Genomic DNA, 54,503 nt, shown 5'->3' on the forward strand with positions numbered 1-54,503 from the left:
TGTTGTTGGAGCTTCCGTTGTTGTTGGAGCTTCCGTTGTTGTTGGTTGTGCAACTTTTCTGTACCAGTGGATACGATTTCCTTCACGGTCTTTTTCTGTACTTACAAATTTATATCCATCAATCTCAGCTGGGTCTTTCCACCCTTTGTCAGTTGCTTTGATTGATTCTTTTGTATCGATATCTTTGTACTCTGTCACTAATGCATCAAGTACTAATTGTGCACTTGCAGAGTCACTAATAATACGGTAAATATAAACTCCTTTTGCGTTTTTACCATCAACTGTAGCCGTTGCAACTGTTGAAACATCGTATTGCATTTTTTCGATATCAATCTTAGATTTGTCAATAATATTCACACGGTCTTTACCGACAACGAAGAATACTCCTAATTCTTTTGGAACGTCTCCTGAAATCATTTCAAACGTGATTTTCTTAGCTGTAATAGAAGTGACTTTGAATTTTGGCTCTACACCAGTAGGGAACATATAAGCTCCATATTGGTTTACACTAAATGAACTATATACTGGCAAGATAAAATAAGAATTAAATGTATCTCCAACTTTAAGTGCAGTATTTCCACTTGTTTTCCACTCAATTCCTGAAGCATCATTGAATTCTAATTCAACGGTTGTTCCAACTTTCATTCCTTCTCTTCCACGAACTTGGAGTTCTGTTTTTGTTTCATATGATCCATCTTTGTTGAACTTAATCGTATTACCTGCACGTGTTAAGTTAATTGAGTTTGTCTCAGTTGCAAATTTATCAACTTTTGGAATATCTACTGTACTTGTTACAGAAGAATTACCCACTTTAATCACTTGATTTAAAGTATAGTCTTTATTAGCGATAACTGCACCATTATAGGCGTTATCTGATTTAATCTGGAACTGTGCTTGTTTCAACACATCAGGTTTTACCGCTTCAACAGCTTTTGAAAATGTAATTTTTAAAGTAATACGTAATGATTCTAATTCAGCTTGTTCCATTTGAGCTTTGTCATTCGAACCTTGACGAGCTTTATTGATGTTCTCAAAGGATACAATTGAGATAGTCCCAATTTTCTTTCCTTCATAAATTACATCTTTTCCATTTAACGAACTTAATACCCCAACGTTTTCTAATGTAACCGTTACGTAGTCGCCTTCTTTCACGTCATCATCAGTTAAAGATACAGCGATATCTACGTCTGTGAAGTATTCATAGTTCTTAATACCATGGTTTTTAATAGTTCCAGTTACTTTTGCACTGGCTTCTTTAGCAGCACGCGTTGGGGCCGCAGTTGTAGCTTCAGTTGTTGCTGCAACAGTAGTAGATTCTGTAGTCGTTGTTGCATCTTCGGCAAAAACAGATTTATTTGCTTGAAATGCTGTTAACAAAACACCGCATGACGAGATTGCTAAAATAAGTTTTCCAATTTTACGAATTGATTGTTCTTTTTTCATCCAATCTTTCCTCCATAAACACTTTAGTTAGAATTATTCTACTATAACTATATAATTTTTTCAACTAAACAATTCACAATTAATTCGAAAATTGTTTTCATAATTTTCATTTGTTTTCAAAAAAGAACAGTAGCTGAATACTACTGCTCTTCTCCATTTTCAATCTTGTTTTTAAAGATAAAATACGCAATCATGAGTGGGACCATCGATCCAAACCACGCCATTGGGTTGGCAACAGTTGCTCCGACGAAGCCGTACATATTTGAAAGAACCACTGCAGCTACAGAACGCATGATGAGTTCCATAATACCTGCAAGTGTTGGCGTAAAAGTTTTTCCAACTCCTTGTAAGGTATATCGATAAATAAAGAGTAATGAAAGGAAACTATACGTTGTTCCATTCGTCAGGAAGAATAGTCGTCCTAACTCTACAACATCCTCGTGTCCTTCTCCGACGAAGGCACGAATGAAAATTGGGCTAAAGACATTTAGAATAAACCCCATTACAACTGCAAATGTCAACGATAATTTGATACACTCCCGTACGCCTAGCCAGATACGATCGTATTTCTTCGCACCAAAGTTTTGCGCTGAATAGGTAGCCATCGTAACTCCAAATGACATCATTGGAAGAATCGCTAACTGGTCAATCTTTTGTGCTGCTGTGTGTGCCGCAACCGAAGTCGGTCCTAACTGATTTAATGCAATTTGAACCATAATCGTTCCAATCGCAATAATCGAAGCTTGAAACGCCATTGGGAATGAAATACGACAATGTTCTCGAATATTTTTCTGTGTCGCCACTAAGTCCTCTTTCGTTAATCTTAACACTGGTATTTTCTTCCAAATATACACCACACAGGCAATTGCTGAGAAGATTTGAGACACAACCGTCGCATATCCTGCTCCCTCTACTCCCATTCCTAATCCAGCAATAAATACGAAATCCAAAACAATATTCATAATGCATGCTACAACAAGGAAATATAAAGGAGTTTTTGCATCCCCAATCGAACGGAAAATATTCGATAGTAAATTATAGGCCATTGAGGAGAAAATACCCCCAAAGATGACCATTAAATAATCATAAGCTCCATCAATAATCTCGGATGGTGTCTGCATGATTTCTAAAATCTGACGACAGAAAATCATACTCAAAGCCGTTAGAACAATTGCCACAACAAGTGAAATCAAAATGGACACATAAAAACTATGCTTTACGCCTTTATAATCCTTCGCGCCAAATCGTTGCGCTAATGGAATCGCAAGACCTGCTGTTAAACCAGTCGCAAACCCGATAATCAAGAAGACAATACTTCCGGTAGAACCAACTGACGCTAGTGCATTCACTCCTATGGTACGACCTACGATAAAAGTATCTGCCATATTGTATAATTGTTGGAATAAATTTCCGATTAACAGCGGAATGGTAAAATTCCAAATTAATTTCAACGGTTTTCCACTTGTCATATCTTTTGCCATTAGACACCCTCCTCTTCAAAAAATTAGCAAGTAATAGTATAAAACATTCAAATGAAATTGAACAGTAGTTTTGAAAAATTTCTTTTAAGAAAACGTCTTCTATGCTAAAATAGGACTGAAAAGAGGCGAATGTTATGGCAGATTTTGATAAAAAAAGAATTGCAAAAATGCAACAATACTTAACAGATGTAACAGACCCTGAATTTAAAGGGAGCGCCACCGACAGAAATGTCGCCATGGCCGAATTATTCAATTACTATCATTCAGATTGGAAAGCTGATGCAAGTCACTTCGTCGATCAAAACCTTGAACTCTTCGACGACGAAAAAATGCAAATGCTCTTCAGAAACTCAAATGCGGGCCGCAAATCCCCCCACACCATCATCCGACAAGAGTCTAAAAGTAAGTATAAGAGACCAATGCGACCGGGGGAAGACTAAACAGGATACGAGACCGAGCGCTCAGAAATGGAACGTTGGACTGGAACACCGGAAGGAACGTGAAACGTTCTGCGGATGTTTCAGGAAACGCACGCCATTTCTGCGAGGTCGAGTTCAACTACAAGGATGTGAGCCCATCTTCTATCCCCAAACTTTATTTAACTTATTGCACCAAAAAATCCCCACATCTGTGGGGATTTTTCCTTATCTAATACCTAACGCAATTCTTGCATAACGTGACATTCTATCTGGACTCCATGCTGGATACCAAACGAGTTTCACATCGATTGTCTTCACTTCTTCAATCTCAGCTAGAGCACGATGAATTTCATCAGTAATAATATCTGCTAGGGGACATCCCATTGTTGTCAAAGTCATATCCACTTGGCAATGCCCTTCTTCGTTTAAATCCACTCGGTAAATCAGTCCAAGATTGACGATATCAATTCCAAGTTCTGGGTCAATTACCGTTTCTAAGGCTTCTAGAATCTTCTCTTGCATTGCTTCTGCTGCACTTTTATTTTCTTCTGTCATCTTCTACTCTCCTATTGAAATACTCTTTGGAAAAAGTCGGCTACTTCTTCAAAAATCTGATGCGGTACACGGTGACCTTCACCAGGTGTTTCATGCCATTCTACATTTTTCGCATATGGTTCGTCTTTAATTGTTTCATAAAATTCTTTATTTAATTCATACGGTACTTTATCATCTGCAGTTCCATGCCATAAGAATAATGGACGCCCATGAATATGTTCAGGGTGTTTAGCAAGCGCCATTGCATCTAAGAAAGCTTTATTCTTTTCAATTTCTGCTTCTAATGCTTCACATTGCTCCTGCGTTGCCCCTGTCATCCAAATCGATGAAATTGTCCATTTAGCAAAACGAGCAGGATCCGCATTACCCATTAAACTTGCCGCTGCTGTAATATCTGGATATTGATTGAATAAGGCATATGTTGAAATACCACCCATACTCAATCCAGACACGCCGAATTTCGTTTCATCTAACAGCCCACGACTTCTGAATTCTTCTTTTAAAATAGGAAGTTCTTTAATGTTATTGGCTACAATTTCCCAGATTTCGCCACCAATCAGACGAACTCCACGGTCTCCGTGTAAGTGTTGGTCTGGTAAAACAGCACGCATTCCACGTTTAGCTAACTCTACTCCAATCGTTACGACACGGTCTTTACTTCCTGTCCAACCATGGTAAAACACAACGATTGGAAGCACTTGGTCTTTCAACGATGCATCTACGACTTCAGCGTACGGGATTCCATTTACTTCACGATAATCAATTTGAATCATAACTTCCTCTTTCTTATTTCATCTAAAATATGGTAAACTTATACAGATATTGTACTTGATGGAAACTTTGAAAACAAGTTTCCGCTTTTAGAAAATCACTTTGAAAGGAGAAAGAATGGAAAAGAAACTCATTGCTATCGACCTTGATGGAACTACATTAAACAACAACTCAGAACTGACACAAGAAACAATCGACACCCTTCATGCCGTGAAAAACTTAGGTCATGAAGTGGCCATTGTCACTGGTCGCCCTTACCGTAATTCAAAACAATATTACGATCAGCTAAACCTTGGTGGCCCAATCGCAAACTTTAACGGTGCTCTCTGTCATATTCCAGGAATGCCTGAATGGGATGGAAAATACCACATCACATTGGATTCAGAATTCGTACTCGATTTAGTGGCCTTTAACAAGACTCTTCCTGTTGACTACTTAATGGTCGAAGGAACCGAGCTTGTGTATTCAGATATGGAGGAACTTCCGGAGTGTCCGTATTATCCAAAAGACCAAAAACCAATCGTTATTGGGAAAGATACAAAACTGCAAGAACAACCAACTGCTGTAGCGCTCTTCTCGGATATTGAGAAACAACCAGAGATTAAATCAAAAATCTTAGACCGCTATGATAACGACATTGAAATCCGTACTTGGGGCGGTAGCTTCCCATGTTTAGAAGTGATTTCACCTGGCATTCATAAGGCTAAAGCTCTTGAGCATTTATCTCGTTACTACGGCATTAAACAAGAAAACATTCTTGCCTTTGGTGACGAAGACAACGATATGGAAATGATTGAATACGCAGGTCACGGTGTTGCCATGAAAAATGGAATTGATGAATTGAAAAACATCGCAAATGCGATTACTCCATTTACGAATGATGAAAATGGATTGGCGAAATATTTGAAAGAATACTTTAATCTAAAAGGCGCTTAAGAAAAAACGATAAGGTTACAGACAACATCGTCTATACACCTTATCGTTTTTTATTTTGCTAAATAGACTGAAATAAATTGACTCACAATCGTGAAGTAAACCAAAACGGATGTTAAGTCGTTGACGGTTGTAATAAATGGTCCGCTGGCAATGGATGGATCAAAGTTAAATTTCTCCAACGCGAATGGAATACAAGTCCCTGTCAATGCGGCTACGAAAATCGAAGCGAACATCGCAAATCCGATAATCCCACCAAGCACAATATTCCCTAGCCATAGACTCACAATTCCAAACACAACTACCCCAGAAATCAATCCGATACCAAGACCGGTTGTCCCCTCTTGCACGAGTACTTTCCAGAAAGATTGTTCTTCCTCATGAAGCCCAATCTTTCGAATCGCTACCGCAAGAGATTGCGTACCGGTATTTCCGGCAGTACCAGTAATTAATGTAATAAAGATTGCAAAAATACTTGCCTGTTGAATTAACGGCTCATATTGTCTGAAAAGGAACGCCGTCACAGTTCCCATAATGAGAAGGGTCATAATTCCTGGCAAGCGGTTGACAATCCCTGCCCACACGCCTTGGTGCGCTTCATCAACGTTTACCCCAGCAAGACCTGAATAGTCACTGGTTGCTTCTTCTTCGATAACATCCAACGCATCATCGACGGTGATAATCCCAACTAATGTATTCGTATCATCGACTACTGGAATGGCAAGGAAGTCATAGTCCTTAATCGTTTGGGCTACTTCTTCTTGCGCATCATTCACGTGCACGGTTACGACACGGTCAATCATGATATCTTTGACGAGTTTTTCGTCTGGTTTCACGATTAAGTCTTTTAGCGTGAGAATCCCTGTTAAATGATTTTCATCGTCTGTCACATATACATAGTAGATTGTTTCAGCGTCTTCGGCGAAACGTTTTACCGTTGCCATCGCTGTTTTTAAGGTATCTGATTCACGCACGGCGATAAATTCAGTTGTCATCATCGCCCCTGCAGTTTCGTCTTCATAGTTTAATAATTGACGGAGTTCACTTGCCGTTTTATGTGGCATCAAGCGTAAATAAGTGCGGACATTTTCTTCCCCTACTTGCTTTAGCACGTCTACTGCATTATCGGAATACATTTCCGCAATCATTCGTGAGACATAAGCTTCGTCCATTTCACTTAAATATTTTTCAACGTCTTCTACATCTTCTTCTAATAGTTCGAACACCATTGCCATTTCTTCAGGAGTCAGAAATTGGTAGGCTAATTTACGTTCTTCCAGCGTTAAACTTAAATAAATTTGCGCTTGGTCGTACGTATGATTCTCAAAGAAAATCTCACGGAATTGTTGCTTATCTTCCGTAGCCAAGGTGTGCTGAATTTGCTCTAAAATATCTTCAAATTCATATACGATTTCGCTCAATGGTGATTCTCCTCTCTTTATTGCTTGTGAGCTTTAATCCACTCGTCCATATCTTTAGGCAGTGGTGCCACAATGGTAATTTCTTTTTTCGTCATTGGATGAATAAACGTGAGTGAGTGACAATGCAAGGCTTGACGGTCTAATATCTCGTCTTTTACCCCACCGTATAAATCATCTCCAACAAGTGGTGCCCCTAGCCATGAGAAATGAACACGAATCTGATGCGTGCGCCCAGTGTGCAATAAAATCTCGACAAGGTTCGCTCCAACAAGCGTTTCTTTCTTCCAATATTCGGTTAGCGATGGTTTTCCATCTTCTGATACACAACGATTAATAATCGACCCTTCATGTCGACCAATCGGTGCATCAATCATGCCATGTTCTTCTAGCGCAGCTGTATCATGTACTATCGCTAAATACTTCTTCTGAATTGTTTTATCTCGTAAGGCTTGGTCCATCCATGCATGTACAACGCGATGCTTGGCAAACATCATCACTCCCGTTGTATCACGGTCAAGACGCGTTACCACATGAGTAATTTGGTCTGCATAGCCACGACGTTTATAATACCCTTTTACACGATTGGCCATGGAATGGTCCGGGTGCAATTTCGACGGAATCGAAGCCGTCCCTACAGGCTTATTGATAATGAGTAAATAATCATCCTCATACAAAATATCAATCGGCACTTCGCTTGGAATCACGGTCTCATGTTCTCCAGACGGTGGAATGACCATCGTTAGCACATCGCCAGGCTGAAGCGTCTTTAAGACAATCTCATGACGCCCATTAACAAGAAGGTCTCCATGCGTTTTCACATGGGCAAGAAATGTTCTTGAAATCCCGACTTCTTGCAAGAAAGACCGCATCATCATCGGATACTCGTATGGGTAATTCCACGTTAAAATCAACGGACTTCCTCATTTCCACGACAGTTCACTTCACGCGAACCGATAAACGCATCTTCCACACGATCCCAGAACGGTGTATGACGGTACGCCGCAAATGAAATGCGCTCCCCACTAATTTGTAATTGAATTTCTTCAATTTCATTGGCATCATACGTTAAATGGTCAATCGCCATCACCATGCCCTCTTTACTTTCAGGACGCAGTGTTAAGACATTATCTTTAGCAAAAATCATTGGCGAACTAAGTGTACGATACACACGATTATTGATTGACGCCATTTCAGTCATCTGCATCACTTCTGCACGCGGATGAACAACGGCTCCCCCTAGAGACTTGCTAAGGCCTGTTGACCCAGTTGGTGTCGCCACACAAAGCCCATCTCCACGAAAGTTCTCGAACAACTCGCCATTAATATACACTTCGCATAAAAGCGTGCCATTTACTTTACGCAATGTCGCCTCATTCAAGGCTGCGTAGCGAACAACATCTCCGCTCTTAAATTTCACATTCACATCGAGCAATGGATAGCTCACACGCTCTCCCTTGTCTTGTTTCAACGACTCGATTAATTGATCCACTTCGAAGTTGCGCCAATCCGTATAGAAACCTAAGTGACCCGTATGGATGGCCACAAAACGAATACTATCTAGTTGATCGCGGTAACGGTGAAAGGCGCCTAAAAGCGTTCCGTCTCCACCAACTGTAATCACCACATCCGGATGCTCATCATCACGCACAAAACAGCCTTCTTGGCATAAGCGGTCGAAGGTATTCATGACTTCTTTTGTTTTTTCTGTTTGATTTCCGTATAAACCGACTTTCATCATGATTCCCTCCGTTTCTTACGTTTACGCTGATTTTCTTTATTAATCGCAAAAATATATTGCGCTTCTTGAATCTCTTCTCGTATTTGAGACATCTCTTCATCAAGCAAGAACGCTGCTTCTGCTGCACGTTCCAAACGCTCATGAATCGTATCAGGGAATTCCCCTTTATATTTATAGTTCAATGAGTGTTCAATCGTTGCCCAGAAATTCATCGCCAATGTACGAATTTGAATTTCCACAAGAATTTTTGTTTCTCCTTCGATTCGTTGCACCGGATATTCCAATACGATATGGTACGAACGATAGCCACTCGCTTTTTTATTTTGAATATAGTCACGTTCGATCACGATATCAAAGTCATTACGCTGACGAATCAGGCGAACCACTTCATAAATATCATCGACGAACTGACACATAATGCGAAGCCCTGCAATATCTTGTACTCCTTCAAGGAATTCTTCTCTAGGAATATTACGAACTTGCATCTTTTCTACAATACTCTCTGGAGTCTTCACACGGCCCGTGATAAATTCAATCGGTGCGTGCTTTCCTTCCTGACGATACTGGCGTCTAATTCCCTTTAATTTAATTTTTAATTCCTCTATTGCTTGATAATACGGAGCTAGAAAGGCTTCCCAGTCTTCTACTAGGGGTGTTTCCCATGTTTCCATATTTTCACCTACTTTTTTTCATTTCCGTTCTCTATCATACCATATTTTATAAGGAATCATGACAAATTAAGGCGATTTTTTTCAAATCTGTAATAAAATGAGCTACAATAGAACACTAAAGGAGGAACGGTTATGCCAGAAATCGAAAAAGAGTTTAAAAACTTACTGACAAAAGAACAATACGACGCACTCGTAAACGACTATAAAGAAGTCTTTACAAAAGACGTTACGCAGACCAATAGCTACTACGACTATGAAGGTCTCCTCCAAGAGCATAAAATGGCGCTTCGCATTCGCATCGTCGAAGGAAAAGAAACCGGCGAAATCACACTAAAGATTCCTCAAAGTAGCTTAGAGGTGCTAGAATATACCGAAGTCCTTCCGGTAGACATTCTGAATGCGTATAATCATGACAAACAATTCACGCTTCCAACTTCGCTTCAGGAAGCATTGGAAGATAAAGGCATTACAATTCAAACCGTGAATCAAACGGCCCTTCTTACAACGCATCGCTTAGAAGGTGCCCTCTCTGAGAATGAATGGCTTGTTCTAGACGAGAGTCATTATAACGGCAAGGTCGACTTTGAGATGGAAATGGAAGTTCGTAGTCTCGAACTCGGCGAACCGATATTCTTAGGCATTTTGGCTAAATATAATATCATAAGATACCAAGCCGAAAGCAAAATTAAACGTGCATTGTCCACGAGATGAGTACAAACGTCACGCGTTGTGCAAATTATTCTGACATTTCAACGAACTATGTTACAATGATGTTACAAAGTTAGTTAGGGAACAGGGGTGTAGGATTTTGAGTACTTCAAAAACAAAGAATCTATCAGAACGCACTTCACACGAAAAGATTTTCGAATTATATTTATTCGTGAATCCATTGGGATCATATTGTTATCGCTGTGAAAATGAACTATTAAAATTTGTTCGTAATTCTGAGTTTAAGGTACATTACCAATTCGTAACGTTTCATAATTTACAAACGGTTGATCAATATATGAAAAACCAAAAGTTAGATGAAACGGATTTAGATTTAAGAAACGAAATCTATACTAGAATTTATGATGCGGCTCTTTCTTATAAAGCTGCCCTCTTACAAGGAAAACGTCCAGGTCGTCAATTCTTATTTGAATTGCAACACCAAATTCATCATCACAATCGTAACTACAGCAAAGAGTTATTAGATGAAATTTTAGATAATATTGAAATTGATAAGAAAATGTTTTACGAAGATAAAGCAAGTGCTGCTGTGAAAACCGCGTACGACCGCGACTTACAAATCGCCCAAGAGATGAATGTAACGCACACTCCTTCTCTTGTCATCTTCGATAATTCAAATCATTCTTATGGAATCTTACTGGCCAACAGTATTACGGCGGATACCATTAGTGAAATTTGTAATGGTGAGCCTCTTCCTGAATGCCCAGAAGTCAAACGACTTGTAGAAGTTCGCTCACGCCACAACTTAGCAAAAGTCGTGAATATGAATCGTTAAACGAATTAAACTCCTCCATTTGGAGGAGTTTTCTTTATATACTCTAATATAACAAAACAACTCCGAGAGTTCTTACTCTCGGAGTTTGTTTTGTTATTCGCTCATTAGCGCTTCTAATTGAGATAGACGTTTTTCGAATACGTCGAATGCGTCGTATAAGTAGTCTTTCTTCGTCATGTCTACGCCGGCTTTTTTCATTACTTCGATTGGAGCGTCGCTGCGTCCTGCACGTAAGTAGTTTAAGTAAGCTTCTAAATCTTCTGGAGTTCCATGTAAGATTTTATCTGATAAAGCAGTTGCTGCAGCCATACCAGTTGCGTATTGGAATACGTAGTAGTTCATGTAGAAGTGAGGGATACGTGCCCATTCGTATGCGATTTGTTCATCTTGGATGACATTTGCATAGTATTTCGCGTTGATTTCACCATACACTTTTGCGATTGATTCTTGTGTTAATGGTTGGCCTTCTTGGTCCATTACGTGAATCTTATGTTCGAATTCCGCAAATTGTGTTTGACGGAAAATTGTTGATTTGAAGCGGTGTAAATAGTTATTTAAGATATATTTTTGCGCTTCTTTATCTGTATGTTTCTTCAACAAGTAATCTGTTAAGATGTTTTCGTTTGTTGTAGAAGCAATTTCTGCTAAGAAGATTGAGTAATCTCCGTATTGTTTTGGTTGAGTGTTACGAGTGAAGTAGCTGTGTGCACTGTGTCCTAACTCGTGAACTAATGTGAAGAAGTTTGATAATTCATCATGCCAGTTCAATAGGATGTATGGTGCAGTTGAGTATGCCCCACTTGAATATCCACCGCTGCGTTTACCGATGTTTTCGGCAACGTCGATCCAACGATCTGCGTAAGCTTTCTTCATGATTTCGTGGTACTCTTCCCCAAGAGGTTTCAAGGCTTCCACACTTGCTAGAGAAGCTTCTTGGTAGTTGTATTTAATTGGAGCGTCTCCTGTGATTGGTACGTATAAATCATACATATGCAATTCATCTAAGCCTAATGCTTTTTGTTGTAATGCAGTGTAACGGTGTAACAATGGTAATTTTTCATTCACCACTTCTACTAAAGCATCGTATACTTCTTCAGGAACTTGGTTTGAAGCAAGTGCTGCTTGGCGTGCTGAGTCATAGTTATGAACTAAAGCGCTGAAGTTGTGTCCTTTCACTTCTGTACCAAGAGTGCTTGCGAATGTATTTTTCAAGTTGATGTAAGGTTTGTATAATGTTTCGAATGCTTCCTTACGAACATCTTGGTTTTTAGACTCGATATATACTGAGTAGTTTCCGTTTGTCAATTCAACTTTTTCGCCATCTTCAGTTGTGATTTCGTCAAACTTGATATCAGCGTTATTTAATAAGTTGAAAGTTTTGCTTGCGCCTTGGAATACTTCACTAGCTTTTGATAGTAAAGCTTCTTCTTTATCTGAAAGCACGTGACCTTTTTTAATACGCGCTGTTTCTAATAAGACACGGAAGTCTTCTAGGCCTGGTTCTTGTTTGAAATACTCTTCGAACTCTTCATCAGATAATGCTAAAATTGCTGGAGCAAACCATGCTGAAGCACCTGAGAATTCAATGTATGTTGAGAACGCACGTTGATTTAAGACTTGGTTTTCGTTATTTGAAGTATCTTGGTCAGCTTTTAAATGTGAGTAAACATAAGCTGTTTCAATCTTATCATCTACTACGTTTAAAAGATTTAAGAATGCTAATAATGATTCTCCGTCTTTAAGTGCTGTGTCTTTTGCAGCGGCAACTGCTGGAATTTGTGATTTAACAAATTCTAAGTCTTTTTCAAATCCTTCGTTAGATTCGTAAATTGCGGAAAGGTCCCAAGTTAATTCCACTGGAACTTCTTCACGTCTTAATGGTTTTTTATTGGCCATTATAATCCCTACTTTCTAAAAAGTTGATAGTCCTAGTGTACTATGAAATGGATGCTTTTAAAAGGGTTTGAACCCATTTTTACACAAAAAAGAGACCAAATGAACCCTTTTTGATTCATCTGGTCTCTTCTATTAATCTTCTAAGAATGTGGCTTTATCTAAGCTATCAGTGCCGATAATCGCTACAAGAACAACATCTTCACGAATAAGGAAATCCGCAAACACTTTTGTATTTAAAGATTCATCCTTTCCTTCACGATATCCGATTAAGTTTAAATCATAATCTTTACGTAAGTCTAAATCACTTAGTTGTTTGCCAACCCATGATTTTGGAGGATAAAATTCCACAAGAGAAATATTGCCATCGAGTGCAATCACTTCAGCCAATTTATGGTGAAGGATATTCTTCACGAGACGAATTCCAGTTTCTTTTTCTGGGTTCACGACACGTTGCGCACCCATCTTCGTTAAGATTTCAGTCGTCGTACGGCTTTTTGCTTTAGCAATAATTTCTGGAACCCCAAGACGCGTACAATGCATCACGGCTAGAATACTCGCTTCTAAACTAGAACCTGTAGCTACCACTACTGTATCGCAATCGCCAATTCCGATTTCTTTTAAGACATCTTCGTCTGTAACATCGGCAATCACGGCCTTTGTTACAAGCGGTTCGATACGATTCACGTTCACTTCATCACGGTCAACGGCAATAATGTCGCAATCATATTCACTAAGCTGTTTGGCAATCGTCATCCCAAACACACCTAGTCCTAAAATACCAACTGTTTTTCTCATCACAATTCCTACTTTCTATCCAATTAATAATGGTGCTTTCGCATACTTCATGTCGAGCGCTTTGTTCTTTCTGTTTGAGAAACTTAATAGAACGGTTAATGGTCCGATACGGCCAATAAACATCAACAACATAATAATAATCTTTCCTAGGAAGGATAAGGTTGGTGTTAAATTCGCCGTTACCCCTACTGTACATACCGCTGAGATCGTTTCAAATAAAGTATATAACAGTGGCGCATCTGGGTCCGTTAAACTGAGTAAGAACACACTACCTAAAATAAGTGTTGTAAACACGATAAAAATCGTTAACGCTTTTCTCGCCATCTCTTGCGAAATGCGGTGGTTTCTAAATTGAATCATTCTTTGATCGTACACTTCTGAACGAATGAATAAGAGAACCACTAAGAAGGTTGTCGTCTTCACCCCACCGGCAGTCCCACCAGGAGAACCTCCGATAAGCATTTGGATGCAATAAAGAAGAAGGCTCGTTGGATGTGCGGTTGTATAATCGATTGTCGCAAATCCAGCCGTTCTCATTGTTACCGTTTGGAAGAAGCATACGAGTACCTTATCGAAAAATGGAAGATTCGCAATGGTATCCGGATTATTCCATTCGGTTAATAACGTTAAAACCGTTCCACTAAGAAGAATAATCCCCGTCAACCAAAGAACAATCTTTGTATGGTAATGCAATCGACGATAGAATGATTTTTTCTTTTTGCTCTTTGTCGACCCTCTCATAGCTAAATAACTATTTTTGATATCAAACCAAACAGAAAAACCAATCCCACCAAGAATAATAAGAGCCGCAATCACTAAGTTTAAGAGCGGATCTGTCGCGTAGTTAATAAGGCTGTTCGAGCCTAGGTTATCAAATCCCGCATTACAAAACGCAGAAATCGCAAAGAAGAAGGCGGTGAAGATTCCTTTTCCAGTTCCTAGTTCCGGAACGAAACGGAATGATAGAATGACAGCCGCAACAAATTCAATAAAGAAAGTATATTTAAAAATGGTCGTTAAATACTTCTTGAAATCCTGACCATCATCGCGGTTTAAACTATCTTGCAAGGCTAGTTTGCTAACGAGTGACATCTTTTTCCCCGCATCATAGAGGAAAAAGGCAATAATACTCATTAATCCTAATCCACCGATTTGCATTAAAATCATACAAATGACTTGTCCAAAAGTATTGTACGTTTCTGCGACTGGTTGCGTCGATAGCCCGGTTACACATACCATCGATACGGTTGTAAATAAATGGTCAAAATACGAAGCCTTTGACGTTGCCAGTTGCGAAATTGGCAAATTGAGTAGTAATGATCCCACTAAAATCACAATGGCAAAACTGGCCGCAATGCGTTTTGGAATGGAATCTTTAAATAAGAAACGAATCATCTTCGTCCCTCCTGTCCTAATCAAAAATAATGTGCCCAAAATAAAAAGAGCAGAATATATCGATATTCTACTCTTCCTATCGGTTAAATACAACCGTTACTATTTAATTTTGAGATGAGTGAAAAATTATTCCACCACTTTATATTCTTTTGTTTCACCAAAAAACTCATCATATAAAGCACGGATGGCTTTCTTTTCGTATTGGTCTAAAATACCAAACATCATTGAAACCTCAGATACCCCTTGGTTATATAATTCGATATTGATTTGAGTACGAGCAAGAGTTGAAGCCACACGAGCCGTTGTACCGACCATGTTGACCATCCCTTCCCCTACTAACATAATCAAGCAGAGTCCACGCATATAGTGCGCATCATCCACGTCTAATTCCGCATAGAAACGTTCCACAATCCCATCGAGTTGCTCGTCAGTTGCATCTTCCCCACGGATAATAATTGTCGCATCATCAATCCCTGTTGGAATATGTTCGATTGAAATGCCTTCTTCTTCAAAAATTGTCAATAATTTACGAAGGAACCCAATCTCATGGTTCATCAAGTATTTCTTCACGTAAATACTTACGAAGCCTGGTGAACTTGCAATCCCTGAGATAACATTTGGAGAAGTAACCTTCCCTTTCATAATGTAAGTTCCGCTTGCTTCTGGGTTATTCGTATTGCACACGTGCACTGGAATTCCTTTCTTAATAGAAGGAAGAAGTGCTTCTGTGTGGAATACTGAGAATCCGGCATATGATAACTCACGCATTTCTGTATAAGACAACACATCGATTGCATGGGGTTTATGCACGATTTTTGGACTCGCTACATAGATGGCATCCACGTCTGTAAAATTCTCGTACTCTTCGGCGTTCACGGCATTAGCTAAAATCGAACCTGTAATATCAGATCCACCACGTGAGAATGTCACAACATTCCCTTCTTTTGTCACACCGTAGAATCCTGGAAATACAATCACTTCATTTGTTAATTGTAGATACTCTAATTCATGGTAGCTTTCTTCTAAGACACGTGCTTCCCCTGGAGTGTCGCTCACCCAAAGTTTTGCTTCGCGAGGGCCCACATATTTAGCCGCAAGACCTTCTTGGTTGAAGTATGACGCAATTAAGCGTGCGTTTAAGTCTTCCCCGCTTGCTTTATACGCATCCATTAAATATTCAGGAGCTAAGTCGTTTCTTTCTTTTAAGTTTTTAAAATGAATACGAACGAGTTCAAATACTTCTGGTTTTAATTCTAATTCATCACAAATTTCTTTATAACGTACTAAGATTTTCTTTAAGACTTCTTCATCATAATTCCCTTCAATATGAGAAGTTGCTAATTGGATTAGAAGGTCTGTTACTTTTTCATCGTCTGACGTACGTTTTCCTGGGGCTGACACCACCACGATTTTACGTTTTTCATCAGCTTTTACGATATTAAAGACCTTTCTTAATTGAGTGGCATTTGCTAAAGAGCTTCCACCAAATTTGATTACTTTCATATGACACTTCCTTATTTTTTCAATGGTACTAGACTACCAAATTAATGAAAAGAACGCAACACATTTCCACTAATCGAATACATTTGTCCGCGAAACGAAAACAGTCTCGAAAACTTGTATTTATTTATAGAGTTTGTTAGGCTTAAGGAAAATAAATAAAGGAGGTCACATCATGTCAAAAATGTTACATACTTGTGTCCGTGTTCAAAATCTAGAAGAAAGCATTCGTTTCTACGAAGAAGCATTTGGTTTTAAAGAAACTCACAGAAAAGACTTCCCAGAACACAAATTCACAATCGTTTACTTAGCATTCGAAGGTGACGATTACGAATTAGAATTAACATATAACTACGGCCACGGCCCTTACGAAATCGGCGACGGATATGGTCATATCGCTATCAGCGCTAAAGACCTAGAAGCTCTTCACGCTGAACACATTGCGAAAGGCTATGACGTTACAGAATTAAAAGGTTTACCAGGACATCCTGCAAACTACTATTTCGTAAAAGACTTAGATGGATATAAAATCGAAGTGATCCGCGAAAAATAGTTCATACATGACATTCCACACACCCTCTGCTATAATATGTTCTATGCGATGAGGCGACACGCAGTACATAAGAGACTGCGAGTTATGTGGAACAGGCGTGCTTAGGCACACTACCGGATGTAGCTGTTTGTAGTTCGTGATGTGAACACGACCTACTCATCTGAAAAGATGCCACGCTAAGACTAGGAGTTCCTAGTCTTTTTTTATAGTAAAATTATGATACAATAACAATGAAATTTATAATTAGACATAGAAAGAGGAAGATTCATGAAACAATGTCCATTCTGTCATGAGATGATTGACGAACAAGAAACACTCTGCCCTTACTGTGGAACAGTGCAAGACGAACTATCACAACCGGTGTCAATTGAACCAAACGAAGGCGTTCAAACAGACCTTTTAGACGAAAATAACGAACCTACTCAATCGTTCACAACGAAAGTAGAAACAAGTATTCCAGAAGAAGATAATAATCGTAGCTCACAAGAAAACCGTGTGAAGAATAACCGCCTAGCCTATGCTGGTGCATGGAATAAATTCAAACGCTTCTTCACATTCTTTGGAGAACGTTTGGCACAACCGACAAATCACTACTCACGTAAGCGTCAATATAGCCGTACTTACGGATATGCATTGATTATCCTTGCGACTGTGATGTCTGCATTCGTGACAACTCACTTGATTCATTCACTGATTGGTCAATACCAATTATTCGCAGACATTTCAATCTTACCTAGCTTAACAAGCACACCAAACTATATTTGGATGTTCATTCGCTTCATCCTCTTCTACGCGGTGTTCTACCTTGGATTCCCAAGCGTATCGTATGGATTGAAACATGTCTTCCAAAAACGTCAACACGTATTTAACTACTGGTTGACACAATACGAAGGAATGAACGTTTTAGCGATTGTGTTACTAGCCGTTGCGACAGTGATGACATTTATCAGTCCAGTATGGTTATTCGTTGGAATCTTGATCGTATTCTTCGCGCACATCCTACTTTACATCGTGACATTTACGTCATCAATGTTTAAGAGCGCCACTGAATCAACGATCGATCCAATTTACTTATCACTCATTGGTTTAGTCGTACAACTGATTATCACAATCAGCTTACTCTTAATCTTATTCTAAAATACAAAAAGAAAACCCTGACCATCGCTGGTCAGGGTTATTTGTTTCTAAAATTTTATTTGAAAGAATTATTCTGTAAATTCTACAGTTACCTTTGCTTCAGAATCCATTGATGAAAATAATGTTTTATAATAATTAATTGCAGATTCTTTAATTTCACTCTTAAACTTATCTAAATACTCTGCTTGTTTATCACTAGAAAGTTGGTTAGTGACCAATTTACCAGTATCAACATCTTCTGTAGTTCCACTTAACAACTCTCCATGATTATCATACAAATTGTAAGGATTATCTTTTGAAAGTTCAACACCAATTACTTCAAATTTTGGAACGATAACCTTATATTCTTTTTCACCTATTTGTTCAACCTTTACACTACTTTTAATTCCAAATTTAGCTGTATAATTTAAGATTACTAATGCTGTTTTTCTAGAGAACGGCACATCAAACCCAAAAACTTGGGTTGTTTTTGTTTCAGTAATAATTTCATTAACTCCTGCATTCAAAAATACAACTTCATTCACTTTTTCAATACTTTCGATATTAATTGACGTTTTGATTTCTGATTTTTGTTCCTTAGGTAAGAAAAATAGCACTCCAATAGCCATAATAGCTATTAATACCACATTCAATAGAACACTAAACTTATTAAATTTCTTCTTTATATTTGTACTTCTCAATTTGCATACCTCCACTATTTTTGCTTTTCTGAAAGAAACTTCTCTTTTAATAGCATATGTAAATTTTACACACTCTAAAAATAACAGTCAACAGAATATATCTTATCGTCTAAAAATATTATATCCCAAAAAATGTAAAATAAATTTGTTGCATCTGATCTTATTCTAAAAAAAACAGAAAACCCAGATCAGCGATGGCCAGGGTTATTTTTTTACTATTTTTTGAATAGCAATCCAATGAGTTGTCCTATGAGACTGACAACTGCATACATCAGAATATAAATGGCCGCAGAGTCATTTAGTAAAAAGAGATTCGGAATCCATAAGAGACCAATAATAATCGGGAAATACCAATAATATCCAAACTTTACCGAAAACAGCATCGAAACCACAAAGACGATGACTGGAATTCCAATCAATAGTAAGAACATTGCACTCCCTGTATCTTGAATCAGAAAAACAGGGATTAAATAATAGAGTAAAGCAACAACAACGTACATCAGTAACTGTCTATACTTGGATGGCATCATGACCCCTCCTCTATTGATTCTATTTTCCTATCCCCAGTATACCATATTCTATTTAAAATCGAGTGCAATGTTGAGCATAAAAAAAGCATGAAACAAATTTGTTCCATGCTGTTGATTCACACTTTAGTTTTGTGAGAAGAGATTTTTGATAGATTCAAAAATCGATTGGAAGAATTGGGCGATTTTATCGAGCCATCCTTCGTTTTTGGCTTGTTCGACTAAGCTGTTAATCTTTTCGCCGACTGATTTTGACAAGCTATTTAATTGCTCTAATACTTGCTTGGAATCAATCGCACTTGTGTTTTGGTAGTTTTGCGCAAAAGCGACTAAGGCATTAATTTGATCTTGAGAAATCACATTTTGCAATGAGTTTTTCTTCAAGGCGTCGTTAATAATGCGTTCGATATCTTCTTTTGTCGCTAATTGTCCTTGCTTTTGTTTGAGTTCTGCAAGTTCTTTTTTGATTTCAATCATCGCTTTATCGAGTTTTGACGAATCGAATCCTTTTTCGTTGGCATTTTCTTGCGCGATTTTATTCGTGACTTCTAACTCTTGTTGTGCGACTTCGGTACGTTTAGAGTCTAGTTGCACCCCATTGGCTTCGAAGGCTTTATACACCCCTGTTAAAGCTGATTCACCCGTTACTTTTGAGACAGCTGCCACTTCGATTTCGGCGTCTGTGACACCGGCCGTAATCGCTGCATTGGCATATTGCTCAGGTGTTACCAGCGTGATGTTTTCAGGGGTCTTAATTTTCACCTTCACCCCAGTCCCCTTGTCTGTTTTTTGAACCATTACCGACGAAATCATGACAGAGGTATTTCCGTCACCACTTCCAAGATATTTAATTAAATCTTGTCCGGTTGCTGTTTCCGTTAATACGGTATTTGGATCTTTAATGCCTAATAATTGAGAAGTTTGCTGAATTTGCGCCTCGCTGAGTCCACCACCATAAACCACGGTTGGTTTTCCCCATTTTTCATTAACGGTCGTTGTATCAATAGCATATGCATTCTTCATGGATAAACCCATCAATGCAAGGACGACTGCGGTTGCCTTCACCCATTTTTTCATGAATGAACCTCCTTTGTTTTCAATCGTAACTCATTCGTTACAAGTCTAGTATACAAAAAGAACTTTAAGAAAAAAGTGTTCTTTCCTTAAAGTTCTTTATCTATTTGTTTAAGAATTGGTTAACGTCTACGCGCAAATGCCTTCATGGTTGTTGGTGAGAAAAGCATGATGATTGGATAAATTTCCAAACGTCCGGCAATCATCCCAATCGCAAGCATAAATGTATTGAAATCTGAATACATTGAGAAGTTGCTTGTAGGCCCTACTTGACCAAGCCCTGGCCCAATGTTGTTAAAGGTTGCGGCCACACTGGAGAAGGCTGTTGTAAAATCTCCCGCTTCAAAGGAAACGCAGAGTAATAAGCATAGAAAGACCAACACATACACGATTAAGTAGTTGGCGATACTCTTCTCCATCTTATTATCGATTGGTTTTCCATTCATCGTTGGTACAAACACACGACGAGGTTGGCCCATACGTTTTAATTCGGCAATGGCACTCTTGAAGTACACGATAACACGAGAGACTTTAATCCCCCCGGCTGTTGACCCTGCACATCCTCCGATAAACATTAGTAGTAACAGGAGCACATGTGGGAACAAGCCCCAGAGTCCAAAGTCGACGGTTGAGTATCCGGTTGTTGTAATAATCGACGATACCGTGAAGAACACGCTACGAATTGGAACGCCTAAAGCAGATTGTGTAATCGACAATACGATGAAAATAATCATTGTAAAGCTGAGGACGATTCCGACATACGTACGCATTTCTTCGTCTTTAATCACGTCTTTCACAGCACCTAGAAGAACGAAATAATACAAGTTAAAGTTGATTCCAAAGAGCATCATCCCTACCCCGATAATCCATTCAACGGCATCTGGATTGGCATAAATACTAAATCCGGCATTGTTAATCCCGAAACCACCTGTTCCTGCTGTACCAAACGATAGTAGCAAGGCGTCAAATAGTGGCACTTGGAAGACAACTAAAATAATCGTCAATACGGCTGTCATCGCTAAATAAATCATATATAAGATTTGCGCCGTATGCGCTAATTTCGATACGAGCTTCCCAAACACAGGGCCTGGAACTTCCGCACGCATCAGCTGCACGGATTCAGAACCATGGCTTGGTAGAATCGCAAGTGCAAATACTAGTACCCCCATCCCACCGACTAAGTGAGTGAAGCTTCTCCAAAATAATGAAGAATGTGCGAGTACTGAAAGGTCTGGAATAATACTTGAACCAGTGGTCGTTAGTCCACTCGCCGTTTCAAAAAATGCATCCACCACATTTGGAATTTCTCCTGTGAAAACAAATGGAAGTCCACCAAAGAACGAGAGTAAAATCCAGCTTAAGGCTACGGTTACGACCCCGTCACGCGCCATGATTTTTAGTGGCTCTGGCTTTTTAAAGCTTAAGAGAAGCCCAATTACCAGTAGTAACAGAATTGTTCCGGCATAAGCCAGTTTTTGAGTCAATGACTCTTGATAGATAAAGCTAATAATCAGTGGTAAGGCTAAGAGCGCTGCTTCAACTTGAAGCATTTTTCCCACGAAATAGCGAACTGTTTTGATATTCATTCAGACACCTCTATTCCAAAATGTCGTTAATGTCATCAAAGTCTTTTTCCGTTGTAACGACGATTACCTTATCAAATGGTTCAATCGTATCACTACCGGCTGGATAAATGAGTTTTTCTCCACGAACGATAAACGCAATCAAGAGGTTTGATTTTGTCTTTAGTTCTGATAAAGGAATGCCACAAATCGCACTATTCTTTTGAACACGGAATTGCAACGCTTCAACTTGATTATCCGCTAAACGGTATAACGCTTCGACATTTGATCCTTGAGTATTCGAACGTGAACGCACGAATTGGATAATTTCATTGGCAACGATTCGTTTTGGCGTCACCACTGATTGATTATCGAAGCCTTTAAACACTTTAAGAAGTGCTGGACGGCTCATCTTCGTAATAATCTTTGGTACGCCTTGTTGTTTCGCATATGCTGAAAGAATTAAGTTTTCTTCGTCAATCCCTGTCATCGATACAAACACATCATATTCTGTAATACGTTGTTCTTCTAATACATCGTGGTCTGTTCCATCGGCATGAATGATGGTTGAATGTGGGAACGCATAGCTTAAAGTTTCACAGCGTTCTTCATTGACTTCGATGACTTTGGTGTTGATTTTTGTTTGTTTCAACATATTGAGTAAGTAATAAGTAATACGTCCACCACCGACAATCGTAGCAGAAGACACACTCTTCGTTTCTTGACCTGTTAATTTTAAGAAATTGCGAAGGTCTGGATACGCCCCTGTAATAAATACATGGTCTCCTTCTTCAAGTGTTGAATCTCCATCTGGAATGAAGCTTTGTTCATTACGGTGAATCACACAGATTAAGATAGATTCAAAACGATTACGCACTTCTTTAAGGCTTAGACCTGCAAGTGCTGACCCCTCATTAATCTCTAATTCAAGTAAGCTGACACGATTCCCAACGAAATTTTCTACACTTAATGCAGAAGGATAATTAAAGTTATTGGCGATATCACGAGCCGTAGAAAGCTCTGGGTTAATCAGCAATGAAATCCCTAGACTTTCACGAACGAGTTGTAGTTGTTGTGAATACTCAGGATTACGTACACGCGCAACTGTGTATTCCGCCCCAATTTTCTTCGCTAAAATAGACGCAATAATATTAATTTCGTCCATTTCTGTTACAGAAATAAAGATGTCACAGTTTTCTACCCCTGCTTCTACAAGAATGTCGTAGCTGGCACCATTTCCGCAAATCCCCATAATATCGAATTTATTTAATAGTCGATCGATTAAATCTTGGTTTTTATCAATCAATACAATGTCATTTTCTTCCGTTGAGAGCTCCTGGCAAATCACTTCGCCGACTTTCCCCCCGCCGACAACAACAATCTTCATTTTGTTTCCTCCAGATTGAAAAATCTTATACCTTCCTATTTTACCTGTCTGGTGCGAAAAGGTCAAAGTTTATCTTGTTTTCTAAAGGGGCAAAGCGTGATACACTAGAGTCGGAGGTCCTTATGAACGAACACGAATTACAAAACTTAACCGAGGAGATTTCGCGTACGTCTTTTCACCGAGAATTCACGCATAAAATCACCTATAACAAACGCCTACGTTCGAGCGGAGGTCGCTACCTATTGAAGACAGGAAATATCGAGATTAATCCCCTTGTAGAACAGAATCTGGGGCTTGAAGCTTTGATTGGCGTCATTAAACATGAACTCTGCCATTATCACTTGCATCAAACTGGTGGCGGCTATCGTCACAGAGATGCTGACTTTAAGCGCCTCCTTCATCAAGTAGGCGGAAGTCGCTTTGTCGAACGCATGAAGGAACCGAATTTCATTTATGAATGTACAGCGTGCCATCATCGCTACCCTAGAATGCGCAAGATGAACACGAATCGCTATGTATGTGGAAAATGTCGTGGAAAATTAATCCTTTTAGATTGAAATTCCAGCAAACATTTGATAAAATGAAATAGTTCTGCGGTCGTGGCGGAATGGCAGACGCGCTGTCTTGAGGGGGCAGTGGGTGTATACCTGTGCGGGTTCAAGTCCCGCCGGCCGCATAAACAAAACGAAATACGCTAGATGGATATCCATCTAGCGTATTTTTCTGCTTGTAAATTAAAATGAGTTTGTGGTGAGTGCTTTTGCTCACATCCTGTGTAGTTGAACTCGGGCTCACAGGACTGACGTCCACTTCCTGATATGTCCGCACGACTTTTTTCAAAGTCCCTTGCGTCATATCAGTCCAGTGATTCAGTCCTGAGCGTTCGCCCTCGTATCCTGATGTTACCTCATCGTCACAAATTCCTCACTACCAGTTGGATGAATCGCGACGGTTGCGTCGAAGTCGGCTTTAGTTGCGCCCATTTTAATGGCTACGGCAAAGCCTTGAATCATTTCGTCAACTCCATATCCAATTCCGTGGAGGCCGACTACCTTTTCGTCTGCTCCTGCTGTGATGAGTTTAAAGAGCGCTTGTTGGCGATGGCTTGTCACGGCTGAATACATTCCAGCAAACGTTGATAAGTATGCCTTCACGTTTTCTTTGCCATACTCTTTCACGGCTTGTTCTTCTGTAAGCCCCACTGTTCCAATGGCTGGGTGTGAGAACACGACTGTTGGAATCGTTGTGTAGTCCATTTTCGCGTTTGTTTGTCCGTTAAATAAACGTTCTGCTAGTGTGCGTCCTGCTTTAATCGCTACTGGCGTTAATTCTTTTTCACCAGAAACGTCTCCCAGTGCGTACACACCTTGGGCTGTAGTTTCTTGGAATTCATTCACTTTGATAAATCCACGCTCTGTTAATTCCACGCCTGCTGCTTCAAGGTTTAATCCTTCTGTATGAGGAGTTCGTCCTGTTGCCCAAATCACTTTTTCAGCAGCAAAAGTTGTTCCATCTTCGAAATGAATTTCCACAGTCCCATCTTCAAGTTGAACCAATTTTTGTGGCACTTTGTTTGTGTGCAATGTTGGTCCTGATTTTTCCATTTCCGCAACGAGTACTTCAATAATCGAATGGTCGAAGTTACGTAAAGGACGATCGCGGCGAACGAAAAGGTCTGTCTTCACGCCTAGTGCATGTAAGACACCCGCAAGTTCTACGGCAATATATCCAGCGCCTAAAATGGCTACTGATTGAGGCAACACGTCCCATGCAAATACATCGTCAGAAGTGCCACCAAGTTCTTTTCCTTCCACGTTTGGAATGACAGGTTTAGCCCCTGTCGCAATGACGATATGGTTAGCGCGATACTCTTCCCCATTCACTTCAATCGTGTGGGCATCGACAAAGCGCGCGTATCCTTTAATCACCGTTACATTGTTGCGTTCAAAAGTCCGGTTGTAAGAAGCGCGCGAACGGTCAATATATGCTTCACGGTTTTTCTTTAATGTCGCAAAATCAAACGTTACGTTTTCTGCGGTAAAACCATAATCCGGTCCATATGCGTGAATCGCTTCTGCAATTTGTGCTCCATACCACATAATTTTCTTAGGAACACAGCCGATATTCACACAAGTTCCTCCAAGTAAGTTTCCTTCTACTACGGCAACACGGGCACCATGCATGGCTGCACGGTTTGCTGTGGCAATACCGCCACTACCACCACCGATAGAAATTAAATCAAATGTTTTCATTGCTCATCCTCCATTTTTTGGTCACACTCATTCTATCAGATCGCTTTTGCTTTTGTCTTAAACCCTGCTCATGAAATTAGTTTAGGCACAGAAAAAATGATTACTGCAAAGCCTTGCGGCTTTCTTTTATAATCGCTGTTACGGGGCACCGGTGTAAGCCATGGTCTTACACCTTCGAAGCTTCAAACGGGAGTAAGACCAAAGTCAAAACAGGACTCACAATGTGAGTCCTGTTTGCTTTGTAGTCTTACCCCCGCAAGGCTGATTAGAATTAAGCGAATCACAAGTGATGAAGCTTGATTCAATCAGCTACTGCGTCTAACTTTATAAACTGTTTTAACTACGGAACAAGTTCCTACTCCGCGTAATTCTTCTTCGCTGCAAATTCCCGTTACTGCGATTATAAAAAGCCGCCAGCTCCTTCGTAATCATTTTATGTGCTATTTATTTTATGAGTCTAAGTTAAAAATACTCTGATAGAACGATGTGACAAATAATAGACTCTTCGCTCCTTACTACTGTGCTGAAACATTCATTCTGCTTTTCATTCTGTAAGCTGGGTGCTGTCTAGTTGGTTCTTAAGGTGCTGGGACTAGAGCTTTTCAAGCCAGAGGGCGCATAGAGTTTGGACGGCTGGGATAATCGTAGTGATTGAGCCGTGGTTATCGTATGCCTTGTACCAAAGTTTGCCCGTTGAATCGAAGGCGTATTGGTACACGACGAGCCAATGATTTTTATACGGGCTACCAAGAGCTGTTGTGGTACCTACGACAACTGGAACGCCGTCTTCAAGAAGGCCTGGCACGACCTTTTCACTAAATAAATTAAAGTGTGTCTTATAACCATATTTCTTCCACTCGTTATTGAGGCCGCGTTGCACGTCCCAATAAAAAGTCCCTCGATATGGCAGCGCGTATTCAATTGCCGATTCCATGCCTTTTAGGAGCTCATCCATCGATTGTGTCACGACGCCTTCACGTTTGGCCATGAGGACCGTTAACGAGGCAGCCGCATACGTTCCGCAGACGCCTGGTGTCTTTTCATTCACATACGCTTTGAACTGCTTCATATCCTCTTCAGGAAGGCCTCGCCATTCTACCGTCTCTTCTAATGTATGTTTCTTCTCCCACTTCATTCGCATTCTCCTAATTGTTCAATAATGATAGTCTTTATTTTTCAAAATGATATTCTTTCACTTGTAAGTTTTCGTCGAGGTCAAATACAAGCGGTGTTCCTGTTGGAATTTCGAATTTCAAGATTTCGTCTTCGCTAAGGTTGAGTAAGTATTTCACCAAACTGCGAAGTGAATTGCCGTGCGCTACGACTAAAACGTTCTTGCCGTCAAGTAAATCCACCGCAATCTTATCTTGCCAAATTGGAAGCACGCGGTCCAAGGTTGTTTTCAATGTTTCCCCTTGAGGAAGATCCTTCACTTGTAGATGTTTGTAGCGTGGGTCGCTAGCTTGTTTAGCTGCTTCTTCCTCGCTAAGCAGTGGAGGCATCACATCGTATGAACGTCTCCAAAGCAACACTTGTTCGTCGCCGTATTTTTCGCGTGTTTCTTGTTTGTTGAGTCCTTGTAAGGCTCCATAGTGGCGTTCGTTTAATCGCCAGCTCTTTGTTTCTGGTAAATAGTCTTGATTTAATTCAGACAAGACGATGTGTCCTGTGTGGATAGCTCTTTTTAATACTGATAAATAGACATGATCAAATTGGATGCCTAATGAACGCAGCATTTCCCCTGCGTGATGCGCTTCATCTACCCCTTTAGGAGTTAACTCCACATCGCTCCAACCGGTAAATAAATTAAGGGCGTTCCATTCACTTTCTCCATGTCGAACAAATACTAATTTCATGTTCATTCCTTCTTTCTGAATTTCTACTTATATTGTACGCCTGTTCTCAGAAAGTTTCAAAGAACGACGCCCGATGTGTTGCCATTTGCCCTAAATCATCATTTAGTGGTAAAATAAGCTGATATCTATTTCATTAGATGATTGGTAGAAACACTACCTGAAAGGAACATTATGAAATTACTAACGATTATCGAAAAGATAAAACGATTCTCGAATCAGGACTTAGCGCTGTACTTACTCATTATCAGTAGCTTCCTTCCGTTTTATTTATTCCTAACATTGTTCGTCTTATATATCATCCTTCTCGCCTTTACGGGAAAATTAAAACAAGTCTTTAAAGACCTACTATCCCACCCGTTCTTATTGGCGTTTATCGGATTTAGCTTTATCGTATCGATGGTAGCCGGCAACTATATCGGCGCTGTCATCTCGGTTGGATTCGTGATGTATGCGATATTCTTTAAATACTATCAAAGACGATTGACACCGGACTTTTTCCATATCGTTCTACAGACAGTCTTACTCCTCAGCATTTTCGCCGCGGGATTTGCGTTCTTAGAACACTACGAAATCGTTCATAAATTTAACTACACCTTCCTATCACCAAAGATGCAAGTATGGCACCAAAACCGTGCGGAAGTAACCTTCTTTAATCCGAACTACTACGGTATTATTTGTTGCTTCTGTATTATGATTGGCTTCTACTTACTCAGCATCACGAAGAGTTGGTTCTGGAAGTTCATCGGCGCTGTCGCGATTGGTATTAACCTATTCGGCCTCAGCTTCACGCAAAACAGAACTGCTTTCCCAGCGATTATCTGTGGAGCGATTATTTACCTCTTCACGACCATTCGTAGCTCGAAAGCATTCTGGCTCAGCATCGCCGCATTTGGAGTTGGACTTATGTTCCTCTTCTCAAGTGACATCGGAGTTCGGATGGGAACGCTCGACTCTTCCATGGAAGAACGCGTTTCAATTTGGAATGCCGGCGTGGTTCTCTTTAAACAAAATCCATGGTTCGGGGAAGGTCCTCTGACCTACTTGCATAGTTTTGCAAGAATCGGCGCTCGCTACCACGAACACGCGCACAGTTTATATATCGATACCATTTCAAGCTACGGAATTATCGGAACATTGCTTCTTGCGATTTCTACCCTTAAACCGGTACGCATGCTTTTAGAAATGAGTCGCGATCCAAAGAAACGTCCCATCGTTGGACTCTACGTTTCATTTATCGTAGTACTCTTCGTTCACGGTATCTTCGACGTAGCCATCCTTTGGGTACAAAGTGCATTCCTATTCTTACTAGTGATGACAAGTATTCCAATGTGGATGAAACAAGAAGAAAACGTCATGCCACATAAATAAACGACAAAAAACAAAATCCCAAGATTCACCGCTGTGAACCTTGGGATTTTTTGGTTGCTTTTATTTTGTTAAGTTACGGATATTTTTGAAGATGTCTTTATGATTTTCAATCTTCGTATCATTTCCGATAACGACAAACGCATTTTGATCCATGATGGCTTTCATCGTTGGAGCGTATGCGCGTACTTTTTCAGGCGTTGCCGCTAAGATTTCATCGCGGAACTGTTGCACTTTCTCTTGCGTTAGATGCGTGAAGTAACGCGTAAACGCTACTGCTCCTTTTTGAGCGGCTGAAAGTGGACGGTCAATCGTACTGAATGTACCAATCAAGTTCTTTTCAAACTCCGCCTCAGATAAGTTGAAGTTTTCTAAGTACTCTACTTGTCCATCATAACGTTCAAGCGTTTCAACGATATTCGGGTCACGGTAAGAAAGACCAGCCACGTCCCCTTTATCTGTAATCACACTCATACCGCCGTATGCCCCACCTTGAACACGAACCGTATTCCATAAGTAATCAAGTCCTAGAACTGATTTCAAGAATAAGTTCATGCCGTTCACTGGAACACCAAGAAGCGTTTGGTTATATCCTTTTGCGACATAGTTGATTTCTTGCGCTGTCTTGAATCCTTCGTTTAACACTTCCACTGGATTCGTGAAGGCTTGTTTTTCAACTTTGTGGTTTCCAAGATGCTTGAAGAAGTCCTCGGACACTTGTTTGAAGTGGTCGAAGTCCTCTTTACTTCCGACAAAAGTTGCCACTAGTTGGTCTGTTGTTAAAATGGTTTCTAATACAGCTTTCAAGCGGTCGATAAACGCTTGAGGGTTCGCATCAAAACCAGCCACCACATCGCAAATAAAGTCGTAGTAGTCGATTCCTTCAAGCGATTGTAAGTATTTCGCGCCTTCGTAGTAGTAAGATTCTAAACGACGAAGTGCCGCCACGTGTGAACCATAGTTGAAGTTCATCTCTAAGTCTGCTTTCACATTGAGTAAGAGCTCTTTGATTTTCTCAACATCGTCTAAGTTTGAACGATGAACGATTTCTTCAATCAAGCTTAAGAGTTGTGGTTGATATTCAGACAAGGCCTTCCCGCTGACTGTGAATTTAGGATAGTAGATGTTGTCCGCGACTGATTCCGTGATGACTGTCGCGTTTGTGCCGATGCCTCCTGTGTAGAAGTCGATTTCTGTACTGAGGGCTTCGTCTGTGAAGTTTTCTGTTCCGACTTCCCCTAGTACTTCCGTTAAGAAGGCCACGACTGGAATGTCTTCTGTCTTCACGCCTGATAAATCAAAGTAATATTTCACGTAAGAAATGCCGGCTGTGAAGTCTTCATAGTGTAAGAAGGTTGGTTTGCCTTCTGCTGCTTCCACTGTTAATGGGAGTGGCTTCACTTCGCGGTCGATATCTTCTATCGAGAGTTTTGGTAATTTCGCCAAATCTTCTTCCTTATCTGGAGTCGTTTGACGTTCAAGAAGTTGTTGCGTTTGTTCCACAAGAGCTGCCACTTCTTCATCAGATAATGACGCTTTATAGGCCGCTAACTCTTCTTTTAACGCTTCATCTTTGCGGTCCACAAGACCTGGTTCTGGCGCTAAAGTGATGACGGCTGCATGCGTATTGTCGAGTAATGTTGTTTGGATTAAACGTTCAAAATAGCCGTTTGCCATTTCTTCTTGCATCTTATCTAACACGCGTTGGTATTCAAACGTTGCAAATACATCCCCGCCGTATAACCAGCTTGTGAGTGAGTTCAATGAATACAAGATTCCTTTAGGAGTGGCCCCTTCCAGCGCTGTTAATTCTTTATAACGGAACGCTGCTTTATTGAGGGCTGCTTGAATCGCTTTTTGCGGAATGCCTTCAGCGACTAAACGTTTCAACTCGTTTTCGATAATCGATACGAATTGGTCTTTAGCTTCTGGGTTTGTATCTTTTAAGACGATTTCAAAGATTGGTGAGTATGTCGCTGCACCAAATCCACCAGACACATCTGAACCAAGGCCTGATTTCAAGAGAGCTTTCTTAATCGGAGCTGTGTTAGATCCAAGAAGGAGTTCATCTAATACGCCAAGCGCGATGAGTTCTTCAGAGTTGGTTCCCTTACCTGCAGCCCAAATGTACGCTAAGAGCGATTTGTTTTCAGTAGGCTCGTCTTTAGAAATCGAGAATGGCGCTTCTAATTCACGACGCGCTTCGAATGGTGTTTGTTCCACAGACTCGAATTCGTAGTCCTTTGCTTCAAACGCATCGAAGTACTCTGTTAATTGAGCAAATGCTGTGTCTAAATCTAAGTTCCCGTAAAGCGTCACACGCGCATTACTTGGATGATAGTACTTGTCATGGAACGCCACGAACTCTTCTTGCGTTAACGAAGGAATCGCAGCAGGCATCCCACCAGAAATATGTTTGTAGACCGTATCTGGGAATAACGTTGGTTCAAACAGACGGTATAATTCAGAGTCCGCTTGTGAGAACGCCCCACGCATTTCGTTGTACACCACGCCTTTGTAAATCAATTCATCATCGGCGTTTTCTAAGTGATAGTGCCATCCTTCTTGCATTAAGATTTGTGAATCATGCTTGAAGTTTGGATAGAATACCGCATCTAAGTACACAGACATCAAATTATTGAAGTCTTTTTGGTTACGAGACGATACCGGATAAACCGTCTTATCAGAATAAGTCATCGCATTTAAGAATGTATTCAGTGATCCTTTTAATAATTCTACGAATGGCTCTTTGGATGGATATTTCTTCGAACCATTTAACACAGAGTGCTCGATAATATGCGCAATCCCGTTATCGTTATACGGTGGCGTACGGAACGCAATATTAAACGCCTTATTATCGTCTTCGTTTTCAAGGTATAAGACCTCTGCACCAGTCTTATCATGCTTGTACAAATAACCGACAGAACGAATATCTGGCAGGTCTCTTTTTTCAACTAAAGAGTACCCTTTAAAATTCTTTGTCATAAAATTCCTCCTTCAAGGGTTTTCACCCATTCTACCACTTTTAGCGCAAAAAAAGAAGATAAGGGGATTCCTTCAACTATAAAATAAAAAACTCAAAACCCACTTATCACAGTGAATTTTGAGTTTTAGGCATGTTGAACTAAGAATCTTATAAATCTGGATATTATGATTTAATAGAGTTATTAACTAAAATGTCTTCTCTTTCAGTTTTATCTCAATCTCATATCCGTTTTGTCGAGCTAATTCCACAAGCGTCATAATAGTTGGATTATGATGTCCTGCTTCTAATCTTGCTAAATAGGCTCTCTTTACATCTAGCTTCTCAGCAAATTCTTCCTGTGTCAATTGATGATTTACCCTTAATTGAATCGTTCTCAGCGCTACTTTTAGAAGAGAAACTTCTCTAAGTAAGTCTTCTTCGAAATTAGGGTAAATCGATGAGAACTTCATGAACTTTCTTGTTAAATAAGAAGTCACTACCATCCACCCCTTCTTTAGTCCTTGATACAGGTATTTTCAAACAATGTCTCCCTTTATAATAGCATCCCCATTTTTCGAGCAATTCTGGCGTCACGCCTTCATCTTCTAAGATTTTATAGACTGCTGCCAATTTAATCATCTCGCTGTATTCAAGCGTCTCTAAACGATCCACTTTCTTTTTATCAACCCTAAATTTCTTGCCCATACCTATTACCTCCTTATGACTTAAATGTAACATATAAGTTACGTAACTTATATGTTACATTTTGCTTTTTTCTAGTACTATTTTGCTAAAAAAAGAGACTTACAAAGGACTACTCTTCCTTCGTAAGTCTAAATCATTGTTTGAGATTAAATCATTTTTGCCATTCCGATACCGATACGTTCCACAATGGACGTAACTAGCGCATTCCCCATAAAGAAATAACGCATACGGTCGTTGACTTCACTAACTGTCCCATCGGATAGTTTCTTGTTTTTTGTCCAATCACAAGGGAAGCATTGTAATAACTCTGCTTCGTTTGGAGTTAATAGTCGGAACTGATTGCCTTCTTTTAAGAAGTGAGTTGAACGGTTCACACTACCTTCACTTGTAAGCATTGTACGTCCTGGTAATGAAAGGTCATCCGTTTCGCTCATTCTACCTTCAGAGAAGATATAAGTATATCCATCTTCAGTGGTACGTTCAATTTTCTTTGGCCCGCGCAAGTATTGGAATTTCTTAATCTTATCTTCGTCCTGGATTACATAGTTTTGAATATATTCTTGATAAGCTTCTACACCATGTTTTTCGACATAATACTCTTTAGCCTTTTGAACTACTTCTCCTAAAGTCATTGCTTTTTCGAATACAGGAGTTGTATCAATGGTGTAATAAATACCATCTTTCATCAAACCTGTGTTCCAAACTTTTCCAGTAAAGTTATTCGAAATATCTACAATATATTCTTCAGAATGCGCATCTAGTTCACTAAGTTTTTCTGTATAGACACGGTTCTTATTCGCACTATTTTCTACTGGAAACTGCGTTGCAAAAAGACCTTTTTTATAAATATATGACTCGAATGATTCTGGTGATAAATCTTTAATGCCATGTTTCTTGGCAAAAGCTGAGTCGTTTTTATAAATAAAGAAGAACACGCGACGACGTCTTTGAGGTGCACCGTAATCTGCGGCGTTAATCACGCGCCATTCAACGGTATACCCCAATTGATTGAATGCTCCGAGCATAATCGCAAAATCACGTCCACGTTGTTTAGACGGTGATTTCAATAGTCGATCCACATTTTCAAGAATAAGATATTCTGGTTTAATATGATTCACAGCACGAATAATCTCCCAGAAAAGAACTCCTTTTTTACCTTCGATACCCATTTCGTGCTTTTTACTGCGCGCTACTGAGTAATCTTGACATGGAAATCCGCCGACAATCATATTCACACCATTTGCCTTCATTTCATCAAAATACTCTGATGAAACTTGCATGATGTCTTCATTACTATGATTGATTTTTGGATAGTTGTATACTCCAACTTCAAACGCATCTTGCGCTTTTCGACTAGGTTCAAATTGATTCGTATCAGTCACTTGGAAAAATTTTTTATTCAATTTTTTGTTAGCCTCATGAAGACCAACGATAAATCCCCCAACGCCATCAAACATTGAGAATACTTTAAGTTTTGACATGATTACCTCTTTCATTTTCATCAAAAATTTCTCTATTACTATATCATGAATTCAATATTTGATCAACTGATTTGCTAATCCCACTTCCCCTGCAAAATTTCTTGTAAGAACTTCTTAGGCATCCAGAACGAATGCTTCGTAATTCTTCTTCCATCGGGCAGCGGATTCGTATCTGAAAGTTTTCCTTTTCCGACAAAAACATCTTTTTCAATCTCATAATAAGAGTTTGAAGCATGAATTTTTGTAAATAAGAATGGGTTCGCTTGACTCTGCGGGAAAGTAGTCGATACTCCCTTATCAGACTGTGTTAACTGTACCCCGTCATTAATAATGGCACGTGTTTCATTCCATACGCGTTGTGCTTCATCTATTAAACGCTCAGGGAATCCCCAGAACTTCACTTGATTTAATACGTACTCACCTGAAGCTTCTTCCTTAAATACGACAAACATATAACGTTTATCACAAATTTCTTGGAAAACATGAGACTCTTCCCAATTATCATTTTGCGCTAACTCGATAAAATCATAAACCTTAAATGGAGAATCTTCTTTAGGGAGGTCATCCTGATTCACTCGAATGACTCTAAGATTCATATTCGCTTTCTGAAACTCTTGAGTATTTTCTAAGTCACCAGTAATGCCAATCATTTTTCTGATTAACAAACTATTTTTAGATTTTGAGCGAACAGGAACCTCAAACGCATCATATAAGTCTTCTGCTTTCCATCCTTTATACTTCAAAATCTTTTCTTCAATAAGCTGAGTAAAAGTTTTTTTCGTACCTTTTGCAGTAGCTAACACACTCTCCTGCTCATGACTAGCAAAGATTTTATGATTAATCAAATACGTCATGTAACTTGACTTTAATTCCCAAGCACGTTGTTTTGCTAAAACATCACTAAAAGGTTGTTTTTTCCAATCTTTGCCTTTACCAGCTCCTTTGGTACAAGTTGATAAATAGTTGCCATCGGATTCAGATAGTTCGTGTGCTCGTCCCTCTTTAATCTTCTGAGTGATTCGAGCGTAATCATCTAAAATGACATTCATATCTTCCTCAAACCATTCAAACAAGAATACTTTTTCAATCATATAATCATAAAGCGTTTGTTCAGGAATCAAGCCATTATAAAATAGTAAAAGCATTTTGGAACATTTTTTCCACAAATGAGATTGATAAAAATCGTCCAAATTCTCTTCGAAGTAATTAATAATTGTTAAGACTAATCGTTCTTTAGCAGAAATTGTCCCATTCTTATTAACTTTAAATGGTGTCACCTTAAGCTCTACACCAATTTCTTCAAAATCAGCTGCAGCGTTACTATTCGGTTGGTATCCAAAATAATAGCGTTCAATATAATTCCCATACTGCCCTTTTGAGGATGGTTTAATTTCTTTTTTCTCATACTCATTGGCTTCTTGGTTTTGATAATCCTCGTAAGTCTTATAATCCGCCTCATCATATTCTTTTAAAATGTCTGAGAATTTTCGATTTAGGATTTTTTCAGAATACTGAATTACTTCTTCTAAATTTGTGTTGTCATAATTAAAGAGTTCTTGTCCCATACACTTATCTCCCTTATTGTAGTTTTATTGTACATGAAAACTACATCAACTTAAATAAAAAAATAACCACCAGGTAAAACTGGTGATTATTTCTTTTCAAATTTTATTTTCTTTAATTCGTCCCCATGCTCATGGTTTCTGGCAAGGTGCTGCCGCCGTCGATAACGATTTGACTTCCTGTGAGATAGCTAGCTTCGTCACTTCCTAGGAAGGCGAAGAGTTCGCCGACTTCGAGTGGGTCTGCCAAGCGTTTCATTGGCACGCCTACTGTGATGTCTTGGATGGCACTTTCTGGGTTATCTGGGTTGGATTCAATAGCCATCTTCTCAACCATTGGAGTACGCGCATATCCCAGTTGTGAACAGTTCACACGGATATGACGGTCTGCGTATTCTACGGCCAAGCATTTCGTTAAGCCAACGAGCGCTGCTTTGGTCATGGCATAGGCTGCTTCTCCGGCATCGGCTACGATATCCCCTGTGACGGAAGAGGCAATGACGATGCTACCGCCGCCTTGTTCAAGCATATAAGGAATAACGGCTTGACAGCTATTCCATACCCCTTTGATATTCACGTCGATATGGAAGTCGCGCATTTCATCGCTCATTTCTTCAAATGGAGCCAAGCGACAAACCCCAGCGTTGCAACAAGCTACATTCACTTCCCCGAAGGCCTCTTTTGCCTTCTTGGCTGCTTCTTTCATATGGTCTTTGTTGGAGACATCGCCGACATAAGTGACGATTTGGGCGCCGTAGGTTTCTCTTAATTCTTTGGCGGTTTCTTCGACTTCTGGTAATAAGTCGACAAGGCACATCTTAGCGCCGTATTTGGCATAGACCGTTGCGATTCCCTTACCGAGTCCAACGGCTGCTCCAGTGATCAGTGCTACTTTTCCTTCTAATTTTTTCATGGTTTTCTCTCCTTTACTTGAACTATTCTACACCTCCAGTGTACCTTTTTGAAAACGGTTTATCAATCTTATTTTCTATATTTTTAAGTTTTAATCCTAATCCTCTTAGATTTTACAGCACAAAAAAATCGCCTTCCAGAAGGCGTGCCTTCCGTCCAGCGATGGTTTTCGTTTCAATTGTTATTCTTGGCCTTTGACTTCAGACGTTGCGACATCTTCACCAAACCATTTCTGGCTAATTTGTTGGAAGATGCCCTCTTGATAGAGCTCCTTGAAGGCTTGGTTCAGCGCTTCAAGAAGTTTCTTATCGGCAGGACGTACCCCTACCGCAAAGGACTCACTCTCGAATCCTGAAGGAATCGTGTCGTACTCGTCGGCGATGCCTTCTGTTGTGAGGTAGTAATCCGCGTATACACGGTCGATGAGCAAGGCGTCGATACGGTCATTCTTCAAGTCGATAATGGCCTCGTTCACACTTTGGTATTGGTCAGCGTCCCCGCCTTTGACACGGTTCTTCAACACTTCTGGATGTTCTTCAAAATCTAACATCCCAGACGACCCGTTTTGTGCCCCAAGGACTTTCCCTGTCATATCTTCGACCGAGTGAATGCCACTCGTTTTCTTCACGACTAAGATTTGCGTATTTTGCATATAGGGAATCGTAAAGGCGACTTTCTCGCGGCGTTCGTCTGTAGTCGAATATCCATTCCAGATAGCGTCAATCGTGCCGTTTTGTAGCTCGGTCTCCTTCATGTCCCAGTCAATCGGTTGGAAGTGAACCGTGATGCCCAGTTTCTTCGACACGTACTGGGCGAGTTCGATATCAAAGCCGGCATAGTTACCATTCTTCTCCTCAAAGCCCATCGGTACAAAGGTATTATCGAAGCCGACCGTGATGCTTTTTTGTTGTTGGTATTTATCCCAGTTATCGACTTTTGGATTGCTTGCTAGTTGCGTGCAGCCTGCAAGACTCATGACCGCCACCCCTACAAGCGCCAAAAGCCCTAGGATTCCTTTTCGTTTCTTCATAGCGGCCTCCTATTTCGGTTCGAACGTCAATAATTCGTCCGCGATATTTTCGGCAAAGGTTAAATCGTGGGTCACGACGATTTGCGTCATTCCGAGTTCTTTGTTTTGGAGGATTAACTTCTCTACTTCTAGACGAAGAGCTGGGTCGAGCGCTGACGTTGGTTCGTCGTACCCGATGATTTCAGGGTCAATCATCATCGCACGGGCCAAAGCCACCCGTTGTTTTTGTCCGCCTGAGAGTGAATATGGGAACGCGTCCTCGAATCCTGCAAGACCGAGGCGTTCTAAGAGTGCGCGTGCCTTCGCGTTGGCTTCTTCTTGAGGCATTCCGTTCATCTTCACCGGCGAAATCGTTAAGTTTTCTAATACGGATAAATGTGGGAACAATTGGAAGTCTTGGAACACGAATCCAAGCAGTTGGCGCTTCGAGAGTTCATCAAGCGCTAAGGATTCGCCGTTATAGAATACTTCCCCAGAATCGATTTTTTCGAGGCCTGCTAGCATCCGAAGCAAGGTTGTTTTCCCGCCTCCTGAAGGTCCAACGATGGCCAAGATTTTCCCTTCGTGAATGGTTAAGTTGAAATCGGACAAGATTTGTTTATCGCCGAAACATTTATGAATATTGCGTAATTCTAACATCTGCTTGTCCTCCTATTTATAATAACTGAATTTCTTTTCAATGCGTTTCGACACAAGCGTCACAATCCCGATAACGATGAGGTAAATCGCCCCTGCTAGAAACATCGGAACGAGGCTCGCGTCGCGGTTAGCTGCGGTACGGCTGGCCAGAATCAGGTCTGAGATTCCAAGCGCGTAAACAAGAGACGTATCTTTGACAAGACTCATGATTTCATTGAAGACACTTGGCAAGACAATCTTCGTCACCTGCGGAAGAACGATATAGCGAATCGTTGCTCCTGGCGTAAATTTCAATACTTTCGCCGCTTCATACTGCCCTTTTGGAATCGTATCGATTCCTCCGCGGAAAATCTCCGCAAAGTACGCTGCATAGTTGAGCGTGAAGGCAATGAGCGCTGCTGGGAGTCGGTCTAGTCGAATGCCGACACTTGGCAAGACGTAATAAATAAAAATGAGTTGTAATAACAGAGGCGTCCCTCGCATCACCCAGATGTAGATGTGGATGAACCAGTTGAGTGGCTTCCATTTCAGTTGCATCGCAAAGGCAATGAGAATGCCAAGCGGAATCGAGAAGATGAGCACGAGTGCAAACACTTCTAATGTCGTCACTGCTCCGTGTAATAAGCTTGGTAAAATTTCGAGTGAATAGGACAAATTCAGGACCTCCGTCTGTTGTTTGATGCTTTATAGTATAGCACAATCCATTTATTAAAAAAAGATTAAAGTTGGAAGAGGACGTTCTCATTTTCATTTTTTCAGTTCTTTCAAAACAAGCAAAAACCGCAACTGGATTTGCTCCAATTGCGGTTCGCTTTGTTATTCAATAATGCCTTGTTCTTTTTTACGACGTTCTTTGATTAAGTCTTTCACCGAAATCAAGACAACGGCAGCTAGAATCATCGCCATGCCGACAAAGTCAATCGCGAAGAAATGCTCATTCATGATAAGGAAGGCGAAGAATACCGCAGAAATCGGTTCGACGGCAGCGATCAGACTACTCTTCACCGGCCCGATATAGCTCGTTCCTTTTAAAAACATCGTGTACGATATAATCGTTCCAATAAGGATAATTCCTACGAGCGAAGCAATGATATCCGGGCTATACGTGATGTCCAGCGTTGTAAGGCCGCTCATCGGGAAGAGAATCACCCCTGCAATGACCATCCCTACTCCAATCACCGTTAGACTCCCGTACTCTTGAATGAGTTTAATCGGAAGCATGATATAAATGGCATACGTAAATCCGCTAAAAATCCCCCAGAAGAGCCCGAGTGGTGTCACGCTCAGTTGATTGAGTTGCCCATGTGTGGCAATGATGAATGTCCCCAGAATTGCGAGGATAATCGATGTCACTTCAGACACGGTCGGTGTCGTGCGATTTTTCAAGCACATGTACACCAGAATAATCACCGGGCAGAGATACTGCAAGACCGTTGCGGTTCCGGCATTACTGAGGTGAATCGCCTCAAGGTAAGTAAACTGGTTCATGAAGAGCCCGATAAACGCAAAGAGCGTAATCTTCGCGTAGTTCTTCTTTTCCTTGAAGAAGGCGACGAGTTGCCCCCGGGTGAACGCGTAGCCCATCGCTAACAGGCATACTCCGGAGATAACGAGACGTAGGTCGGTCAAGGCAAGCACGCCCATACCGTGTGCCATCAAGTATTGACCACATGCGCCACTCATCCCCCAGGCAATTCCAGCAAAAAGCGTCATCAAGGTTCCTTTTATGATTTGATTTTTTGGTTGGTTTGGTTGTTCTGTTGTTTTCATACTCTCGATTATAGCACATCTACCAGCGTTTCTTCACGAGTTCAAGTGTTCCATTTTCAGATTTCCCATAGATTCACGATTTCAGTGCCCTGAAGCGATTCGTTTATTGCAGTTCCATTTTATTCTTATGACAAAAGTGTGAATTTTATTTTAGGAAATTGCGCGTTTCACCCTTTTTTGGTACACTTAAAAAGGAAAAATTTAACCAAGGAGGTTTTTATGAAACTTACAGGTAAAGTCACACTCTTAACGGCTGCCCTATTCGCCCTTTCGGCACATGCGGTTGCTGCAGAGACGACACAAACCGAAACGACCGTTCAACCGACGACTGTTGAAGTGACAACGGTTCAACCAACAACAGAAACAACAACGACTTCGGAAGGCACTCTTCCAAAAGATTCTAAAAACGACGTCGATATTCATGTATATAAGCCAGGTGAAGAACCAAAATACACTGGTCTTTACAAAGCTGACGGCGAAACGTACTACCAAGTGGACAGTAAGCCAATCACGAATACGTGGAAATGGCACGGAGGACGCTGGTACTACTTTGGCGCTGACGGAAAGATGTTGAAATCAACTGTTACTCCGGATGGCTATCTCGTGGACATCGAAGGAATGCTGGTTAGTCCAGGCTGGAGCTACCAAGGTGGTAAATGGTACTATGCCCTATCAGGTGGGAAAGTATTCCGTGGCGACTGGAAGAAAATCGGTGGCGTTTGGTACGCATTCCACGATAATGGTGTGATGTACTCTCACGAATGGAACGACATCTATTTCTTAAAAGATAGCGGTGAGATGGCCGATAACGAATGGGTTTTCGACAGAAACTACAATAGCTGGTTCTACATTAAGCCAGGTGGTGGTTACGCAAGCCGTGAGTGGAAAGGCGACTACTACTTGAAGGCTGGCGGCTATATGGCCCAAAGCGAATTCATTTACGATCCAAATTACAAAGCGACATACTACTTAAAAGAAGATGGCTCTTATGCGCGTAATCAATGGCTTTTAATTAAAGGCAAATGGTACCACTTCCGTAAGTATGGGGAACTCGATACAAATAAATGGATTGGTTCTTACTATGTAAAAGAAGACGGAATGATGGCCGAAAATGAATTCATTTACGATTCAAACTACAAAGAAACGTACTATTTACAAGAAGGCGGCTCTTATGCGCGTAATCAATGGCTTTTAATTAAAGGCAAACGGTACCACTTCCGTAAATACGGAGAACTCGATACGAATAAATGGATTGGTTCTTACTATGTAAAAGAAGACGGAATGATGGCCGAAAATGAATGGATTTACGATAAGAACTACGGTGGTAAATTCTATCTTCAAGCTGATGGTGTTTATGCTCGAAACATCGTTACCATCGATGGCAAAAAACAAGCCTTCCAAGAAAATGGGTTATGGATTGCAGAAGTTCCTGATCCTGTAAACTACGGCAACTACAAAAACGTTGTCTTCCTTGACCCAGGTCATGGCGGACGCGACCCAGGTGCAGTTTACAACGGACTTCGCGAAAAAGATTTAAACATGTCGATTTACCGTAAACTTAGAAGCGAGCTCGAAAAACTTGGCTACACAGTTTTAACGTCCCGCGATTCAGATGTGTATGTGGACTACGTTACTGAACGTTCTGAAATGGTGAACAAGACGGATGCGGATGTATTTATCAGTATCCACTTCAACGCAACAGGCGTTCCTGGAGCAAATCGTAGCGGTGTGGAAACATATATCTACGAACCAGACGACGACATTAAGCCTCGTATTAATAAAGTGGCTCATGACAACCCTATTCGTCTCAGCGAAAGCAAACGTCTAGCCGACAACATTCATAACTCTGTTGTATCTGTTGCTGGTGCAAACGACCGTGGTGTTCACGGGGCTAACTACGCAGTTCTTCGTGAAACAGTTAAACCAGCCGTTCTAGTAGAACTTGGGTACATGGATAGCCCTGAATACAAGAAGATTAGCGATGATAAATACCAAAACAAACTCGTTGAAGGAATTGTCACTGGTCTTCGCAACTTCTATAAGACAGCTAAATAAAAGTTTTAAAGTAAAAAGGTTGGCACTCGTTGCCAACCTTTCTTTATATTATGCGATTATTTTTTCTTCTTGAATGTCACTACTCCACTAAGGCCTAACGCTACAAGTCCAAGAAACGTTGTAGGAACTTCTGCAAATCCTGTGTTTGGTAGTTCCGGTTGCTTCGGTTCCTCCTTTGTAGTAACTTCAGTCGTTCGAACTGGTATTATTTCACCTTCCGTCGTTGGTGCTTCTGTTGAAGGTGTTGCTGTTGTTGGTGCTTCTGTCGTTGAACTTTCTGTTGTTGATTCTTCTGTTGGTGTCTCTGCCTTATCTAAATACACATAGTAATCAAATCCTGGTGAGTATGGATCATTTGAGAACACCGTGTTTGGATCAAATGTAAATCCTCCTGCCCCATCAGAAGCCACATTAATTGTTCCACCCACAACCTTTTCAGCTTCCCCAGGTTTCTTCTCGATAATTTGTACTTTTTGACTAGCTGCAAATGTATATCCTTCCGGAACAGCTGGTAAAGCAGTCACTGCTGCTCTTGTTGGGTCAACTGGGTCATTATTAAATGTCTTTGCTTCCCCTACTTTATTGCCATCTTTATCCACGAAGACAATTTTTCCTAATTTATGATAGTAAACATCATAGTTTAGTTCCATCTCTCCTGTTGGTGAAAGTTTTCCGCTCGGGATTTCTTTCACCGTTGTGAATTGTCCTGGTACGACTGGAGAAGGTACTGGCGGTAACTCCGCTTCCTCGTCTCCTACTGCTGGTTCTTCGGCAAATACACTTGTTGGAGCAATGGTCGCAAATGTCATTAACCCACATGTCACAAGAGTTCCTAGGCACAATGATGATTTCAATCGTTTTTTCATTTCCATGATTCCTCCTTGGTTAAACACATTTTTCACAAATATTTCTAAAACAATCCTACCACTCCTATAATGGAATTCAAGACTATTTCCAATCCATTCCAATTCAAGTTTGTTCCCTTTACAGGAAGAGTTCACACACGTGGTTGTCGCTATCGTATTGTTAACTTTGTGAAATATTATTTATTAACATTGTTCCATTAAATGATTTTCCAAAAATTTTATCCAATTCTATTCTACTCAAATCGTCACTTTATAATTATTTCACTTAATGGTAAAATAAAGGTAACCAACTTTAGGAGGCACGTTTATGTTTTATAAGATAAAGAAGATGATTTTAGGATTGTTGGCCTTTACCGCCCTACTCCTCGTTGCAGGTTGTCAGACATCTACACAACAAGCACCTAAGACTCCACAAGATTTAACGAAGGACCAACAAGGAACTTGGGTGTGGACAGAACAACAATTGACATTGCAAAAAGTCTTCCTTGCTACTAATGTGGATCCTCGCGCAGCAGCATTCATGATAGATGACTTAGATAATGTCAAAATGACGATGACGATTAAAGACAAGACGGTTGAATTGAAGTATCGTTTTGACTATCTCAAAATTTACGAAGACCAATATAAAGGACAAAACCTACAGACACCTGATTTCAAGACATATGTCCAAAAGAAAACAGAAGACTTGAAGGCCTATGTAGCAACTCTTCAACATACAAAAATCACAGTCGACGAAGCAAATTACGCATATGACTATACGCTAACAGGAACTATTGATCCGGACAATCACACGATTACTTTCCCGGAAACTCCAACATTCCTAAGCAAAATTATCTTAGGACCTACTTCTAACCCACTAGAGGCCATGACGTATAACTATACAGTAGAGGGAAAACAAATGACCCTTTCTGCTGAGGGCAAAAACGATAAAGGGTTGAAACTCGTGATGCGTCTTCGCTTTAACTACACGGATGGGAAAGAATAAGAGGAGTGATGGATGATGAAAATGATGAAAAAAATTTCGCTATGGATGATGTCGCTTCTTACTCTTCTATTCATCGCAGGATGTGCTGAACAAAAGCAAGAACAAACGACTGCTGAAACAACAACGGAAGCCCCTGCTCCAGTCGCTCTTGAAGGTGAATGGCAAGCAGTCGACTTTAGAGATACATTAGAGCGTACATTTTTATACTATTACAAAGATGCGTATAGCCGATTGAAAGTAACAGAGGCTTTCGAAGATGTCTCTCCTACGTTAACAATCGAAGGAACAAAGGTGACTCTTACGTACACGGCCGATATGAATAAATACTTCGAGTTCTATGCCGAAGCCAATAAAGATAAAATCAAGGACAAGGCAGAAGCAGCTAAAGTACTTGCTGCCGTTGCCCAACGAAGCATCAAAAAATCAGAAGACTTATCTGGTACTTACAACGATGAGACTTATATTTATAAAGGAAAACAAGAAGGCGGTGTCTTAGATACAAACGCCAAAACGATTGTATTCCCGGACGTTCCAAATATTTTTGGAATTCTCTCACTTTATGTGTCTTCCAAAGAAGCCCCGATTACTTATCACTATGAAATTAATGGGGATATTCTTACGATGTATGCGGAAAAAGTCTATAATGAAAATGGACTTCATTTGGTTTATCCAATGAAATTCAAGAAAGTGCAAAAATAATTCACTGCCCTTTGAGATTTTCTCAAAGGGTTTTTGTGTGTAAAAAATATATAACTTCTGCTCTATTAAAATACTCTAGAACCTTTGGCTAGCGATTCTCATATTATGAACTTAAACAATATAGACGCAGTAGACAAATGGATTGACCTTCACTATCAAGTAGTTTGGTCAATCCTATTTGTCCTTGCGGGGGTAAGACTACGAAGAAACAGAATAGCACTGTTTCTTCTGTCTTACTCCCATTCCCATACCCCGAAGCTCCTTCGTATTTTAATAGATACGGAAAGCTAATTTACACATAGATTCCCTTGAGAATCTCAAAAGTTGAGTATACCAGTCAAAGAAACCTTTTCCTCTTTTCATTATGCTCACCGTTCAAATGAGACTCGCTCAAAGTTTCACTTTATAATCGTTCCAGTTAATGATAAAATGTAAATAACAACTTTTAGGAGGTAACTCTATGTTTTGTAAGACAAAGAAGATGCTTTTCGGATTCTTGGCGTTCGTTACTCTACTCTTCGTTGCAGGATGCCAAAGCCAAACGCCTGATTCTAAAGCACAAAACACATCCCCACAGGAATCATGGGAATGGACTGAACAAACATTAACGATTCAGAAAATTCTTTTGGCCATGAATTTAAATAAATTTGTTTCCGCATATGCGGTAGAAGACTTCAATGACGTAAAAATGACACTCGATATTAATGACAATACGGTTGAATTGAAGTACCATCTTAGCGTAAAAAAAATTTATGAAGATCAATACAAAGGCCTCCAACTGAAAACTCCTGATATGGATACTTATGTAAAAAATAAATTTGACGAGTTTAAAGAGGCAGTCAAGAAATACCAGCATGCACAAGTTACAACAGACGATGCAAACTTGGCCTATGACTACTCTTTAAAAGGTGAAATCGATAAGGAAAAACATACAATTACCTTCCCTGAAACACCGACTTTCTTAAAAGCACTTGTCATGGGAATTGGCATTGATCCTTTGAAACCTATTACGTATAACTACACAGTGGACGGCAATCAGATGACTCTGTTCATTGAAGGCGATCTTCAAGAAGGCTATCCTCGAGAAATGCGTATTCGTTTCAATCGATTAGGCGGACAATAAGAAAGGAGTGGCAAACATGAAAAAATTTACTTTATGGATGGTTTCCCTCTTCTCTCTACTGTTCATTGCAGGATGTGGAAACGAACAACAAACCGTACAACAAACACAAAGTCAAACTCCAACCACAGAAGCCCCAAAACCTGTTTCTGTTGATGTCGAAGGAACATGGCAAGCGGTCGACTTTAGAGATACACTCGAAAAAGTATTTCTACTCAAATATGACGATGCAGCCAGTCGCTTAAAGGCAACAGATGCCCTTAAAGACGTAGTTCCAGTCCTCAGGGTCCAAGGAAATGAGGTTACATTCGAATACACAGCAAACATGTCAAAATTCCTTGATGCGTATGCGGATGTTATTGATAAAAAACAATTTAGTTACAAAGAAAATGCGATTAACTATATTGTTGGTTTAGCAAAGACGACGTATAGTAATCTCAAATACCATACGGTTGATTGGAATGAACAAACATCGACGATTAAATCTGTGTTGAAAGATGGCGTTCTAGATACAAAAACTCAAACGATTACCTTCCCGGAAGTTCCAAATATTTTTGCTGTCATCCCACTGTATATCACCGATCAAGAAAAACCGATGAAATATCAATATGAGATTGTTGGTGACACGATGACGTTAAAAGCGGAACGAACACTGAAGAAGCAAAACTTACATCTGGTATACCAAATGAAATTCAAGAAAGTTTCTGAGGCAAAAACTAATTAACGAATATAAAACTCTTTTTAAGGAGGTCTAACAATGATTAGACATAGTAAAAAAATCATCCTTACTCTACTGACTCTCTTCTCAGTTTTGTTCATTGCTGGATGCTCTCAGGGGTCAAACAACTCTGAAAGTTCACCAGCTGCTACAACAGAAGTACCGAAGAAAGTAAACGATATTGAGGGTGAATGGAAACTAACGGACATTCGTAATTCAATCCAATCTATTTACTCTTTATTCGAAATAGATGAAATACAATTCGGATACTTTTTAACAATTTTTGACGACTTAGACATGCGTTTGAAGGTTAACGGTGACAAGGTTGAGGTCAGCTACTCGACTGACTTCAATAATTTCTCAAACAATCTTTATAAAGGAACTAATAAAAAAGATTCTGCTGAAGTTTTCAAAACAAACCTATTTAAACGTAGTAAAGAATTGGCAGATAAATACAAGACAAATAAAGCTACATTGGATGTGACAACGGGCGCCTTTAGTTTCTATGCTCCTGGAACCATAAATGATACAGATAAAACTATGTCCTTCCAAGAGCCGTTAAACTTTAACATGAGCTTTCCTATGACATTGACGGAGACATATGATCCAATTACATATAAATATGAATTGAAAGATAATCTTCTTCTCGTTTCTTTAGATGGTATTGATTCTAAAACCCAGCAACCCGTTCATGCCGAATTAAGATTCGAACGTGTCACTGGTTCAGAAAATAATACGGCAGCAACAACTACAAAACAGACAGCTTCTTTAGACGGCAAATGGGAACTTATAAATTCTGGTGACGCCTTCTTACGTGGGCTTTTCTATCGCCTTCATTCTCAATATGAAAGAAAACTGCTTCTACAAGTTTACTGGAATACGTTAAAGGATTTAAAGCCAACAATAACAATTTCTGGAAATAAGGCTACTTATGAGGGTTCGGTTAATCTAACAGACGCCTATAATAGCATCTACGAATATCATAAAAAAAATGCTAAAATAAAACTAGAGCCAAAAGAAGAGTACATACGTACGTACTATTTTAATAGTATGATTAAAACAAATTTAAGTGCGAGTAAATATTCTAAAATTGATATTGATGAGGCAAACTACACTGTCCATACTGTAATCCCAGATGGAATAGTTAATACAGACAGAAATATAATTACTTTCGATAATCCAATGGCTATTTCGGATCTTGTCATTTTTTCAAACTTTTCTATAGCAATTTTGGATACAACTTATAACTACACAATAGACGGCGATATTTTAACCCTTACCTATGAAAGACATGAAACTGGCCAAAGATTTAATATTTACTATGAATTGAAGTTTAAGAAAGTTCAAAACTAATTCACTGCCCTTTGAGAATTTCTCAAGGGGCTTTTTTTGTGCATTGAATTTACTTATTAAGTGCACTATTAAAATACTCAAGAACCTTTGGTTCGTAATAGTTATGATAACTGCTACACCGGGTTGAGCCTTAGGTCTCAATCCTAGCAAGCTTCAAAGAGCGGGTAAAAGTTGAAAGCTTTAACACGCTCTATTTCACATTGCTTGTTTGTCGCGTTTATCATTACTATTACCCAAAGGTTCTTCGTATTTTAATAGACTTAAGGGACTGAAATCCAATTAATATACCTTATGAATCTCAAATACTGCTTCGCGTGTTGCTGAAGACCTTTCCTGCTCTACTTTGAATAATCGGTGAAATTACGGGGCAAGCTTGTAAAATTCGTGAAAACCGTTGCAAACTTTAACTGTAACCTTTATAATATAAGCATATTAGAATTACTCTATTTAAGGAGGTCTAACGATGTTTAGACATTATAAGAAATTATTTTTAACACTAGTTGCTCTATGCTCAGTCTTCGTACTGGCTTCTTGTTCCCAAGACAAAGGCAACTCTCAAAATGCCGCTCAAACAGAAGCACCAAAAGTAGAAACGATTGATGGTGATTGGGAATTGGTCGATGTTGTCGATGCTTTATCGCAAGCCATCGGAGCCTATACCCTCCATGGAATCCACTTTGCACACTTACTTGAATCTGTTAAAGACTTCAAAATGGATATGAAGATTGAAAACAATACGGCAACGATTAAATACGACTATAACATTGATAACTTTATTAAAGCTTTCTCCACTGTCACAACAGAAGCTAGAGGCAAGACTGAAGAAGAGTTCAAAAAAATCGTATATAACTCTCATGAAGAGTTCGCAGCCGGATTTGAGAAATACAAAGTCAGCATGAATAAAGAAACTGGTGTATTTAGCTACGAAGCAACGGGTTCTATTGATCAAGATGCCAAAACTATGACCTTTGATGAAGGAATTACTGTAGCGAACTCATTTTTCTTCTCATTCGGTGAAAATCGCGCTTCGCAAAACACATATCACTACGAACTAAAAGATGACATGCTTTACGTAACGATTGACGGAAAATCGAAAAAGGATAATCTTCCAATTCACTATGAACTACACTTCAAACGTAAAGGAAGCACTACTCAAAAAGAACCAGTTCCAATTGAAGGAAAATGGCAAGCCATCGACTTCCGACCAGCACTTGAACGTAGCTTAGCTTATAAAGATTTCAAAAATGATGATTCAGCTATCAAGCTAATTTATCCTGAAGCATGGAAAGATTTAAAACCAACGTTAAACATTACAGGTACATCTGTTGAATTCGACTATACGGTATCTCTAGCGGATGGTTTTGGAATGTTCTACGATTACTTAAAACAAAAAGACGGATCTAAAGTAACGCAAACAAAAGACGATTATATTAAAAATCAATTTACTAAATTATCAGTCAACCTACAATCTGGTGCTAAAGACTACCCAAATACAACTTATGAATTTGATAAAGAAAATAACACGATTCATTCTGTATTGAAAAATGGTAAATTAGATACAGCAAACCAAACGATTGTCTTCCCAGAAGCGATCAATATTGTGCAGCTTGCAATCCTATCTATTGGACCTGCCAATAAAGAAACGACGTATAAATACTCTATTGATGGAGATATTTTAACGTTGACGATTGAGCAACGCGATGGCAATAATAATCTAAATACGGTTATTTCTGCAAAATTCAAAAAAGTTTCTGACACAACTAGCAATTAGTCATTCCACTGCCCTTTGAGAATCTCAACTATTTGTTCCATTGTTAGAGACAATTTTGTGCTTCTCAGTTTGAATAATCGGTGAAGTTACGGGTGAAGGTTGTAATTTTTGTAAAAAGCCTTGCAAAATAAGAATATTAAAAGTATAATATAAGCATAATACAACAATCTGTTTGAAGGAGGTCTAACAATGATTAGACAAACTAAGAAACTGTTTCTTGGTCTCTTCTCTCTTGCCGCAGTTTTTGTGATTGCTGGATGTGGACAGAACCAAGCTTCAGATCAAAATGCCAATAACGCGCAACAAGCGCAATCGAAACAAGAACAGAAAGATCCAAATAATATCGCTGGTGAATGGGAATCTGTATACGAGATCGATTCATTGCAAAAAGCCTTTTTCATAAAAGGAATGAAAAGTTATACTTATGCAAAATTCATTGAAGCCTTCAAAGACTTTAAGATGAAATTATCAGTTGACGGGACAAACGCTAAACTAAGCTATCAATATGACTCGAAGAACTTTGCAAAAGCATTCTACGAGATTTCTAAGGATAAGAAAAAAATGACAGAAGATGCATTTGTCAGCCGTTATATTAACGGACAAACAGAGTTCGTGCAAAACTTCAAAAAATACAAAGCATCAATGGATACATCGACAGGAATATACAGCTACGAAGCTACCGGAACTATTGATGAAAAAGCGAAGACTGTAACATTTGACGAAGGACTCATGATTCTTGACTCCTTCCCATTGACAACAGCGGATAAAGATCACAGATTCGATCCAGTAACATACAACTATGAAGTAAAAGATGGCTTCTTGATTATCTACGCCGATATGAAAACGAAGGACAATCTTCCAGTTCATTTTGAACTAACATTCAAACGCGTACCAAGTGCAGAAAAGAAATAGAAAGGAGACGCGACCATGTTTAAACAATACTTAAAACCATTATTCATTGCTGGCTGCTCTCTTTTAATGCTTGCTGGCTGTGGAAATCAAACTGCTACAACGACAACTACAACAACTGCTCCTTCCAATCCACTGGAAGGAAAATGGGAACAAATCGACTTCAGAAGTACACTCGAACGCGCCTTAGGATATAATGATTTTAGTAATTCAGAAGAAATTCCGCGCCGACTCATTTATTCTGATGCCTTCAAGGATGTGAAACCTACACTAACGATTACAGGGAATTCTGCGGTATATGACCTTACAGCAACAACCAATGTGGCTGTCGGCAACTTCTATGATTACGGGAAAGCCCAAAAGTTAACAAGTGTCAAAGGAACCAAAGAACAATATATTAAAAATCAGTATGACGCTTTGAAAAAGCAACTGGAAATTTATAACAATATGAAAGGCCCCCTCAGCTTTGAATTCAACGATGAAAAGTATGAAATCCACCAAACCTTAAAGGATATTACATTTAACGAGAGCGCTGGTACAGTGGAATTCAAGTACGCACCAATGTTCATCGATTTGGCGACATTCTCCAATGAGAAATTCATAAAACCAGTAAGCTATAAATATTCCATTGAAGATGGAATTTTAACACTAACACTTGAACAGCCTAAAACACTTAGTGGTGAAGAAAAGATTGTTGGCTACTTCACGATGCGTTTCAAAAAAGTAGCGGAATAATCTGTTTGCTAGGCTTACTTCACCACTTAGCATAGATAAATAACAGGACCGATTATTTGGTGGCCAACAATTCACAGGTGAGACTGATGAGGATTTTTATAGTGTTGATTATAACGAATAGGAATGTAGTTTGACTACATTCCTATTTTTTGTCCTATTTTACTTTAAAGTATTTCAAATAACGACTTGAGTTTTTGTGCACATACGATTATAATATAGATATATTACAAAATAACAGGAGGTCCTTTTATGAAACTCTGGACTAAAAAATATTGGCTGTGTACTTTAACTGCTCTGTGCACTCTTATCTTCGCAGGCTGCAGCACCGCAACAACAACCAGCCAAATGACTACACAAGAAACAACTGTTGAAAAAGCTGAAACACTTGAAGGTACATGGGAATTAGTCGATGCCCCTTCTACCCTTCAAAAAAGCTTCCTAATGCGTGGCTCAAACGCAAAAGTCTACGGTCATGCCCTAGAAGACTTTGCTGACTTTAAACCACAATTAGTCATTAGTGGAGATGGTGCGGAATTTAAATACAGCTTAGATTACACGGCCTTTCTCGACCACCTCTATGAAGTAGAAGGTAATGGAACGAAGAAAAAAGAGGAATACGTTAAAGACTTCATTAATAAGCTACGAAATAATGCCCTTCGTTTCAAAGTCACAAAAATGTCAGTGAATGCATCGAAGCCAAAATACGACTACACCTTAGCTGGTGGTAAAGTGGATGAAAGCAATCAAACGATTACGTTCCAAGAGACCCCTAGTATCCTTACTATCTACTCTTTTGGGACAACAAATCTTGTATTAGACCCGATGACGTACAAATATGAGTGGAATGGCAATACGCTCGTATTAACAGCTGAGGGGAAAACGGAAAAAGGAACAGAAACAATCATGAAGATGACCTTCAAGAGAGTCAATGAGTAGAAAGGAGAATTCACATGTTTCGATTCAATCTAAAAAAATATTCTATTTGTGCCGCTTTCCTACTACTCTTTCTTTTAGCAGGTTGTGGGCAAAAGACGCAAGAGGCTTCAACAGAAACTGTAGCCATTACAACCACTGAGGAAACGACTCAAGCCCCTGTTTCTCTTGACGGTACTTGGGAAGCTTATAATATCCGTGAAACCATTGAAAGATTGCTAGTCTATTCGAGTTTAAATGATGAAGGTGGTTTAAAAATGGTGAACTTCCTAACACCTCTTATTCGCCCTGAATTAATAATCAAAGGAAATGACGTGCAATACCATATCGCTTACAACAATACTGACTACTTCAAACTCGACTACGAACTTAACGGAAAGAATTTTTATAGTAGCTATGACGCGTTTATGAATCAGAATGGCAAGCTCATCCAAAGCTTCTGGTCGAAGTTGCAGCATGGCTCTGGTGGCTATAATGAGGACATGTCCAAACTCGATTTAACCATTAAAGATGGAACGATTGACCCAACAACGAAGACGATTAAATTTCCACACTCGTTATTCATTACGCCAAGCTACATTTTGAATCCAAATCAAGCTGTGAGCGAAACGACTTATGAATACACGATTGAAGGGGATATCTTAACGTTAAAAGTATCCGGATTATATGAGCGTGACGGATACAATCGATCATACACGATTCAATTTAAGAAACAATAATCGTATGTTAGGAGGTAACATACATGAAAACTCATCAGGAGAGATTTTGGCTAGGGGCTCTGGCGACGTTGTGTACTTTTGCAATGGCTGGATGCAACGTCCCTTCCGCAAGTTCTCAATCCACTCAAGAAGCCACAACTGTTGCTCAAAGTGACACTCTTGATGGTTCTTGGGAATTAACCGATGTAAAAACCACATTAAGAAAATCATTTGTTCTAAGAGGTTCCGACCCAACGCAGTACGCCTATGCTATTGATGATTTAGCTGACTGGAAACCACAACTCGTCATTTCAGGAAATGATGCTGAATTTAAATATAGTTATAACTTCACAAAATATTACGAGAATCTATATGAACATATTTATAAAAATGGTTTCCCAGATAAATCTGAATTCAAAAATATTTTATATGAAGGTTATGAAAACGCAATTTCGATTTTAAAAGTTACTCAAATCAAGATGGACAAAGAAACAAACCAATTTGATTTCTCTCTTCCTGGAGGTGCTGTGGATACAAGCAACAAAACGATTACTTTTAAAGAAACACCATTTCTCCTAATGACATTTTCATTAGGACTGACCAAGAAACCAACTCGTCCAATCACGTATCAATATGAATTAGATGAGGATACCCTCGTAGTCAGTGCTAGAGGCAATAATGAGCGTGGAGTTTTAACAACGATGAAAATGACATTTAAGAAAGTATCAGAATAGAAAGGAGCTCTCACATGTATACATCAATAACAAAAAAATTAATGCTGTGCGTAGCTTCCCTTTCACTTCTCCTTCTGGCAGGCTGTACTGGAAAACAAGAAGAAACTGCTGTAGCTCAGTCAGAAGCGACAACTGAAACTGCCACTCAGGAAGTCTCTTTAGATGGAAAATGGAAGATTTATAATCTACGTGAAAGTCTAGAAAGTATCCTAATGTACTATAATTCGGTTAATCAATTGAACGGATCGCTAATTCTGCTATTTGCTGCCGAAAAAGCAACGATTGCATCAGAGATTACAATCAATGATAATACCGCAGAATATCATGGCGCCTATGATATGAAGCTAAGCTTTGAAGCTTACTACGATAGTGAGTTTGATTCTAAAGAGATTTCGAAAGAAGAAGGACTCAAACGATATCAAAGCTATGCTGAATTTCTTTTTAAAAAATTCCCAGATGCAGTCGGTGGTCTTTCAGAGGACAAGCAGACCCTCGATGGAACGATTAAAAACGGAAAAGTGGATACTCAAGCAAAAACAATTACCTTCACTGCTCCAATTTTCTTTTCAGGAGATATAGAAGCAACACCTTCTATTCTCAGCGACAGCCCTGTTACATATGCGTATTCAATCGAAAATGATATTCTAACATTAACAGTCAGTGGATATAATAATATTTATAATGTGCCCGTAACAATTGTCCTCCAATTCCAAAAAGTTCAAGAATAAATAAAAGGAATGTAGTCTATACGGGACTGACCCCAAAAAGTGAGAATTTAATAAAAACACCCTAGGGCTACCGTCTCCGGTATTCAACCGGAGACAGGTAGTCCAATTTTTGTTGGATTCTATTTTCATTATAATATTTGATGTAATTTTCTACAATTTGAATTACAATAGAAGATGAAGTTATTACTTCATCTTTTATGTAGAAAGCTTCGCACTTTAG

Annotated in this window: 53 protein-coding genes and 1 tRNA gene; 22 read left to right on the top strand and 32 right to left on the bottom strand. The window is 39.6% G+C overall.

From position 1 onward, the window contains the following. Together ADH02_RS00210 and ADH02_RS00215 are read right to left on the bottom strand one after the other, a co-directional pair. Nucleotides 1-1,443 (bottom strand): cell wall anchor protein (locus ADH02_RS00210; RefSeq protein ID WP_239681707.1); only part of this gene is annotated, 1,443 nt, incomplete at its 3' end. A gap of 140 nt (nucleotides 1,444-1,583) precedes the next feature. Further along, the gene (locus ADH02_RS00215) at nucleotides 1,584-2,924 is read right to left on the bottom strand and encodes an MATE family efflux transporter (protein WP_048781593.1); all 1,341 of its coding nucleotides are present in this window, start codon (nucleotides 2,922-2,924) and stop codon (nucleotides 1,584-1,586) included. Between the two features lie 134 nt (nucleotides 2,925-3,058). Here ADH02_RS00215 and ADH02_RS00220 point away from each other — a divergent pair, with 134 nt between their 5' ends. After that, complete coding sequence (locus ADH02_RS00220) at nucleotides 3,059-3,364, top strand: hypothetical protein (RefSeq protein WP_048781595.1); 306 nt, start codon at nucleotides 3,059-3,061, stop codon at nucleotides 3,362-3,364. A 204-nt stretch (nucleotides 3,365-3,568) separates the two neighbouring features. On the opposite strand, the gene ADH02_RS00225 is transcribed toward ADH02_RS00220, so the two are convergent. Together ADH02_RS00225 and ADH02_RS00230 are read right to left on the bottom strand one after the other, a co-directional pair. Next, nucleotides 3,569-3,898 (bottom strand): metal-sulfur cluster assembly factor, encoded by a 330-nt coding sequence (locus tag ADH02_RS00225; RefSeq protein ID WP_048781597.1) that lies wholly within the window; start codon nucleotides 3,896-3,898, stop codon nucleotides 3,569-3,571. A gap of 11 nt (nucleotides 3,899-3,909) precedes the next feature. After that, nucleotides 3,910-4,671 carry a prolyl oligopeptidase family serine peptidase gene (locus ADH02_RS00230; RefSeq protein WP_048781599.1) on the bottom strand — a complete coding sequence of 254 codons (762 nt, stop codon included), beginning with the start codon at nucleotides 4,669-4,671 and terminating at the stop codon, nucleotides 3,910-3,912. Nucleotides 4,672-4,786: 115 nt separating this feature from the next. On the opposite strand from ADH02_RS00230, the gene ADH02_RS00235 reads away from it, so the two are divergent. After that, nucleotides 4,787-5,605, top strand: coding sequence for a Cof-type HAD-IIB family hydrolase (locus tag ADH02_RS00235; protein WP_048781601.1), 819 nt, complete (start codon nucleotides 4,787-4,789; stop codon nucleotides 5,603-5,605). Nucleotides 5,606-5,655: 50 nt separating this feature from the next. On the opposite strand, the gene mgtE is transcribed toward ADH02_RS00235, so the two are convergent. The 4 genes from mgtE to ADH02_RS00255 are packed head-to-tail and all read right to left on the bottom strand — an operon-like array spanning nucleotide 5,656 to nucleotide 9,432. Beyond that, on the bottom strand, nucleotides 5,656-7,023 hold the full coding sequence (mgtE, locus tag ADH02_RS00240; RefSeq protein WP_048781603.1) for a magnesium transporter: 1,368 nt from the start codon (nucleotides 7,021-7,023) through the stop codon (nucleotides 5,656-5,658). Between the two features lie 17 nt (nucleotides 7,024-7,040). Beyond that, nucleotides 7,041-7,934 carry an RluA family pseudouridine synthase gene (locus ADH02_RS00245; protein ID WP_342585575.1) on the bottom strand — a complete coding sequence of 298 codons (894 nt, stop codon included), beginning with the start codon at nucleotides 7,932-7,934 and terminating at the stop codon, nucleotides 7,041-7,043. Next, a complete protein-coding gene (locus ADH02_RS00250; RefSeq protein WP_048781677.1) occupies nucleotides 7,931-8,758 on the bottom strand; it encodes an NAD kinase in 828 nt (275 codons plus the stop codon). Before ADH02_RS00250 ends, ADH02_RS00245 begins: the two co-directional genes overlap by 4 nt. Beyond that, nucleotides 8,758-9,432, bottom strand: a complete 675-nt coding sequence (locus ADH02_RS00255; protein ID WP_048710851.1) for a GTP pyrophosphokinase — start codon at nucleotides 9,430-9,432, stop codon at nucleotides 8,758-8,760. Before ADH02_RS00255 ends, ADH02_RS00250 begins: the two co-directional genes overlap by 1 nt. 132 nt (nucleotides 9,433-9,564) lie before the next feature. Between ADH02_RS00255 and ADH02_RS00260 the strand changes: the two genes are divergently transcribed. Continuing rightward, on the top strand, nucleotides 9,565-10,143 hold the full coding sequence (locus ADH02_RS00260; protein WP_048781605.1) for a CYTH domain-containing protein: 579 nt from the start codon (nucleotides 9,565-9,567) through the stop codon (nucleotides 10,141-10,143). 97 nt (nucleotides 10,144-10,240) lie between these two features. Further along, entirely contained in the window at nucleotides 10,241-10,936 is a 696-nt protein-coding gene (locus ADH02_RS00265) for a DsbA family protein (RefSeq protein ID WP_048781607.1), read from the top strand. A gap of 93 nt (nucleotides 10,937-11,029) precedes the next feature. On the opposite strand, the gene pepF is transcribed toward ADH02_RS00265, so the two are convergent. The 4 genes from pepF to ADH02_RS00285 all read right to left on the bottom strand — a co-directional run bounded on the left by pepF (nucleotide 11,030) and on the right by ADH02_RS00285 (nucleotide 16,525). Further along, a complete protein-coding gene (gene pepF / locus ADH02_RS00270) occupies nucleotides 11,030-12,832 on the bottom strand; it encodes an oligoendopeptidase F (RefSeq protein ID WP_048781609.1) in 1,803 nt (600 codons plus the stop codon). A 132-nt stretch (nucleotides 12,833-12,964) separates the two neighbouring features. Next, nucleotides 12,965-13,627, bottom strand: a complete 663-nt coding sequence (locus ADH02_RS00275; RefSeq protein WP_048710860.1) for a potassium channel family protein — start codon at nucleotides 13,625-13,627, stop codon at nucleotides 12,965-12,967. Nucleotides 13,628-13,642: 15 nt separating this feature from the next. Continuing rightward, the gene (locus ADH02_RS00280; RefSeq protein ID WP_048781613.1) at nucleotides 13,643-15,022 is read right to left on the bottom strand and encodes a TrkH family potassium uptake protein; all 1,380 of its coding nucleotides are present in this window, start codon (nucleotides 15,020-15,022) and stop codon (nucleotides 13,643-13,645) included. A gap of 126 nt (nucleotides 15,023-15,148) precedes the next feature. After that, nucleotides 15,149-16,525, bottom strand: coding sequence for an aspartate kinase (locus ADH02_RS00285; RefSeq protein ID WP_048781615.1), 1,377 nt, complete (start codon nucleotides 16,523-16,525; stop codon nucleotides 15,149-15,151). Nucleotides 16,526-16,694: 169 nt separating this feature from the next. On the opposite strand from ADH02_RS00285, the gene ADH02_RS00290 reads away from it, so the two are divergent. Together ADH02_RS00290 and ADH02_RS00295 are read left to right on the top strand one after the other, a co-directional pair. After that, nucleotides 16,695-17,075 carry a VOC family protein gene (locus tag ADH02_RS00290; RefSeq protein ID WP_048781679.1) on the top strand — a complete coding sequence of 127 codons (381 nt, stop codon included), beginning with the start codon at nucleotides 16,695-16,697 and terminating at the stop codon, nucleotides 17,073-17,075. Between the two features lie 267 nt (nucleotides 17,076-17,342). Continuing rightward, nucleotides 17,343-18,212, top strand: a complete 870-nt coding sequence (locus ADH02_RS00295; RefSeq protein WP_048781617.1) for a zinc ribbon domain-containing protein — start codon at nucleotides 17,343-17,345, stop codon at nucleotides 18,210-18,212. Nucleotides 18,213-18,280: 68 nt separating this feature from the next. On the opposite strand, the gene ADH02_RS00300 is transcribed toward ADH02_RS00295, so the two are convergent. From ADH02_RS00300 to trkA, 5 genes are all read right to left on the bottom strand, one after another. Further along, nucleotides 18,281-18,892, bottom strand: coding sequence for a DUF4230 domain-containing protein (locus ADH02_RS00300; RefSeq protein WP_239681708.1), 612 nt, complete (start codon nucleotides 18,890-18,892; stop codon nucleotides 18,281-18,283). Nucleotides 18,893-19,107: 215 nt separating this feature from the next. After that, nucleotides 19,108-19,419, bottom strand: coding sequence for a hypothetical protein (locus ADH02_RS00305; protein ID WP_048710867.1), 312 nt, complete (start codon nucleotides 19,417-19,419; stop codon nucleotides 19,108-19,110). A gap of 126 nt (nucleotides 19,420-19,545) precedes the next feature. Further along, nucleotides 19,546-20,496, bottom strand: coding sequence for a DUF1002 domain-containing protein (locus ADH02_RS00310; RefSeq protein WP_048781619.1), 951 nt, complete (start codon nucleotides 20,494-20,496; stop codon nucleotides 19,546-19,548). 119 nt (nucleotides 20,497-20,615) lie between these two features. Continuing rightward, entirely contained in the window at nucleotides 20,616-22,079 is a 1,464-nt protein-coding gene (locus ADH02_RS00315; protein ID WP_048781621.1) for a TrkH family potassium uptake protein, read from the bottom strand. 10 nt (nucleotides 22,080-22,089) lie between these two features. After that, the gene (gene trkA / locus ADH02_RS00320) at nucleotides 22,090-23,442 is read right to left on the bottom strand and encodes a Trk system potassium transporter TrkA (protein ID WP_048781622.1); all 1,353 of its coding nucleotides are present in this window, start codon (nucleotides 23,440-23,442) and stop codon (nucleotides 22,090-22,092) included. Between the two features lie 122 nt (nucleotides 23,443-23,564). Here trkA and ADH02_RS00325 point away from each other — a divergent pair, with 122 nt between their 5' ends. Together ADH02_RS00325 and ADH02_RS00330 are read left to right on the top strand one after the other, a co-directional pair. Beyond that, on the top strand, nucleotides 23,565-23,999 hold the full coding sequence (locus tag ADH02_RS00325) for a SprT family protein (protein WP_048781624.1): 435 nt from the start codon (nucleotides 23,565-23,567) through the stop codon (nucleotides 23,997-23,999). A gap of 36 nt (nucleotides 24,000-24,035) precedes the next feature. Next, nucleotides 24,036-24,118: transfer RNA gene (locus ADH02_RS00330), tRNA-Leu, on the top strand. A gap of 226 nt (nucleotides 24,119-24,344) precedes the next feature. Here ADH02_RS00330 and gorA read toward each other — a convergent pair. From gorA to gpmA, 3 genes are all read right to left on the bottom strand, one after another. Next, complete coding sequence (gene gorA, locus ADH02_RS00335; protein WP_048781626.1) at nucleotides 24,345-25,694, bottom strand: glutathione-disulfide reductase; 1,350 nt, start codon at nucleotides 25,692-25,694, stop codon at nucleotides 24,345-24,347. A 592-nt stretch (nucleotides 25,695-26,286) separates the two neighbouring features. Beyond that, entirely contained in the window at nucleotides 26,287-26,829 is a 543-nt protein-coding gene (locus ADH02_RS00340) for a hypothetical protein (RefSeq protein WP_048781628.1), read from the bottom strand. Nucleotides 26,830-26,863: 34 nt separating this feature from the next. Beyond that, complete coding sequence (gpmA, locus tag ADH02_RS00345) at nucleotides 26,864-27,550, bottom strand: 2,3-diphosphoglycerate-dependent phosphoglycerate mutase (protein ID WP_048711849.1); 687 nt, start codon at nucleotides 27,548-27,550, stop codon at nucleotides 26,864-26,866. A 171-nt stretch (nucleotides 27,551-27,721) separates the two neighbouring features. On the opposite strand from gpmA, the gene ADH02_RS00350 reads away from it, so the two are divergent. Then, nucleotides 27,722-28,918, top strand: coding sequence for an O-antigen ligase family protein (locus ADH02_RS00350; protein ID WP_048781630.1), 1,197 nt, complete (start codon nucleotides 27,722-27,724; stop codon nucleotides 28,916-28,918). 60 nt (nucleotides 28,919-28,978) lie between these two features. Here the strand turns inward: ADH02_RS00350 and ADH02_RS00355 are convergent, their stop codons facing one another. The 10 genes from ADH02_RS00355 to ADH02_RS00400 all read right to left on the bottom strand — a co-directional run bounded on the left by ADH02_RS00355 (nucleotide 28,979) and on the right by ADH02_RS00400 (nucleotide 39,979). Further along, nucleotides 28,979-31,900, bottom strand: coding sequence for an insulinase family protein (locus ADH02_RS00355; protein ID WP_048781632.1), 2,922 nt, complete (start codon nucleotides 31,898-31,900; stop codon nucleotides 28,979-28,981). Between the two features lie 186 nt (nucleotides 31,901-32,086). Further along, nucleotides 32,087-32,383, bottom strand: coding sequence for a helix-turn-helix domain-containing protein (locus tag ADH02_RS00360; RefSeq protein WP_082161619.1), 297 nt, complete (start codon nucleotides 32,381-32,383; stop codon nucleotides 32,087-32,089). Then, the gene (locus ADH02_RS00365; protein WP_048781635.1) at nucleotides 32,325-32,585 is read right to left on the bottom strand and encodes a hypothetical protein; all 261 of its coding nucleotides are present in this window, start codon (nucleotides 32,583-32,585) and stop codon (nucleotides 32,325-32,327) included. The genes ADH02_RS00360 and ADH02_RS00365 overlap by 59 nt, the downstream gene beginning before the upstream one ends. A gap of 146 nt (nucleotides 32,586-32,731) precedes the next feature. Next, nucleotides 32,732-34,066, bottom strand: a complete 1,335-nt coding sequence (gene dcm / locus ADH02_RS00370) for a DNA (cytosine-5-)-methyltransferase (protein ID WP_048781637.1) — start codon at nucleotides 34,064-34,066, stop codon at nucleotides 32,732-32,734. Nucleotides 34,067-34,140: 74 nt separating this feature from the next. After that, nucleotides 34,141-35,631: a Sau3AI family type II restriction endonuclease gene (locus ADH02_RS00375; protein ID WP_048781639.1), complete on the bottom strand. Its 1,491-nt coding sequence runs from the start codon at nucleotides 35,629-35,631 to the stop codon at nucleotides 34,141-34,143. A 112-nt stretch (nucleotides 35,632-35,743) separates the two neighbouring features. Then, nucleotides 35,744-36,541: an SDR family oxidoreductase UcpA gene (ucpA, locus tag ADH02_RS00380; protein ID WP_048781641.1), complete on the bottom strand. Its 798-nt coding sequence runs from the start codon at nucleotides 36,539-36,541 to the stop codon at nucleotides 35,744-35,746. Between the two features lie 180 nt (nucleotides 36,542-36,721). Beyond that, nucleotides 36,722-37,570 (bottom strand): amino acid ABC transporter substrate-binding protein, encoded by an 849-nt coding sequence (locus tag ADH02_RS00385; RefSeq protein WP_048781643.1) that lies wholly within the window; start codon nucleotides 37,568-37,570, stop codon nucleotides 36,722-36,724. Between the two features lie 9 nt (nucleotides 37,571-37,579). After that, nucleotides 37,580-38,209, bottom strand: a complete 630-nt coding sequence (locus tag ADH02_RS00390; protein WP_048781645.1) for an amino acid ABC transporter ATP-binding protein — start codon at nucleotides 38,207-38,209, stop codon at nucleotides 37,580-37,582. Nucleotides 38,210-38,221: 12 nt separating this feature from the next. Beyond that, nucleotides 38,222-38,863, bottom strand: coding sequence for an amino acid ABC transporter permease (locus ADH02_RS00395; protein ID WP_048781647.1), 642 nt, complete (start codon nucleotides 38,861-38,863; stop codon nucleotides 38,222-38,224). 162 nt (nucleotides 38,864-39,025) lie between these two features. Continuing rightward, a complete protein-coding gene (locus tag ADH02_RS00400) occupies nucleotides 39,026-39,979 on the bottom strand; it encodes a DMT family transporter (RefSeq protein ID WP_048781648.1) in 954 nt (317 codons plus the stop codon). Nucleotides 39,980-40,198: 219 nt separating this feature from the next. Between ADH02_RS00400 and ADH02_RS00405 the strand changes: the two genes are divergently transcribed. Beyond that, nucleotides 40,199-42,034 carry an N-acetylmuramoyl-L-alanine amidase gene (locus tag ADH02_RS00405; protein WP_048781650.1) on the top strand — a complete coding sequence of 612 codons (1,836 nt, stop codon included), beginning with the start codon at nucleotides 40,199-40,201 and terminating at the stop codon, nucleotides 42,032-42,034. Nucleotides 42,035-42,090: 56 nt separating this feature from the next. On the opposite strand, the gene ADH02_RS00410 is transcribed toward ADH02_RS00405, so the two are convergent. Beyond that, nucleotides 42,091-42,906, bottom strand: a complete 816-nt coding sequence (locus ADH02_RS00410; protein ID WP_048781652.1) for an LPXTG cell wall anchor domain-containing protein — start codon at nucleotides 42,904-42,906, stop codon at nucleotides 42,091-42,093. Nucleotides 42,907-43,207: 301 nt separating this feature from the next. On the opposite strand from ADH02_RS00410, the gene ADH02_RS00415 reads away from it, so the two are divergent. The 12 genes from ADH02_RS00415 (at nucleotide 43,208) to ADH02_RS00470 (ending at nucleotide 54,283) form a co-directional block, all read left to right on the top strand. Next, the gene (locus tag ADH02_RS00415; RefSeq protein WP_048781653.1) at nucleotides 43,208-43,885 is read left to right on the top strand and encodes a hypothetical protein; all 678 of its coding nucleotides are present in this window, start codon (nucleotides 43,208-43,210) and stop codon (nucleotides 43,883-43,885) included. Nucleotides 43,886-43,900: 15 nt separating this feature from the next. Continuing rightward, nucleotides 43,901-44,584, top strand: coding sequence for a hypothetical protein (locus ADH02_RS00420; protein ID WP_239681709.1), 684 nt, complete (start codon nucleotides 43,901-43,903; stop codon nucleotides 44,582-44,584). Between the two features lie 460 nt (nucleotides 44,585-45,044). Further along, complete coding sequence (locus tag ADH02_RS00425; RefSeq protein WP_048781658.1) at nucleotides 45,045-45,707, top strand: hypothetical protein; 663 nt, start codon at nucleotides 45,045-45,047, stop codon at nucleotides 45,705-45,707. 16 nt (nucleotides 45,708-45,723) lie between these two features. After that, nucleotides 45,724-46,428, top strand: a complete 705-nt coding sequence (locus ADH02_RS00430) for a hypothetical protein (RefSeq protein WP_048781659.1) — start codon at nucleotides 45,724-45,726, stop codon at nucleotides 46,426-46,428. A gap of 33 nt (nucleotides 46,429-46,461) precedes the next feature. Continuing rightward, entirely contained in the window at nucleotides 46,462-47,775 is a 1,314-nt protein-coding gene (locus ADH02_RS00435; RefSeq protein ID WP_048781660.1) for a hypothetical protein, read from the top strand. 463 nt (nucleotides 47,776-48,238) lie between these two features. Continuing rightward, nucleotides 48,239-49,546: a hypothetical protein gene (locus ADH02_RS00440; protein ID WP_048781661.1), complete on the top strand. Its 1,308-nt coding sequence runs from the start codon at nucleotides 48,239-48,241 to the stop codon at nucleotides 49,544-49,546. Nucleotides 49,547-49,735: 189 nt separating this feature from the next. Beyond that, the gene (locus tag ADH02_RS00445) at nucleotides 49,736-50,458 is read left to right on the top strand and encodes a hypothetical protein (RefSeq protein WP_048781663.1); all 723 of its coding nucleotides are present in this window, start codon (nucleotides 49,736-49,738) and stop codon (nucleotides 50,456-50,458) included. A gap of 15 nt (nucleotides 50,459-50,473) precedes the next feature. Beyond that, the gene (locus ADH02_RS00450; protein ID WP_048781665.1) at nucleotides 50,474-51,190 is read left to right on the top strand and encodes a hypothetical protein; all 717 of its coding nucleotides are present in this window, start codon (nucleotides 50,474-50,476) and stop codon (nucleotides 51,188-51,190) included. Between the two features lie 249 nt (nucleotides 51,191-51,439). Continuing rightward, nucleotides 51,440-52,126 (top strand): hypothetical protein, encoded by a 687-nt coding sequence (locus tag ADH02_RS00455; RefSeq protein ID WP_048781667.1) that lies wholly within the window; start codon nucleotides 51,440-51,442, stop codon nucleotides 52,124-52,126. A gap of 14 nt (nucleotides 52,127-52,140) precedes the next feature. Further along, entirely contained in the window at nucleotides 52,141-52,842 is a 702-nt protein-coding gene (locus tag ADH02_RS00460; RefSeq protein ID WP_048781669.1) for a hypothetical protein, read from the top strand. A 23-nt stretch (nucleotides 52,843-52,865) separates the two neighbouring features. Continuing rightward, entirely contained in the window at nucleotides 52,866-53,555 is a 690-nt protein-coding gene (locus ADH02_RS00465; protein WP_048781671.1) for a hypothetical protein, read from the top strand. 14 nt (nucleotides 53,556-53,569) lie between these two features. Further along, a complete protein-coding gene (locus tag ADH02_RS00470) occupies nucleotides 53,570-54,283 on the top strand; it encodes a hypothetical protein (RefSeq protein ID WP_048781672.1) in 714 nt (237 codons plus the stop codon). Nucleotides 54,284-54,350: 67 nt separating this feature from the next. Here the strand turns inward: ADH02_RS00470 and ADH02_RS09285 are convergent. Next, the coding region (locus ADH02_RS09285) for an IS3 family transposase (protein WP_048781683.1) at nucleotides 54,351-54,503 on the bottom strand (153 nt) is incomplete at its 5' end.

Source organism: Streptococcus sp. 263_SSPC, from assembly GCF_001071995.1.
Taxonomy (GTDB): domain Bacteria; phylum Bacillota; class Bacilli; order Lactobacillales; family Aerococcaceae; genus Granulicatella.

Bases quoted from the DNA above. Each gene is read 5' to 3' on its own strand.
- ADH02_RS00215 (WP_048781593.1), bottom strand. From the start codon at position 2,924: ATGGCAAAAGATATGACAAGTGGAAAACCGTTGAAATTAATTTGGAAT.
- ADH02_RS00220 (WP_048781595.1), top strand. From the start codon at position 3,059: ATGGCAGATTTTGATAAAAAAAGAATTGCAAAAATGCAACAATACTTA.
- ADH02_RS00225 (WP_048781597.1), bottom strand. From the start codon at position 3,898: ATGACAGAAGAAAATAAAAGTGCAGCAGAAGCAATGCAAGAGAAGATT.
- ADH02_RS00230 (WP_048781599.1), bottom strand. From the start codon at position 4,671: ATGATTCAAATTGATTATCGTGAAGTAAATGGAATCCCGTACGCTGAA.
- ADH02_RS00235 (WP_048781601.1), top strand. From the start codon at position 4,787: ATGGAAAAGAAACTCATTGCTATCGACCTTGATGGAACTACATTAAAC.
- ADH02_RS00250 (WP_048781677.1), bottom strand. From the start codon at position 8,758: ATGAAAGTCGGTTTATACGGAAATCAAACAGAAAAAACAAAAGAAGTC.
- ADH02_RS00255 (WP_048710851.1), bottom strand. From the start codon at position 9,432: ATGGAAACATGGGAAACACCCCTAGTAGAAGACTGGGAAGCCTTTCTA.
- ADH02_RS00260 (WP_048781605.1), top strand. From the start codon at position 9,565: ATGCCAGAAATCGAAAAAGAGTTTAAAAACTTACTGACAAAAGAACAA.
- pepF (WP_048781609.1), bottom strand. From the start codon at position 12,832: ATGGCCAATAAAAAACCATTAAGACGTGAAGAAGTTCCAGTGGAATTA.
- ADH02_RS00275 (WP_048710860.1), bottom strand. From the start codon at position 13,627: ATGAGAAAAACAGTTGGTATTTTAGGACTAGGTGTGTTTGGGATGACG.
- ADH02_RS00280 (WP_048781613.1), bottom strand. From the start codon at position 15,022: ATGATTCGTTTCTTATTTAAAGATTCCATTCCAAAACGCATTGCGGCC.
- ADH02_RS00285 (WP_048781615.1), bottom strand. From the start codon at position 16,525: ATGAAAGTAATCAAATTTGGTGGAAGCTCTTTAGCAAATGCCACTCAA.
- ADH02_RS00295 (WP_048781617.1), top strand. From the start codon at position 17,343: ATGAAACAATGTCCATTCTGTCATGAGATGATTGACGAACAAGAAACA.
- ADH02_RS00305 (WP_048710867.1), bottom strand. From the start codon at position 19,419: ATGCCATCCAAGTATAGACAGTTACTGATGTACGTTGTTGTTGCTTTA.
- ADH02_RS00310 (WP_048781619.1), bottom strand. From the start codon at position 20,496: ATGAAAAAATGGGTGAAGGCAACCGCAGTCGTCCTTGCATTGATGGGT.
- ADH02_RS00315 (WP_048781621.1), bottom strand. From the start codon at position 22,079: ATGAATATCAAAACAGTTCGCTATTTCGTGGGAAAAATGCTTCAAGTT.
- trkA (WP_048781622.1), bottom strand. From the start codon at position 23,442: ATGAAGATTGTTGTTGTCGGCGGGGGGAAAGTCGGCGAAGTGATTTGC.
- ADH02_RS00325 (WP_048781624.1), top strand. From the start codon at position 23,565: ATGAACGAACACGAATTACAAAACTTAACCGAGGAGATTTCGCGTACG.
- gorA (WP_048781626.1), bottom strand. From the start codon at position 25,694: ATGAAAACATTTGATTTAATTTCTATCGGTGGTGGTAGTGGCGGTATT.
- ADH02_RS00340 (WP_048781628.1), bottom strand. From the start codon at position 26,829: ATGAAGTGGGAGAAGAAACATACATTAGAAGAGACGGTAGAATGGCGA.
- gpmA (WP_048711849.1), bottom strand. From the start codon at position 27,550: ATGAAATTAGTATTTGTTCGACATGGAGAAAGTGAATGGAACGCCCTT.
- ADH02_RS00350 (WP_048781630.1), top strand. From the start codon at position 27,722: ATGAAATTACTAACGATTATCGAAAAGATAAAACGATTCTCGAATCAG.
- ADH02_RS00355 (WP_048781632.1), bottom strand. From the start codon at position 31,900: ATGACAAAGAATTTTAAAGGGTACTCTTTAGTTGAAAAAAGAGACCTG.
- ADH02_RS00360 (WP_082161619.1), bottom strand. From the start codon at position 32,383: ATGGTAGTGACTTCTTATTTAACAAGAAAGTTCATGAAGTTCTCATCG.
- ADH02_RS00365 (WP_048781635.1), bottom strand. From the start codon at position 32,585: ATGGGCAAGAAATTTAGGGTTGATAAAAAGAAAGTGGATCGTTTAGAG.
- dcm (WP_048781637.1), bottom strand. From the start codon at position 34,066: ATGTCAAAACTTAAAGTATTCTCAATGTTTGATGGCGTTGGGGGATTT.
- ADH02_RS00375 (WP_048781639.1), bottom strand. From the start codon at position 35,631: ATGGGACAAGAACTCTTTAATTATGACAACACAAATTTAGAAGAAGTA.
- ucpA (WP_048781641.1), bottom strand. From the start codon at position 36,541: ATGAAAAAATTAGAAGGAAAAGTAGCACTGATCACTGGAGCAGCCGTT.
- ADH02_RS00385 (WP_048781643.1), bottom strand. From the start codon at position 37,570: ATGAAGAAACGAAAAGGAATCCTAGGGCTTTTGGCGCTTGTAGGGGTG.
- ADH02_RS00390 (WP_048781645.1), bottom strand. From the start codon at position 38,209: ATGTTAGAATTACGCAATATTCATAAATGTTTCGGCGATAAACAAATC.
- ADH02_RS00400 (WP_048781648.1), bottom strand. From the start codon at position 39,979: ATGAAAACAACAGAACAACCAAACCAACCAAAAAATCAAATCATAAAA.
- ADH02_RS00405 (WP_048781650.1), top strand. From the start codon at position 40,199: ATGAAACTTACAGGTAAAGTCACACTCTTAACGGCTGCCCTATTCGCC.
- ADH02_RS00410 (WP_048781652.1), bottom strand. From the start codon at position 42,906: ATGGAAATGAAAAAACGATTGAAATCATCATTGTGCCTAGGAACTCTT.
- ADH02_RS00415 (WP_048781653.1), top strand. From the start codon at position 43,208: ATGTTTTATAAGATAAAGAAGATGATTTTAGGATTGTTGGCCTTTACC.
- ADH02_RS00420 (WP_239681709.1), top strand. From the start codon at position 43,901: ATGAAAATGATGAAAAAAATTTCGCTATGGATGATGTCGCTTCTTACT.
- ADH02_RS00425 (WP_048781658.1), top strand. From the start codon at position 45,045: ATGTTTTGTAAGACAAAGAAGATGCTTTTCGGATTCTTGGCGTTCGTT.
- ADH02_RS00430 (WP_048781659.1), top strand. From the start codon at position 45,724: ATGAAAAAATTTACTTTATGGATGGTTTCCCTCTTCTCTCTACTGTTC.
- ADH02_RS00435 (WP_048781660.1), top strand. From the start codon at position 46,462: ATGATTAGACATAGTAAAAAAATCATCCTTACTCTACTGACTCTCTTC.
- ADH02_RS00440 (WP_048781661.1), top strand. From the start codon at position 48,239: ATGTTTAGACATTATAAGAAATTATTTTTAACACTAGTTGCTCTATGC.
- ADH02_RS00445 (WP_048781663.1), top strand. From the start codon at position 49,736: ATGATTAGACAAACTAAGAAACTGTTTCTTGGTCTCTTCTCTCTTGCC.
- ADH02_RS00450 (WP_048781665.1), top strand. From the start codon at position 50,474: ATGTTTAAACAATACTTAAAACCATTATTCATTGCTGGCTGCTCTCTT.
- ADH02_RS00455 (WP_048781667.1), top strand. From the start codon at position 51,440: ATGAAACTCTGGACTAAAAAATATTGGCTGTGTACTTTAACTGCTCTG.
- ADH02_RS00460 (WP_048781669.1), top strand. From the start codon at position 52,141: ATGTTTCGATTCAATCTAAAAAAATATTCTATTTGTGCCGCTTTCCTA.
- ADH02_RS00465 (WP_048781671.1), top strand. From the start codon at position 52,866: ATGAAAACTCATCAGGAGAGATTTTGGCTAGGGGCTCTGGCGACGTTG.
- ADH02_RS00470 (WP_048781672.1), top strand. From the start codon at position 53,570: ATGTATACATCAATAACAAAAAAATTAATGCTGTGCGTAGCTTCCCTT.